Origin of the sequence: Corynebacterium sp. TAE3-ERU2 (assembly GCF_019209955.1) — a bacterium.
GTDB lineage: Bacteria > Actinomycetota > Actinomycetes > Mycobacteriales > Mycobacteriaceae > Corynebacterium > Corynebacterium megadyptis.
The window spans coordinates 1-57,671 of record NZ_JAHUTL010000006.1; the positions used below are offsets into that span (position 1 = coordinate 1).

Sequence of the window (57,671 nt, forward strand, 5' to 3'; positions counted from 1 at the left end):
GGTACTGCACCCGGGAGGGTGTGGGAGAGTAAGTCACCGCCGACCTAAAACTACAAACACCGCACAAGGGCGGGGGAGAAGACACACCACACCAGGTGATGCTTCACCCCCGCCCTTCGGCATGCCCGCATCAATTAGACTGAGAGGCTATGCGAAAACTCTCAACACTAGCTGCTGTCTACCTCGGCATTGGCCTGATCGCTGGGGTCTATTATCGCGAGTTCACCCGTTTTCATGACTACAGCGGCGACACCCAACTCTCCACGGTGCATACCCATGCGCTGGTACTCGGCGTGATTCTGCCGCTGGTCCTCATCGCGTTAAGCGCGGCACTCGATATTGATACCCACAAGCGCTTCCCAGCGTTTTTCCTCAGCTACACGGTGGCGCTGACCTGGATGATTACCCACATGCTGGTGAAGGGCAGCTGGCAGGTGCTCCACCCCGGCGAGGAGTATTCGGCGGCGCTCGCCGGTATCTCTGGGATTGGGCACATCCTCATGTCGGTCGCCCTCGTGCTGCTGCTGATTATCGTGCGGCAGCGAGTGCGCGTATTCCAGCGCACCCGGCGCTAGAACACAACCGCGCCCGCCCACCACGCGAGCGCGCCCACGCAGAGATTACTCCCGAGTGTGATGGCCGCGAGTCTCCAGTTCTTGTCCTGGAGGCTGGCGGCTATTTCTTTGGCCAGAGTGGACCAGGTAGATAGCGCCCCGGCGATCCCGGTACCGAGTACGAGCAGCAACCAATCGGCGAGGGGAGCATCGAACACTACCCCGAGGAGGAAGGTCGCGGCCGCATTCGCCACGAGCGTGCCCCAGGGGCTACGCAGATGGGTAGACAGCCAGGCGCGGCCCATGCCGCCGAGAAAGGCGCCGGTGGCTAGCGTGATGGCGTCGATAAGCATGAGCCCCTCAATCCCATATAGGCGCTCGCCACGCACACCACGACGGTGAGCAGGGCGTAGCGGATGTCCAGGGTGGCGATCGCCATATAGGCGCTAAAGGAGGTAAAGCCGCCGCAGAAGCCCGTGGTCCAGAACACGGAGGCGCCGCGGCGGGTGAGCACGCCCAGGGCATAGGAGCCGAGGGCGTTGATGAGCAGGAGCGTCCACAGGGAGTCGAATCCGCCGAGGAGAACCCAGCGGCTCACTGCTCCCAGCGCGGCTCCCGCGCCGGCGAATACATAAAAGGTCATAACACTTCTAGAAGCGTAGTCGAAGTGTTATGACCTGAGGGCGTGCGGTGGGTGTTTAAGACCAATCGAGTTTGGAGTCGATGCGGAATTGGCGCACCTGTTCGTCGGTGGCCTTGAGCTTCGGGTCGAAGCGGAGATAGGCGGTGGTTTCGCGGACGATGAGGCCGGAGAGAATGAGGATACCGATGAGGTTCGGCAGGGCCATGAGGCCGTTGGCGATATCGGAGATCGTCCACACCACCTCGAGCTGGCTGACGGCACCAATAAAGACGACCACGGTGAAGATCATGCGGTAGGGCAGAGAGCCGCGCCAGCCCACCAAGGATTCCACGCAGCGCTCGCCATAGTAGGACCACGCGATGATCGTGGAGAAGGCGAAGAAGGCGACGGAGACGTTGACGATGGTGCCCGCCCACTGGCCCGGCAGGGCGGTCTCGAAGGCGCGGGCCGTCATGTTGCCGGCCTCGTCCTTGCCGAGCGTCCACACGCCGGTGGTGATGATCGCGAGACCGGTGAAGGTGACCACGATGATCGTGTCGATGAAGGTCTGGGTCATCGACACCAGCGCCTGGCGCACGGGGTGGTTGGTCTTGGCCGCACCCGCAGCGATAGCGGCGGAGCCCATACCGGACTCATTGGAGAAGATGCCGCGGGCCACACCCATTTGCAGCACCACCAGGATGCCGGAGCCCACGAAACCGCCGGTGGCGGCGGTGCCGGTGAAGGCGTCGCCAAAGACCTGCAGCAGGGCGTTGGGGATCTCATTGACGTTAATCACCAGCACGGTGACCGCGCCCACGATGTAGATGATGATCATCAGCGGCACGAAGGCGGAGGTGACGCGGCCAATGGCCTGAATACCACCCAGCAGCACCGTGCCGACGAGCACGAACATGCCGATGCCGGTGACCATGGGATCAATATCGAAGCTGTCTTGCAGGCCAGTGGCCACGGCATTCGCCTGGGTGAGGTTGCCGATACCGAAGGAGGCGATGATGGCGAAGAAGGCGAAGAGGAAGGCCAGGATCTTGCCCACCGGGCCCTTGATGCCGCGCTTGAGATACTGCTGCGGGCCGCCGGATTGGCCGCCCTTCTCATCGGTGACGCGGAAGCGCACGCCGAGGAAGGCCTCGGAGTACTTCGACACCATGCCCACCAGGCCGGTCATCCACATCCAGAACAGGGCGCCCGGGCCACCGATCGAGAGCGCCGTGGCCACGCCCACGATATTGCCCACGCCCACCGTGGCGGCGAGCGCCGTGGTGAGGGCCTGGTAGTTACTGATATCTCCCTTGCCCTCTTCGCCCTTGTCATAGAGCCCGTGGCGCAGTGCGACGCCCAGCTTGCGGAACTGCAAGCCGGCGAGGCGGATCGTCATAAACAAGCCCGTGCCCAGCAACAGGGGAATCAGCAGGAAGGGGCCCCACACGAAGCCGCCGATTGTGCTGAGGATGTCCAGCAATGAGTCCATTGTGCTTCCTTCGGTAGAACGTGAGCAGCGTAGCGGCGCCGTCGTGCGTGAGCACATAAACTAAGGGCGCCTTAAGTGTGCTCAGCATACTCCTAATGTGTGTTCTAGGTAACTCGAATGCGTGTTTTTCTGCGTAGTGCACAGTTTTGGGGGTGCTGGGCGGGTCGCGGGGCCAGGGGTAGTGGGGCAGGAGGGCGGCGTCGATAAGCGTGGGCACCAATGTGGGGCAGGCCGCTGCGCGAAGGAGGAAAAGGGAGGATGATGGAAGTGATAGTTCACTTCTAACGACAACCAAGGAGACTGATTTCCCTATGGTTCATGAGCGCGCGGGCACGGTCGCCCTCGACTCCGATCTCATTGATATCGCTGAGCTGGTCGCCGCCTACTACACGCGAATCCCTGACGCCTCCGACCCCGATCAGCAGGTGGTGTTCGGAACCTCCGGTCACCGCGGCTCGTCGCTGAATACGGCCTTCAACGAGTACCACATTCTGGCCACCACCCAAGCCATCGTGGACTACCGCGTCAAGGAGAAGATCAACGGCCCGGTATTCATCGGCCGCGATACCCACGCGCTGTCCGAGCCGGCCATGCTGTCCGCACTCGAGGTGCTGCTGGCCAATGACGTGGATGTGCTTGTCGACGCCGCGGGGCGCTACACCCCCACCCCGGCAGTCAGCCACGCCATTTTGCGCCACAACCGGAGCCTGAGCGGCGGCGTGACGGGCACGGACCCGAAGCGCGCCGACGGCATCGTGATCACCCCCTCGCACAACCCGCCGCGCGATGGTGGCTTCAAGTACAACCCGCCCAATGGTGGCCCCGCCGATACCGGCGCCACCGACTGGATCGCCCAGCGCGCCAATGAGCTGCTCGCCCAGGACCTGCAGGGGGTCAAGCGCACCCCTGTGAGCGGGGTGCTGGATGAGCGCGCCGGCACCTATGACTACCTGAACACCTATATCGACGATCTGCCGAATGTGGTGGATCTCGCGGCCATCAAGAACTCCGGCCTGCGGATCGGCGCCGACCCGATGGGCGGGGCCTCCGTGGACTACTGGGGCGTGATTGCTGAGAAGCACGGGCTGGATCTCACCGTGGTGAATCCGCGCGTGGACGCCACCTGGCGCTTCATGACTCTCGACGCCGATGGGGCGATCCGCATGGACTGCTCCTCGCCCTATTCCATGGCCTCTTTGGTGCACAACCGCGACAAGTTCGACATCGCCACCGGCAATGACGCCGATGCCGACCGCCACGGCATCGTCACCCCCGATGCTGGGCTGATGAACCCCAACCACTATCTCGCGGTGGCCATCGACTATCTCTTCGCGCACCGCCCCCACTGGGCGAAGGACACCGCTGTGGGCAAGACCCTGGTGTCTTCCTCCATGATCGACCGCGTGGTCGCGGAGCTCGGCCGCACCCTCGTGGAGGTGCCGGTGGGCTTCAAGTGGTTTGTGCCGGGCCTCATCAATGGCTCCGTCGGCTTCGGCGGCGAGGAATCCGCCGGCGCCTCCTTCCTGCGCCACGACGGCACCGTGTGGTCCACCGACAAGGACGGCATCATCCTGGATCTGCTCGCCTCCGAGATCACCGCCGTCACCGGCAAGACCCCCTCGCAGCGCTATGCCGAGCTGGCCGAGACCTATGGCGCGCCCTCCTATGCGCGCACCGATGCCCCGGCCAACCGCGAGCAGAAGGCCGTGCTGAAGAAGCTCTCCCCAGAGGATGTCACCGCCACCGAGCTCGCCGGCGAGCCAATCACCAATAAGCTCACCGACGCGCCCGGCAATGGCGCCGCCATCGGCGGGCTGAAGGTGACCACCGAGTCCGCCTGGTTCGCTGCCCGCCCCTCGGGCACGGAGGACAAGTACAAGATCTACGCCGAGTCCTTCCAAGGCGAGGAGCACCTGAAGAAGGTCCAGGCCGAGGCACAAGCCCTCGTCTCGGAGGTTCTGGGCTAAGCGGCCGCTTATCGACGCCGCCACGCAGCACATCACCCACCAGCTCGCGCTCTGGGCGCCGGCTGGTGGGTGAGTGCGTCTGGTCCACCCCTGCCAGCTGTCAAAATGCTGTGAATCCCCTTGAAAGTGACCGACATGGTTTTATTCACGCGGGGTGCTTTAGTAACTTCAAGGCTGTGACCACCACTCAACACCAGCCCGCGCCACGTCGAGGAATACAGGGACTGATCAGCACGCCACTTGTGGGCGCGCTCGCCCGCCTCGCCCTGGCCGCTATCTGGATTGTCAGTGGGGCAACCAAAATCTCCGACCCCGTAGCCTCCTCCCAGGCAGTACATGCCTATGAGCTGGTGAGTTGGGAGATGGGTAACTTTATCGGCGTGGCCCTGCCCGCCGTCGAGTTGATCCTCGGGATCATGCTGCTTAGCGGCCTCTTCCTCCGCCCCGCCGCCGCGCTGTCCGCGCTGCTATTTGCGGTGTTCATCATAGGCATCGCCTCTGCGTGGGCCCGTGGCCTCAGCATTGACTGCGGCTGTTTCGGCGGCGGTGGGGTAGATGCCAGTGTCACGGGCACAACCTATGCGCTGGAGATCCTGCGCGATCTGGCCTTTATTGCCCTGGCGGCGATCGTCTGGATCAACCCCTTCCGCCGCTGGGCGCTTTACCCTTAAGTTTTCCCCTCTCGGGGGCAATCACCCGAGAACACCACCCAATGTGAAAGATGAGACCTCTTCGTGAGCAACAAAATTAAGAACCCTAACGACAAGGGATCCGGATTCCTCTGGGCACTCGTGGCGCTATTGGTCGTTATCGCTGTGGTTGTTGGCTACATCGTGGTCCAAGGCCGCAACGAGAAGAAGGCGGAGATCGCGGCGAATACCGTGAACACCTCCATCAACCTGGAGGTCACAGACAACGCCATCCGTCTCACGAGCGACAAGACCAGCACGGACGCCGCCGAGGTAGACCTCTACGAGGACTACTCCTGCCCGCACTGCGCTGACCTTGCCAAGGCCACCGATGAGGATATGCTCAAGGCCATCGAGGACGGCACCCTCGTGGTGAATATCCGCTCCCTGAACTTCCTCGACCGCGGTAACGATGGCCCCTCGTCGAAGGCCGCAACCTCGGCCTACACCCTCGCCAAGTCCGGCACGGCCAATGAGTACTGGAACTTCCGCTCGCATCTGATGAATAACCAGAAGGCGATGTATTCTTGGGAGCCGGATCAGTTCGCTGCCGCCGCTGGGGAAGTAGGGGCCGATAAAGGCCTGCGCGATGCCATCGCGGACCAGTCCGATCGCGAAGAATACAGCGAAACAAGCGCCGCCAACAGGGCCAAGCTGGAGGAGGCAACCGGCCGGGCTGTGAGCAGCCCGCACGTGATCCACAACGGCGAGGATCTGCTGCCCAATGACAACTGGGTGAAGGACCTCGTGGGCTAGTAGCTCGAGGCTTCAGCAACACCCTTAGTAGGCAAGGCGGCACAGTGATGTGCCGCCTTGGTGCGTTGTAGGGGCCGAGCAGGGGCGTGGGGCTTGTGGAGTATTCCGGATGCTTCTGGAGGCTTCCGGAAAACAGGTCCTGAACAGCTGATTTGCTTAAGATGAACGGGGCTGTGTAAGTTATAGAGCGTCCGAGGGGCTATGGCGCAGCTGGTAGCGCACCACACTGGCAGTGTGGGGGTCACGGGTTCGAGTCCCGTTAGCTCCACTTATGGGGGAAGCATGAACTCTTTTGGGAGTTTTTGCTTCCCTCGTTTTTCTGCGTTATTGGGTTTTTCTAGGGTGATTTCGTTTCCGTAGTCGTAGAACCACGAATGGTGATCTTGGTATCACCACAAGAACTTTGCTGAAGACCTGATGAGAGCGGTTTTCTGTCGGGTAACGAACGATAGCCGACGGCCCTAGGCGCCAAGATTGTCCAATAATTCAAGTGATTGGGTAAATTGTTCGGATCGATACGAAGTACTGCAGGCCTCCGCGTCGAAGCAAGGCGGCATAGCCGAGTATTCTGAACGTCGACTTGAACTCCCCGCGTCGGGGTTGAAGAATTCCCAGTGCTACGTGTAACGCGGCGGTCCTACCCGTCCCGTTCAGTCCGACCAACGCACACAGCTGTACTGACTCCACGCCTAAGCTTAGCCCGCTGAGAATCCTGCGTTGGCTGATCGTGACGTAGACCTGTTCAAAATCGAGGATGGCCTACATGCGGCCATCCCACAACAAAGTTGTTGAGCCTTCGATTGAAGCCTGGCACGGGACTTTTGGGCTGGCCGGCAATCGCTCAGTCAATCAGGACGGCCGTGGCTCTATTCTTCACGGCACAGGCGCCTTATGAGCTACCTCAAGTCCACGTTCTGAGGCAACTGACATCCCATAGAGGACGTCTCCTCTGGAGTCGCAGATGACGCCAGCACTGCACCATGCAGTGAAGGCATCAGGTCGCCCAGCCACGTTCGGCGGTCGTATACCAAGGTAGGAGTCGTCACCACCGTGGTGCTCCCGAGTAGCGATGAGTCTATCGGCCCCTGACGTTGTGTGTCGTCTGGTAATATCCAACTTTGTTTAGGAATAATGACGGCTATCTAACTGTTGGTGACTTTGCCACCGGTAGGAGGCCTCCGGCAAGTGAAGTCACCCGTGCACGGGGCATGGCTCAGCTATAGTTACCACTCGCGCTAGGCATGTGATCTTCCGAGGGGTCGGACAAGTATTAACGAAGAGCGAGGGTGTCATAATGGCCGGTAGCATGCATGGGTCTGTGATTCGACTGGGTGCAGATACTCCGATTCAACTTGATGACTCGCAGGCATTGACGGAAACAGAACAACGGCGTGTCGAGGCGTGGTTGGCGGCTTTGCTTCAGTCGGAGCATCTCTCACTCCTGATCGGCAACGGTTTGAGCGCCGCGGCTGGGAGCATGGCGGGGAAACTCCCACCACTCATGGGGCGCCATATGTCGGAAGGAAAAGAATCGCATTTTTCTCGGATACGGGAGTATGCTGCGGAATCAGCTCAGAATTTCGGTCGAGATGCAAATCTTGAAGATGAGATTCGAGCGGCCATGATGCTCGCAGATGGTTATGCGGTACTCGGTGAGCGTCCTCTGGAAGATTCAGTTAGACGTTCTATCAAGACGGCAATGGCCAGCCTCCTCGATGAGGTTCTGGAGTTCGAAAAAAACATTTGGGAGCATCACCAGAATGCGGATGATCAAGCCCTCAATGTCGCGCGCGCTCTGACTCGTTTTCTTGGACCTTTCGTTGCTCGACCTGGGCAACGTGATCGTTTAAATCTCTTTACGACGAATTACGATCGACTGTTGGAGTACGCGGCGGATGTACTCGGGCTGCATCTTATGGATCGCTTCGAGGGTAGGCTTCACCCCAGATTTAGCGCATCCAGAGTCAACTTGGACTTGCACTATTCTCCTCCTGGAATCAGAGGCGAACCTCGGCTTGTCGATGGTGTTGCAAGATACGCCAAATTACATGGGTCTATTGACTGGAGTTTCGCAAGAGGGGAGATTTGGCGCGAATCAATACCTTTTGGCGGACCTCGTATTGATTCAGAACCGGCAGTCAATGCTGTGATCTACCCTAACCCGGCAAAGGATGTTGAGACACTGGCCTACCCTTATGCCGAGCTATTCCGTGATTTCGCAGCGGCGATTTGTCGTCCGAACACGACCTTGGTTACCTTTGGATACGGATTCGGCGATGGTCATATCAATCGGGTAATCGCAGACATGCTCCGCGTTCCTTCAACCCATCTTGTCGTCGTCTCACGCGACGCCCTGACTGCTCTCGACTCTTTCAAAGCTCGAACCCTGTTTCCCGAGTCTCAGACGACTGAATTCATAGGTCAAGACGTTGGGGGCCTTGAAGAGTTTTCTTCGCTACTCCCTAAGGTCACTTCCGATTGGATCCTTGAATCCCAGTTCGAGTACCTCAATAAGCGTTCTAGGCTGGGGGATGAGCTCGACTCGAAGGACGGGGGTGATGGGGTTTCATGAGTACACCGTTCGGGTTCCGTAAGAACCAAATCATCGGTTCCGTAGAGAGCGTCTCACCCCGAGAGATTCGAGTCTCCCTTTCTGACGAAGCCCCCAGCGCGACCTCCTTGGATACTGGCCTTGTGCAACGGTTTCCACGAGTAAATTCGTGGGTTATTATCCCCAGCGAGGTTGGTCATTTGGTTGGCGTTGTCGCATGGATAGGCATAGATAGTTCGATGCCGTTCGCTGCTGAACGCTATGATCAAACGCTGCTAAACATCCCCTTTCCGCGCCGACGAATGTCAGTCACTCCACTGGGGACCTTACGGTGGGGATCGACGCGTAAAGCGTTACCGGAACTTTCGCGAGGAGTTATCTCCTATCCATCGGTGGGCGAACCAGTGTTTGTTCCCGATGCTCAGCAGATCCAAGCGATCGGCACAGCCGGAGCAGCAGGCGGAAATGTTGTATTAGGGACTTCACCTCTGCTCGGCGACATGGATGTCACGTTCGATCCGGACCGTCTCTTCGGTAGACACTTGGCAGTCTTGGGATCGACGGGATCGGGAAAATCATGCACAGTTGCTGGACTCGTCCGTTGGTCACTATCGGCAGCACGCGAAGCATCCCCTAAGAACAAATCACGCGCGAGATTTGTGATACTCGATCCAAATGGTGAGTATAAGGACTGCTTCAAGGATCTGACTGGTGTCCGGGTACTTCGCGTCGAGCCGAGTAATGATGACAGCAAAGAAGCACTCACTGTTCCTGCGTGGTCGTGGTCAAGCGCCGAATGGGCGGCGATCACCCGAGCCTCCTTGCAGTCACAACGCCCTCTACTGCAGCGTGCTCTTAGAAATCTCCGGAACAGCATTGATCCAGAAACCAAGGGGATTGATCGCTTAGCGGTGGAGCTTAAAATTCATCGCGACATATGGAGCATTCTTCAAAATGACATGCCGCGATACTTCAAGTTTCCTCACAATAAGGGCTTCACCGTGGTCCTAGAAGATATGGAGGGTGTCTTTTCTCCTTGGGCAGAGCGAGAAGAGATACAAGCGCTTTTGGCGCAGGTGCAAGACATGCGCGGCCGTCATTGCACTACTAAAAAATTTGGGGATCAAAGCTACGTCTCTACTGAAGTCAAGGACCTCCTTGATTGCTTGAATCGAGCACTTGCAGGCCTAGAGGAGTCAACAGAGGTTGCTCGGTATACGGAGGACATGCCTGTGCCTTTTGATCCTCAAGAGCTCCCTTCACAACTTGAGGCTCTACTTAGGACGCCCGACTTTCAACGCGAAGGGGGGTATGCAGCTTCGTTTCTGAACAGGGTCAAAGGGCTATTGGGAGACCTCCGCCATCAGCCGATCATTGCCCCCGACACGGAGGAGACCCTTGCAACGTGGCTGAGAAAGTTCCTCGGTGACGAAAAGTGCGAGAATGGCGAAGTTGCGGTGATCGATCTGTCGCTCTTGGCCCCAGAAGTCATTCAGACTGCTGTCGCAGTGATTGGACGCTTGGTAATGGAGGCTCTCCAACACGTCAGGGCAGTCACCGGCGAAATTCTTCCAACGGTGCTTGTTCTCGAAGAAGCGCACACTTTCGTTTCGGCTGGGGGCAGCAGCGCAGACATTCCAACCAGCCTCGATCTATGCCGGGAGACATTCGAACGCATCGCGAGAGAAGGTAGAAAGTTCGGACTCGGGCTCGTGCTCTCCTCGCAGCGCCCTTCCGCTCTGTCTCAGACGGTTCTCTCCCAATGCAATAGCTTCCTTCTGCATCGCATCGTGAACGACCGTGATCAGGATCTGCTTGGGCGACTGGTACCGGACTCACTCGGTGACCTCTTGCACGAGTTACCTTCTTTGCCCCCACGCCAAGCAATCCTTCTTGGATGGGCGGCAGAGGTTCCCACTCTGGTAGAGGTACAGCATCTCGAGCATAGCCAACGGCCACGCTCGGACGATCCTCATTATTGGGATACATGGACCGGCGCCAACGTCGTCGATTTCGATTGGGAAAGAATTGTCAGTCATTGGACATCCTGAGCGACATGTCCGACCGATGTGAGTCTTCCGCAGTAAGTACGCCGAAGTGAGCTAGAAAGATTACGGATAAGGGTTGGCCAAGGCATCGTCTGATGCAACAGACGGTGCGGGCCTTATCCACGGAGAACGTAGAAGATCGAGGGAGTGTGGATAGGGTGGTGGGATTTCCTCAGTGTGATGATGGAAAAACTTTTCCCATATGTCATAGAGCAAGGGCCGAGGATCTCCGAATGGGAGATGTCTCAAGTTTAACGCAGTGTCAATTCCGATGATTACTGTTTGGTTCTGGCGCAGTATATGAATGCTGCACAACACTTCGGCATGACGGACTACATACCATTGACGGTGAGAAAAAACTTGGAGCTATTCGCTGGCGATTATGGATATGGAACTCTCGCTTCCCCGTGGCGGTAGATGTCGATGACTTATATTTCTAGATCCGTCTAGCTATAGCCCCCACTTGTTTGTAGTGGTGGTGGCTTCCTGGCTGGGTGATGCTGGGGTTCGATTCCCAGCGTGGCCACTAGTCCCGCACGAGGTGATCGGGGAGGAGCAGCGGCGGGAGCCCGATCAGGGGCGTCGCCGCTGCACAGAGACCGAGCAGCACGGGGTGCTGCTAGTCCTGTTAGTCCTGCAGATTATCCACGGCGTACTGGGCCTGCTCGGGGGTGAACTTCTCGCCGTACTCGCTGATGAGCTGCTCATACACCTGGTCGCGGGACATGGCCATGTCGGTGTAGTACACCTCAGCCTTCTTCAGCGCAGCCTGGTTGTAGTCTGCGTCGAGATTATCCACGGCCCACTGAGCTGCCTCGGGCGGGAAGTTCTCTCCATATTCGGAGGTGAGCTGGTCGTAGATGCCGGCCTTCGACATGTGCTGCATGGAGTAGTAGAGCTCAGCCTTCTTCAGGGCGTTCTTGTACTCTCGCGGCACATCCTGCTCTGCGGAGTTGTCCTCAGCTGCGGGCTGCTCCGCTGGCGGCGCGGCGGGTGCTGCCTCCGCGGGGGCTTGCTCCTCCGCTGCGGCCTCGGTGGCGGTTTCTTCCTGCGTGCTTTCTTCCGCAGCGGAGCTGGACGTCGAAGAATCTGCAGTGGTGTCGCTGTCATCATCGGAGAACATGGCGGAGCAGGCGCCAAGGAGGATGAACACTGCGGCAACGATCCCGCCCCAGAACAGGCATCCCTTCTTCTTTTTCTCCGGCTGCTGCGGCGGGAAGGGCGGCTGCCCCTGCTGCCCCGGCTGCGGCTGGCCCTGGTAGGGCTGCCCCGCATAAGGCTGTCCCGGCTGCCCCGGCTGCCCATACTGCGGCTGGCCATTCTGCGGGAACTCGCCATACTGCGGCTGTCCGCCCTGCGGAGCATTGCCGCCCTGGGGAGTATTGCCGTTCTGGGGCTCCTGCCCGTTATGAGGGAACTGGTTGGTCACGGTCTGTGCACTACCTTTCGTAGATCAGTGGCCTAGAGGCCGGAGGGTGACACCGTGTGTCGATGAGGTAGACGGTGCATATCGACACCGGTGGCGAGAATGGGGGTACTGATCGCAGGAGTAAGGAATAAGGGGAAGCGATCAGCGGGGAATTGTTGAGCACCGCGTAGATGCTGCGGTATTTCGGGATATTCGACTATAGGGTTCTCTTTCTTCTCTTCACTGCTGTTAAGAGTGATATAAACATGCGGCTTGGACACCATTTGTTGAACGCGTCGAACATCCCAGTTCAGCGCTAGTATTTCATCGAACACCACGGGTATATGGGCGCACATTTATTGCCCCTCCATCGCCGCTATGTGCACCGCGGGTAGTTCTGCGCACCACGCCGGCCCGACCCACGCCCGCACCACCAGCCCACGCCCCTCCAACGCCGAGAACACAGCGAGCACAGAGCCGAGTCCCCAGCGTGCCGGGTGCGAGACTCTCTTTTTGGGCTTCTATGGTGAATGATGGAGGATAAGTGCGTGCGCCCAGATTCTCAGGGTGGGGCTATCGGCTAGCCACGGATGGCCCAGCGTTAATTATCTGGTCCTAGAGTCGGACATATGCGGCCGCAGTGGATGCTAGAAATCCACGACTAGCTGTGGAGTCCGAGGAGAAGAAAGCGAGCCCCTCATGCGAGCAGATGCCCAAGCGAACCGTGAAGCCATTGTGATGGCGGCCCAAACCCTCTTCCAAGAGGAGGGTATTGACGTCTCCTTTCGGCGAATCGCCACCGAAGCCGATGTCGGCGTGGCCACAGTGCACCGCAATTTCCCGGATCGGCGGGTCCTCGTTAATGCCGTCACCGAGCGCGTCACCGCACAGGCGCACGATATTGTGCGCGCCCACGAACATAGCTGGGACGAGGATCCGTGGCAGAACTGGAATGATGTCATCCTCGAGTTGGTGCGGCTGGGGATTACCCCGCTGGCCGAGCAGATCTCGCGCTTTGCATATGACGAAAACCTTCTGGCCGAGATCGTGGAGCAGCGGCGCACGGCGATCAGCGAGGTCTTTGCCGGACTCTTAGATAAGGCGCGGCGGCACCGCTTCATTCCCGCGGATGTCACTCCCATCCGCTTCGCCGTCGGCATCGGCATGATCTCGCGCGAGCTGCCCGCCGTGGGGCGGCAGCTGGTGGATGATCAACAGGAATGGTTTGCGCGTGTCTATCTCGAGGGGTTGCGCTCGCTGGCCCAATAAAGACACAACACAGCCCGCCACCCCAGGTGGGGAGACGGGCTGGGAAGGAGGCCGCTATGCACTGGATACCGCTCGCCGCGGCCCTCGGGGTGCTCATCACCGGGAGTATCGCGGTGTTCGGCACCGGCGGGGGAGCGCTTGTCGCGGCGGTGGCCGCGGGTAGCTCCGCGCTCTGCGGGGCGTGGGCGGTGGCTCACCTGCGTGTGGCGCGAGGGGTACTCAGCGGCTACATGCTGGTGGCTCTCGTAGCACTAGCTGGCCTTGGATTAGGCCTTGGTGTCGAGGGGAACGCGGCCCGCGTGGCCCACGTGGTGTGGGCGCTGGCTGCGGGAACCTTGTGTGTGCTCGCAGCCAGCGTGGCGGTATATCACCCGCGGGCGCTGCGTCGTTAAGCCTTAGAGTCCTGCTGCTCGGCGCTATCGTCCTCGTCCTCGATCTCGGTGCGCTCCTCATCGGCCACGGTAGCGAGTAGCTTCTCGTTATCGGCCTTGGAGCGGTCGAGCTCGTGGTTGAGCTCGAGGGAGTGATCGTCATAGGTCTTCGGGTTGATATACGCGCGGGTGAGCTGGCGAATGCGGTGGCGGCGCTGCTTCTCACCGGTGATGAGGTGCGACCAGCGGATGCGCCAGATCACGAAGATCACGCCGATCACCATGCCGATATAGCCCAGGATCGGGAAGATGATCTGGATGAGCGGGCCGAAGCCGATGAGGCTGATCGCCCAGCTGATACCCAGAATCACCAGCAGGTTCACCCACTGCGGGGTGGGGGTGGCCACCTGGATGCGGCGGGAGAAGGCGTACACATCGCCGAGGGCGGTGTTGAAGATCATCACCAGAATCAGCAGCGACAAGCCATAGCCGGCCACGGGGTGGATGTTGGTGACGATCGCCGCCATCGGAATGTCCTTGCCGGCGGCAGTGTCCACGTTGAAGAACAGCACGATGGTTTCCAGCACCAAGATGATGGTGAGGATCAGACCGCCCAGCATGCCGCCGACGGCCACGGCCTTGAGCTTGGTGTAGGAGCCGCCGATCACCAGCGACATACCGACCGCGCAAATCAGGGACATGCCGGCGTAGTTCATGGCCGACCACCACCACGGCTTCACAGGGGTGGGCTCATTGAGTGCGATCTCATTGGCGGCCTCAACGGAGAAGCCCTCGGGGATATTGACGATGGTGTAGATGAACAGTACGACGATGGCCACGATCATCAACGGGGTGACGGCGCCAATCACGCTGGAGACGCGCACCGGGTTGAGGAAGCAGACAAAGTAGACGATCACAGCCATAATCAACGAGCCCAGCCAGGAGGGCACGCCGAAGGACTGTTCGAAGGTGGAGCCTGCGCCGGCGAGCATCATCATGCCCATGGTGGCCATGGTGATGGATACGGCCACATCCAAAATCCACGACACGCGCGGGTGGGCCACATTCTTAAATACGGCGCCGTGTTCATCGGCGAGGAAGAAACTGCCGATTTGGAGGATGACGGCGCTCACTACGATGAGGACGATGCCGGTGAGCACGAGCGCCCAGATTCCGGTTCCGGTGCCAAAGGAGACAAAGTATTGCATCATCTCCTTACCGGTGGCGAAGCCCGCCCCCACGAGTAGTCCGACAAAGGCCATGGCGATTGCCATGCTCTCTTTCATGGTGTGTTGCCCCTTAGGGATATATGTAAGGTCAGGTAACGTCCCGCCCCATCTTTCCATGAATGTGGCTGTTCTTCTAACGCACTTCCGTGCATACAGCGCTTATCGACGCCATCTCCGCCACAGTTTCGATCCGCCTCAGCTACCCCAAAATGGTGGTTGGGCCGTGTTCTTCGGTGAATATCCTCACAGTTGCCAGAGCCGATGGGTGGGAGGCATACGCGGCGGCGGGCTTAGGCATTGCCGCAGCTGGGGGCGTATATGTGAGCTGGCCTGTGGGGTGGTGATGTGGGGGACGGCGATGCGGGAGGCCTAGGTGTGAGCTGGCTCGCCCACCAGTGCTGGCTGGGAGTGGGACAATGGGGCCTATGGCTGACAATGATGTTGTGAAAATTCTTAACGAAGACGAGTGCCTGGAGAAGCTCGGTACCCAGCAATTGGGCCGTGTGGTGGTGCGCCGCAAGGATGAGATGGACATCTTCCCCGTGAACTATGTGGTGGATGATGGCTGTATCTATATTCGCACCGCGCAGGGCAATAAGCTCTTCTCGCTCTTCGTCAATCCCGATGTGCTCTTTGAGGTGGACTACTTCACCGAGGAGCGCGCCTGGTCCGTGGTGATTCAAGGCACCGCCGAGGTGCTCGACCGCCAGGAGGATATCGACTACGCCGAGGGACTGAACCTGAAGCCGTGGCTGCCGACGCTGAAGTACAACTTCGTGCGTATTACCCCGCAGCAGCTCAACGGCCGCGCATTCCGGCTCGGTGAGGAGCCGGAGCGCTACTAGCCCCAAGGCTGCTGCGTGACTAGCTGCGCCACCAGCTATCGGTGTGGGTGGCGGGCAGCGCCCGCTTGTGGCGGCCGCGCTGCCACAGCTGCTCGATCCGCTCGCGGGCGGCATCATTAATGGTTTTGCCCTCGAGGTAGTCGTCGATCTCGCTATAGCGCACCCCCAGTGCGTCCTCGTCCGCGAGCAGCGGGCGATCATCTTCGAGGTCAGCGGTGGGCACCTTAGTCCAGGTGCTCTCGGGGGCGCCTAGCTCGGCGAGTAGGGCGGCGCCTTGGCGCTTATTCAGCCCCCAGAGGGGGAGGAGATCGGCGCCGCCATCGCCGAACTTGGTGAAGAATCCGGTGACATTTTCCGCCGCGTGATCTGTGCCCACGACCAGCAGGTTGCGCTCGCCGGCGATGGCGTACTGCATCACCATGCGTTCCCGAGCCTTAACATTGCCGCGGTGAAAATCGCTCATGCTGGTCTGCTCGAGGGCTTGGGCCACGCCGTCTTCCACCATGTCGGTGGCGGGCTTAATATTGACGCGCAGCTCGTGGTCGGGGTGGATGAAGCGCATGGCCACATCCACATCTGCCTCGTCTGCTTGGCGGTCATAAGGCAGGCGCACGGCATAAAACTCGGTCTCATGGCCGGCGGCGCGGCGCTTCTCCACGGCGAGCTGGGCGAGCTTGCCCGCTAGCGTGGAGTCCTGCCCGCCGGAGATGCCGAGCACGAAGCCGGCAAGCCCGGTGGCCTCTAGGTAGTCGCAGAGAAAATCCACGCGGCGGGTGATCTCTGCGGCGGGGTCTATGGTGGGGTGGACGTCGAGGTGGTCGATGATCTCAGCTTGGAGTGTCTGCATGCGGCCGATAGTAGTCTCGCCGCCGAGTCGGCGGCATTTTGTACAATGTTGCGCCGGTGGTCTATGATAATCGTTCGTGTCATTGAACCCCGTGAATGCTCTGCACTCACGTCGCGGTTCGGCAGGGCGCCCACGGTGGGTGACCCTTAGAACTTATAAGCGCTAATAGAAAGGAGCGCCCGATGAAGGTCCGCAAGTCGCTTCGGTCGCTGAAGAACAAGCCGGGCGCCCAGGTTGTGCGTCGTCGTGGCAAGGTGTATGTCCTGAACAAGAAGGACCCCCGCTTCAAGGCTCGCCAGGGCTAATCCTGTAGGTCCTTGGCTTGTCAGCCTACCTAGATACACCGCCTGTCCTTACCCTGTGAGGATGGGCGGTGTTTTTTGTTGGTGAGCAGGAATACATCCCCGAATATAACGATTCGATAACGACGCTCCTGCGGTTTTAGCATTCTCCCAAGACGGGTAAAGACAGAACTACGTTTGTTAGCAAACGCTTCTCGCCAGATGTAGTGCTTACATGGATGTCATCTTGGGAATTCCCAGCGTGTAACTACTACATATTGTGCCCTTGCGGTAAATGGGTACTACGTATAGTGTCTACTTCAGCAGCTCACCGCAAGGTCCTCACTTGCAGGTGACACCGTGTACCACCGCAGCACCCCTTTGACTGCGATTCATTCCCCAAGCAATAAGGATTACTCCGACGATGGCTATCACTCTCTACACCAAGCCCGCCTGCATGCAGTGCAACGCCACAAAGAAGGCTCTCGACCGTGCCGGTCTGGAGTACTCGCTCGTGGACATCAGCATGGACAGCGAGGCACTCGACTATGTGATGGCTCTCGGCTACGTTCAGGCACCCGTCGTGGTGGCTGATGGAGAGCACTGGTCGGGCTTCCGCCCTGAGCGCATTCGCACGCTCAGCGCCCAGGTAGCCTAGCCGCTTATCGCTTGCGGATAGTAAAGGGGCCACTCGTCGTAGTTACACAGTACAAACGAGTGGTCCTGTTTCTATTGGCCCCTAGATACCAGGATTCGGCAGGCGCATCATGCTTGTAGTGTATTTTTCCTCCGTGACGGGGAATACGAAAAAATTCGTCGAAAAGCTCGGGTTTCCTGCACGCAGGATTCCACTTCGTAAAAATGACGAGCCGCTCATCGTGCATGAGCCTTATGTGTTGATTTGCCCCACCTATGGCGGTGGGGTCTCCATTATGGGCCGCGAACCGAAACCTGTGCCCGTGCAGGTGATTCGCTTTCTCAACAATGACAACAACCGCTCGCTTATTCGGGCTGTGATCGCCGGCGGAAACTCAAACTTCGGGAAAGATTTTGGCGTGGCAGGTGATCTTATTGCCGCCAAATGCCAGGTGCCCTATGTGTATCGCTTCGAACTCATGGGCACCGATGAGGATGTACGTCTCGTACAAGAAGGACTCAGGGAGAGCGCCGAGCAGCTTGGCCTGCGGCCACTATCCCAGCATGCGGAGAATGCCAGCGGCTTCTAGAGTCGGTGTTCTAGGATGACTAGGGCCGAAGCCGACACCGCGTAGAGACACACGCAACAACAGCAACCACAGGTTGGCGCCGCTTAAGGCGCACAACCGAAATTTCAAGATGTAAAGGAAACGATCGACTGTGGCCGAGATGGGAAAGAACGTCGCCGAACCGGTGCGCAAGGCAGATCAGCTGGATTATCACGCGCTCAACGCGATGCTGAATCTGTACGACGATGAAGGCAAGATCCAGTTCGATAAGGATCGTGAGGCGGCTAACCAGTTCTTCCTGCAGCACGTCAACCAGAACACCGTCTTTTTTCACAACCTCCGGGAAAAGCTGGATTATCTGCTGGACAATGACTACTACGAGAAGCATGTGCTGGAAAAGTGGGACTTCCCCTTTGTGAAGTCCCTATTCAAGCGGGCCTATGCGAAGCGCTTCCGCTTCGAGACCTTCCTCGGCGCCTATAAGTACTACACCAGCTACACCCTCACCACCTTCGATGGACGGCGCTATCTCGAGCGCTTCGAGGACCGCGTGTGCATGGTGGCGCTGACGCTGGCCGATGGCGATGAGCGCCTCGCCGAGATGCTGGTGGATGAGATCATGGGTGGCCGCTTCCAGCCCGCCACCCCGACCTTCCTCAACTCCGGTAAGGCCCAGCGCGGCGAGCCGGTGTCCTGCTTCCTGCTGCGCATCGAAGACAATATGGAATCGATCGGCCGCGCCATCAACTCCGCACTGCAGCTCTCCAAGCGCGGTGGCGGCGTGGCGTTGCTGCTGTCGAACCTGCGTGAGCAGGGCGCACCGATTAAGAAGATCGAAAACCAGTCCTCCGGCGTGGTGCCGGTGATGAAGCTGCTGGAGGATTCCTTCTCCTATGCCAACCAGCTGGGTGCCCGGCAGGGTGCCGGTGCCGTGTACCTGCACGCCCACCACCCGGACATCATGCGCTTTTTGGACACCAAGCGAGAGAACGCGGATGAGAAGATCCGCATTAAAACCCTCTCGCTCGGTGTGGTGATCCCCGATATCACCTTCGAGCTGGCGAAGAAGAACGATGACATGTACCTCTTCTCGCCCTATGACGTGGAGCGGGTCTATGGCAAGCCCTTTGCCGATGTGCCCATCAGCGAGCACTACGCAGAGATGGTGGAGGATCCCCGGATCCGCAAGACCAAGATCAACGCGCGCCATTTCTTCCAGACGCTCGCCGAGATCCAGTTTGAGTCCGGCTACCCCTACATCATGTTCGAGGACACGGTGAATGAGGCCAACCCCATCGAGGGCCGCATCACTCACTCGAACCTGTGCTCTGAGATTCTGCAGATTTCCACCGCCTCGGAGTTCAACGATGATCTGTCCTATTCCCACGTCGGCGAGGATATTTCCTGCAACTTGGGCTCGTTGAATATCGCCAAGACCATGGACTCCCCGGACTTCTCGGCCACCATCGAGGCCGCTATCCGCGGGCTGACGGCGGTGTCCGAGCAGACCGCGATCGACTCGGTGCCGTCGATCCGCAAGGGCAATGACAACGCCCACGCTATCGGCCTCGGCCAGATGAACCTGCACGGCTTTTTGGGCCGCGAGCACATCCACTATGGCTCCGAGGAGGCCTTGGACTTCACCAACGCCTACTTCGCCGCGGTGATGTATGAGTGCATCAAGGCCTCCAACCAGATCGCGAAGGAGCGTGGCGAGCACTTCACCAAGTTCGAAACCTCCGACTATGCCACCGGCGAGTTCTTCGACCGCTATGATCCGGCCGAGTTCGCGCCCCGCACCGAGCGGGTGAAGGAGATCTTCGCCAACTCCACCATTCACACCCCCACCGCAGAGGAGTGGGCGGAGCTGAAGGAATCGGTGGCCACCTACGGCATGTTTAACCGCTATCTGCAGGCGGTGCCGCCGACGGGCTCGATCTCCTATATCAACAACTCCACCTCCTCGATCCACCCGATCGCCTCCAAGGTGGAGATCCGCAAGGAAGGCAAGATTGGTCGCGTCTACTACCCGGCGCCGTATATGACCAATGAGAACCTGGACTACTACCAGGACGCCTACGAGGTCGGTTTCGAGAAGATTATCGATACCTACGCGGTGGCCACCAAGTATGTGGACCAGGGCCTCTCGCTCACGCTGTTCTTCAAGGACACCGCCACCACCCGCGATATCAACCGCGCCCAGATCTACGCGTGGCGCAAGGGCATTAAGACGGTCTACTACATCCGGCTGCGCCAAACCGCGCTCACCGGCACCGAAGTGCAGGGTTGTGTGAGCTGTATGCTCTAGCCCCTGCGCGCCTCGCGCCGTCTCATCCGACAGCCTCATCCCGCACGGGGTGGGGCTGTTCGGCTTTATCGGGGCGCTCGCGTAGGAAACCTAGGCGGTATCCGCCCGATCCACATAGGCGAGCATCCGCGTGCCATCCACATGCGGGAATACCAGCCACATCCAGCCCCAGACGGCGAGGGCAAGCAGAGCCGTGGCCCAGAGGGCGGCCGGGGCGAGCACGGGGGCGAGCATGAGCGCCAGCCACACCGGAAAGAGCGGCATGAGCATGCTGGCGCGGGGGCGGTATTCAAAGCCGCGCGCCTCGAGATACTCGCGGATGCGCTGCCGATAGGGGTGGGTATAAATCAGCATGATGCCGAGCGCGATGCACGCCACCATGATCGCCACCTGTATCCCGCGCGGCAGGGAGGTGGTCAGCACAGCCACGCCCAGAGCAAAGAGCACAGAGGTGCCCAGGCGCACCGGCGCAGGCGTGGGTATCGGGTTGGGAAGAGAACGCACTTCGCTTATCGACGGCATACCCCTAGGTTATCGAGCGCCCCGGACAGCAGGGGAGCAGGGGGTGATAGCAGCATGGTTGACGTGGACTCAAGCGCGGTGTTTACTAGCACTAGTAAGAACGAGTGTTCGATACGCGAGGGTGTCGGCGAGGGTTGTGGCGACGCGCATGAGGGGGTGGATACCGTGGATTCCTGCAGTGAGCAGTGCGCCGATCTGAGTGCGCTCAGCCGCGAACAGAAGGTGGCCGCCCTGCGCGCCCAGCTGGTGAGTATTGAGGGCGGAGGGGTCGCGCGCCCCGCCGAGATAACAACCGTCACAGAACGAGAAATCGCAGGTAGTGTGCGCCTGCCGCAGGTGCTGGCGGCGGCTATAGCTGGCGGCGGCCTGCCGCGCCGGGGGATTACCCTCGCCAGTGATTGTCCAGCGCTGGTGGTGTCCTTGGTGGCCTATGTCAGCGCCCAAGGGCAGCGGGTGGCGCTCGTGGGATGGGAGGATCTGCTGCTCGCCGAGGTACTCGAAGAAGGAGGGCTATTAGAAAATATCATCGTTGTCCGTGGCGCGGGTGAGGACACCGTGCAGATCGCCGCCGTGCTTGCCGAGGGCATGGACGTGGTGGTGGCCTATCTTCCCGCACTACGCCACGTGGGGGCGGCCGCGGAGCGGGCGCTGCGGGCGAAGCTGCGCCGCGGAGACTGTGCCGTGATGCTGGTCGGCGGCCCACAGCTGGTGGCGAATGCGGAGCTGCGGCTGGGCGCTACCCCGCAGCGTTTTCATGGCATGGACATGACAGGCCGCGGGCGCATTACCGGAGTGGATATTGCTGTGCAGGTACAGCAGCGGGGCCTGCCGGCCCGCACGGTGCATTATGAGCTGCGCGGTGCGGCGCCTGCCGCGGAATCCACCGCAGCCGCCGGCGAGCCAGAGATAGTGCAGTTGCAGGTGATCTAGAGTGCGGGTGCTGGCACTGTGGTACCCCGACTGGCCGGCGCAGGTGGTCTCTCGCGTCACAGGCAGCGGGCCGGATGTGCCCGTGATCGTGCACCACGAGCAGCGGGTATGGGTGGTCAACCAGGCGGGGCGTCGCCGTGGGGTGGCGCGGGGTATGCGGCTGCGTGCCGCCCAGATGATCTGCCCCGAGGCAGTCACCGCGGCGCGAGACGACACCGCGGATGGGGAGGCCTTCGCGGTGATCGTGGAATCGCTCTCCCAGGTGGCGGCCACCGTGGAGGTGCTGCGCCCCGGGCTGGTGCTGGTGGCGGCAGATAGTCTGGCCCGCTACTACGGCACGGAGGATCGCGCGATGGATCTGGCGATGACGGCCGCCGCAGAACAGGGCGTCGATCTGCGCATGGGGGTGGCCGATGAGCTGGCGACGGCGATTATCGCCGCCCGCAGTAGCCGCCTCGGTGCGGTGGTGCCCGCAGGCGGCAGTCGCGGATTCCTTAAGCAGGTGGGGCTGCGTGCCATCGGCGCCGAACCCAGCCTGGGAGTGGGGGAGGAGCTGGTGGGCCAGCTGGCGGAGATGGGGGTGCGTCGCTGCGGCGAGATGCTGCAGCTGCCGCGCGCGGCGGTGGCCACGCGATTCTCCCGCGCCGGGATGCGGCTCTATGCGATCTGTGCGGCCGATAGCTCGCGGCGCTTAGCGCCCGCAGCGGAGAACACGCGGGGAGAAGCCGTGGTGTATGCCCCCGAGGAGCCTCTGCTGCGGGTGGACCAGGCGGCCTTTATTGCCCGCTCCCTCGCGGCGCGGCTGCATGAGCGCCTCGCCGCCGCGGGCCGGGTATGTGTGCAGCTGGCCATTCGCGCCACCGTGGATGATGGCGCCAGCCAGTGCACGCTGGAAAGGGTATGGCGCACCTTCGCCCCCTTGGATGAGGCGGCCACCGCCGACAGGGTGCGCTGGCAGCTGGGCGGGTGGATCACCCACCGGCAGCAGCACACCCAGGGCGAGGAGGACGATCTCACCGGCGGCATCGTGGAGCTCGAGCTCATCCCCCTAGAGACGGAACACCCAGGGGCGGATACCGGGCTATGGGAGGCGCTTGGCGATACGGCGCAACGGGCCGAGCGGGCCGAGAAAGTCATCACCCGCGTGCAGTCACGCTATGGCAGCGATACGGTGCTGCGCCCCTTCGATCATGGCGGGCGCGGGGTGGTAGAGCGCATCGGCTATGTGAGCAATGGGGAGCGGGTTCCCGCAGCCGATACGGGCAGCTGGCCGGGGCGGCTGGCCGCGCCACTACCCGCCCGGCGCAGCCCCGGATGGAATCATCCGGCCAGCAAGATCGGGCTGTATGATGCCGCCGGGGAGCCAGTGGCCCTCGCAGAGGATCTGCTGCTGAGCGCTACGCCGCAGACGGTGGTGTGGGGCTCGCGCCGGCTGCGCGTGAGCGGCTGGGCCGGGCCCTGGCCGGTGGACGAGCAGTGGTGGTCGGCCGCGCCCGCATCCGGTGTCGGCATCCACCCCGCACACGCCCGGCTCCAGCTCACGGCCACGGATCCCCGCCGCGTCTATGGCTGGGTGCTGGTGTGGGTGCGCGGCTCGTGGCGGATTGAGGCCAGCTATGTCTAGGCCGAGTGAGCGATATCGATCACTACCCGCGTCGGGTTCTCCAGCACCGTGACAGAGAAGGGGCGTTGGCCGCCGCTGAGGCCAATCACGAATTGGGTGCGGGCCTCGAAAGTGCCGGCGTCCAGCACCTCTTGCACGATGCCCTTGCCGGAGGTGTTGCTCCATTCCAGCGGCGGGAAGTCCTTGCCGAACTCCATCGGATAGGCGGTGCCGGTGAGATCCACCTGGAGATAGGTATCGCCGGCGACCTCGAGGGGGCGGCCGCTGGCCTGCTGCAGCGGCTGTGCCTCATAGACGGCGCGCCAGCCCGGGGTGCTGCCCTTTTCCACGTCGAGATCAATAACAACGCGGTCGAAGTTCTTGTGGCGGCCTACGCGCACCGCGGTGGGGAGCACCTTGCCGGTGCCCGCACCCCATTCCTCGCTGGAGGTATTTTCGGCGGTGCTGAGCTCGCCGAGCGGGGTAATGCCCGGATCCTCGTTCACCGGCTCCCGATCCTCCGAGTCATATTCGGCCGGCAGGGTAGTGGAGGAGGTGACGGTCTCCGTGGAACGGGTGGTGGAGGTCTCTGCGGTGGTGCTCACCGAGACGCTGGTCTCTACGGGATCCTCCGCCTCGCCGGGGGAGCAGCCAGCCACCGTGAGCGAGGTAGCCAGCGCCACACACGTCAGGGCGCGGGCATAGGGGCGGGACAGTACACGGGTAGAAGCGATGTCATTCATATTTTAATCCTACTAATTTGCTGCAGGTGTGTGGCCGCCTTGTGCTGGGGCGCAGTGGAAGGGGACTGGAGGGCGGCGTCGATAAGCGTGCAGGCGCCGCGTGGTGCGCGATACGGGGATATGCCCCACTAAGCTGGTGTCCATGACTGAGACTGCCGCCCCCGAGATTCCCACCGATGGCCGTTTGTCCTGCGAGCCGGAGCAGATGGCCTGCTCAGAGCTGAAGGAGGAGCCCATCGAGGGCACGGCCAAAGCGGGGCAGAAGTTTGTGCTTTTCGAACACCACCAAGGCTGGAGCCGCGATGTGCTCGATGGCGGCTCCTTTGGCGGGGAGCTCAGTGGCAAACTCAGCTACTTCTTCGGGGTGCATAACGCCTCCTTTCAGCTCATTCGCCCCGCAGGCAGGCCGAAGCCGCGCGAGCGCTACCGCGTGTTCATCATCTTCACCGGCAATGGGCTGCAGCAGCCCGTGGTGGAGCGGCTGGAGGTCAGCTGCCCGCAGGATCTTTTAAAGCTCAACCTCGATAGGCCGCTGGCTAATGGTGGGCAGAAAGTGACGCACCCGCTGGTGCTGGTGTGCACCCACGGCAAGCGCGATAAGTGCTGCGCGATTAAGGGCCGGCCCCTCGCCGCGGAATTAGCGGCGCGCGCCGAGGAGGAATGGGTATGGGAAACCTCGCACATGAAGGGGCACCGCTTCGCCGCCACCCTCATGCTTATGCCCTGGGGCTATTCCTATGCCTATATGGACACCGAGCGGGCCCTCGCCATGCTGGAGGCGGTGCAGCGCGGGGAGCTCTACCTGCCGCAGCTGCGCGGTCGGGGCTGTTTCGACGCCGCCGGGCAGGTGGCCGAGATCCTCGTGGCGCGCAGCTATGGCAGCCCCGAGATCGGCTCGCTCTATGTGGAGGAGGTGGACCTGGGCGGGGAGAAGAGCCCGGAGAAAACGGTGCGGGAAGTCAGCCTGCCCGATGGCTCCAGCTATCACGTGTTCCTCGAGCGCCGACCGGCAGGGGAGATGATCCCATCCTGTGGGAAACCGGCGAAAAAGGCCCACAAGTGGGTGGGGCGCGTGCGGCGCGTCGTGGCGGAAAGCTAGGAAAAAGTCACGGGTGATGGGATGCCAGCATAGGCTGGTGTCTATGCCCGCACTCTTTCAGAAAAAGTCAGCCAGCATCGGAGTACCGCCCCAGCCGGAGGGGGCCGAGTACCCGGATCATTTTCCCGAAGAGCTCGCCGAGGGCAGCCCGCGGCAGCTGCGGGAGGACCTCGAAGCTCTGCTCGGGACGCGCAATGTGCATGCCCGCGCCCTCGATTTGGTGCGCTATGCCACCGATGCCAGCCCCTATCGGCGCTTCCCGCAGATCGTGGCCAGCCCCAGCACGGAGCAGGAGATCGCGGATATCTTTGCCTATGCGCAGCAGAATCACCGCACCGTGACCTTCCGCTCCGGCGGGTCCTCGCTCAATGGCCAGGCCCAATCCGATGACATCCTGCTGGATGTGCGGGAGAACTTCCGCGGGCTCGTGGTGCACCCCGAATCCGTGACGGTGCGCCCCGGCGAGGCCCTCGGCGGAGTGCAGAATGTGCTTGCCCGCTACGGGCGGGTGCTGGGCCCGGACCCGGCGTCGGCAAGCGTGGCGACGATCGGCGGCGTGCTGGCGAATAATGCCGGCGGTATGCGCTGCAGCCTGGAAAAGGACTCCTATCACAGCGTGCAGGGGCTGAAGATCGTGTTGCCGAGCGGCACCATCATCGATACCCGCCTGCCCGATGCGGAGGAGACACTGTGGCAGCGGGAGCCGGAGCTTGCCCAGGGGCTCATCGAGCTGCGGGATGAGATCCGCGCCGACGAGGACTTGGTGGCGCGGCTGCGCACGAAGTTCTCCATCCGCAACACCATTGGTCTGCGCCTGGATGCCTTCCTCGATGCCGATACCGCCAGCGGCATCCTCACCAAGCTGATGATCGGCTCCGAGGGGATTCTCGGCTTCATCGCGGAAGCCGATATCGCCACCCTGCCCAAGCCGCGCTATACAGCCGTGACCTGGGTGACCCTGCCCAGCCTGGAGCTCGCCGCGGACTATGTGCACCGCCTCATGGAGGCCGGCGCCCTGGCCTGTGAGCTGCTCGTCTCCCCGGTATTGAAGGGCTCGGTCGGCTCCTTTAAGGGGGCCCACGATGAGTGGGCATCGCTTGACGACGACGCTTCGGCGCTGCTCCTCGAGGTGGGAGGAACCACGGAGGACGAACGCGACGCGGCCGTGGCTGCGGCACGGGCCGTGCTGGCCGATGCGGAGCTGCTCTCCCCGCTGCACTTCATGGAGGACGCCATCGACCAGGCCAATGCCTGGGAGATCCGCTCCGGGCTGATGCCGCTGCTCGGGCACCAGCGCCCCCAAAACTCCTCGCTGATCACCGAGGACGTGTGCTTCCCGCCGGCACGCATCGGCGAGGCCGCCAAAGACCTCATGGAGCTGCTGCGCGAATACAACTATCCGCCCTCGGTGATGGGGCATGCCGCCTTCGGTAACCTGCACTTTTTCATGACGCCCTCCTTCGGCTCCTCAGACGAAGTGCGCCGCTATGACCAGTTCATCGAAGAGATGACGGAGCTGGTGCTCAATAAATACGATGGCTCCCTCAAAGCCGAGCACGGCACCGGGCTGAACATGGCCCCGCTGGTGGAACGCGAATGGGGGCCCCAAGCCTTCGACCTGATGTGGCGGGTGAAGCGACTAATCGACCCCACCGGCATTCTCGCCCCCGATGTGCAGCTCACCAGCAACGCCGAGGTGCACCTCCAGGACTTCAAGTCCACCCCCGCCATCGAGGCGATCGCCAATGCCTGCATCGAATGCGGCTTCTGCGAGGAAGTCTGCCCCTCCCGGCACGTCACCACCACCCCGCGCCAGCGGATCGTGCTGCGCCGCGAGATGGCCCGGCAGCCCGCCGGCTCCCAGATGCTCGGGGCGCTCATCGACGAATACGGCTATGACGCCATCGACATGTGCGCCGCGGACTCCAGCTGCGCCATCGCCTGCCCGCTGCGCATCGACACCGGCAAGATGATGAAACTCTTCCGCGAGCTGGAAAACGGCCAGATCGCCAACCGCGTGGCACTCATCCTGGCCAAGAACTGGGCGGCCGTGGAGACCGCCGCCCGCAGCGGCCTGAGCGCCCAAGACGCACTTAAGAAAGTGGTGGGGGAGAAACTCGGCGCCCGCTCCGTGTCCATCGCCACCGGAATGCTGCGCTCCTTCATGGACAATGACCTCGTGCCCTCCGCCGAACACGGCCTACCCGGCGGGGCCGCCACACTGCCCGCGGGAGATGATCCGGCCGCAGCGGATGCCGTGTACTTCCCCGCCTGCGTGAACCGCATGTTCGGCCGCTCCGGGGAAGGCCACTCCCTCCCCGAAACCCTGCTCGCGCTCTCTCAGCGCGCTGGGCAGAAGGTGGCGATCCCCCAGGATGTTGCCGGCACCTGCTGCACCACGCCGTTTAGCTCCAAGGGCTTTCACGACGCCAAAACCTATATGGCGCGCCACACCGCCGAGAAACTTTGGCAGTGGTCCCGCCACGGCACCATCCCCGTGATCGTGGACGCCTCCAGCTGCACCCACGGCATTCTCTCCGGCATCCCCGAGTGCCTCGACGGCGAGCTCGCCGAAAACTTCGCCCAGATCGAGATCCTCGACTCCACCCAATGGGCCGCCCGGCTGATCGAGCACCTTGAACCCACCCATCGCCTCGGGCGGGTGGCCGTGCACCCGAACTGCTCGCTGGCCCACATGGAACTCAGCGACACCCTCGTGCGCGTCGCTAGTTTCGCCGCCGACGAGGCCTTCGTGCCCCGCGGCGCCGGCTGCTGCGGCACCGCCGGCGACCGCGGCATGCTCCACCCCGAGCTCCTCGACGCCGCCACCCGCGACGAGCGCGCCGGGCTGGCCGAGGCCGAAGCCAACGGGCGCGTGGACGCCTATGTGTCCTCCAACCGCACCTGCGAGCTGGGCATGGAACAAATCACCGGGCGAAGCTATGAGCACGTGCTGTACCTGCTGGAGGAGGCGACGCGGTAGGTCGCGAGGCGGTGATCCTGCAGCTACAGGCTTGTCGTTGTGGGATCATCGCAGCGCAGGACGTGGAAAGCGGTACCGCCGTTAAGCGTGGTGCACCGCCATAGGCTTTCACCGAGACCGCCACTATGCCCATTTTCGCTGGGGTTCAGTTCGATATACCCCTGATAGACTTCCTGGATGCAAGACTACCTGCCCGCCCTATGCTGGGGTTCAGTTCGATATACCCCTGATAGACTTCCTGAGGACGCGATCACCGTGATCAAGCGGCTGGGGTTCAGTTCGATATACCCCTGATAGACTTCGCGCGGCCCTCGGTGTATCGGTAGCTCGGCTGGGGTTCAGTTCGATATACCCCTGATAGACTTCGGAGGGGGCGCTCGGAGAGTTCTACGACGCTGGGGTTCAGTTCGATATACCCCTGATAGACTTCCAAAAAGTGGGGTGATCGTGGCGACGAGGCTGGGGTTCAGTTCGATATACCCCTGATAGACTTCTCCTCTTTCCACTGTGGTTTCCCGTCGGGCTGGGGTTCAGTTCGATATACCCCTGATAGACTTCCGTAACTCTGGTCTCACTCGTGAGCCGTGCTGGGGTTCAGTTCGATATACCCCTGATAGACTTCGGGACCGCGTACTGGAAGAGTACGAGTTGCTGGGGTTCAGTTCGATATACCCCTGATAGACTTCGATCCTGTACCCGGCCGGCACCTGGGCGGCTGGGGTTCAGTTCGATATACCCCTGATAGACTTCCGGCGCGGCGAGTGGATCGACCCCAGCCGCTGGGGTTCAGTTCGATATACCCCTGATAGACTTCTGGTGCTCGCCGCTTACCACTACCTGCGGCTGGGGTTCAGTTCGATATACCCCTGATAGACTTCATGACACACCAGACTATGTGACCGAGGTAGCTGGGGTTCAGTTCGATATACCCCTGATAGACTTCGCGCTGTGGGGTGATGGGTACCAGGGTGGCTGGGGTTCAGTTCGATATACCCCTGATAGACTTCAGCTGATCTCGACACCATCCGGGGACAAGCTGGGGTTCAGTTCGATATACCCCTGATAGACTTCAACCAGACTGAAAGGACGTAGCTGTGTAGCTGGGGTTCAGTTCGATATACCCCTGATAGACTTCAGTTAGGCCCAGAAACAGGGTCTGAACTGGGTCTTTTTCAGCATACGTTTTTAAAAAATTGTGAGTTGAGAGGGGATTTCCTCGACCGCTTGTTCCTTGTGGTTCGAAAAACGGATCGCCTTTGCCCACTGCTGGTCCGTCACGGACAAAATGCGCACTTCTCCGCCTGCGGGAAGTTCGCCTTTCACCTGTTTCACGATTGTGCTGAGACGCGCCGCCAGTGGGAAATACTGAACGTAAACACTGTACTGGGCGCGGCAGAAACCAAGGTCGAACAACCGGTTGCGGAAGCGATTAGCTTCCCTACGCTGGTTTTTGGTCTTGACCGGAAGGTCAAACATCACGACGCACCACACCGGTTCACTGTCCTTCGCCGGCACTGAGCTGCCCTTCCCAACGCGGGACTTGTAGCCGATCCACTGTTCCTTCGACGTACAGACCAAAATGCTGCGCAAAGTCTTGAAAGACCGTCGACACGCTCTGGCCATCGCTGTTGAACGGGTAGCTGTGAACAAAGGATGAAAGTTGGTGCTTGTGATCTGCGGTGAGCGGTGAAGCCGGCTCCAGAATAGAGAACACAAACTGATCAATGAACGGACGGAACGGCTCCATAAGATCGTCAACCAGAGCGAAGGCGTTAGCACGGCCATGATGGAACACACCGAGTGTCCCAGCAAGCCCAGCACCAGCGACTGCCCGTATTCCAGTTCCTCTAAGAAGCGTGTAACCGTAGTCAAGCGCGGAGTTGAACCCGTCCGAAGCAGCGCCTGGTTGCCGCCTGAAATCTGGGCCTTCCGAGAGTGCTTTCCAATAGATTCGCGCGGCTACTGCTTCTTTATTATCCACGTCGCCTGACCGAACACTACGGCTGAGCTTCTTTAAAAGGTGGTAGCTCTCCTTATTCAGCGCCTCCGCAGTTGCCGCTTGTCCGTAAATCTTTGCACTCACGATTCGCGCCCACGCCTGTTTACGGCGGGGGAGGGAAAGTGAAGCCTGTGCCTGCTGACGTGCGCCGATACGAGTGTGTTCATTCCATGGGCTCGCCCCAGCAACTGGTACACCACGCCAATCGGTAATGAGGAGCGCAATGTCGTATTCGCTGAGCTTTGCGAGCACTGCGCCGGAAATATTCACCTTCGTTCCGACCATGACGACCGCGATATGACTCAACGGGACGGTGACTGCCTCTGATGCGTTGTCCGGCTGGATGGCCAGTTGACCTCGGTGATAACGAATGGTCCCCTCGAGGTTCGAGCAGTCTACAACCCTCCAGCCGGAATGCATGCTAGCGCACCTTCCAGGAGACGGGAAGATGTGCCGCGCTAGACAGGCGCACGCGTCCTAGCGAGTCACGGCGAATGACTGTTGGCTGCCCCTTGCCGAAAACTGTATTGACACTTGGTGTCCACCCACGACCTTCAATGATCACTCGCGCCTCTTTAGGGGCATCCGAGCCAATACCTTCAGCACTCATGAGTAATGGACGCAAACGTAACCTACCTTCGCCGTAAAAGCCGTCGAGCCGCCATCTTGATACCGTGCCGAAGGCTTCCTGCAGCCCGGCGATTTGTCCAGTAGTGAAGCTGGATGTGTCAATCACTAACTCATCATCGACAACGAGCCACCCTAGGTACTCTGCGTTGCCCTCTGCTAGCGCCTTGCGGAGCTTTGGTTCTGCTTGGCGAGCAGAGATTGTTTGGGGCTTGATTTCGACAGCGAATAAGTCTTCGTGTCTATGACGAAGAAGATCGACGTTATAGACGCGCAGCATCGCGTAGGACGGTTTCTTTCCTGATGTGATTTTGTAGATGCGCGCATGATGGAACCGGCTCAGTTCCGCATAACCACCGCGGACCTTGATACAGCCCGCCCCGACAGGAAACACCTCGATCTCATCATCGGCATTAAACCACGAACCGTGGACTCGAATGCGCCTATTCGGATTCGCAGGCAGGCCTTCTTTAGGATCAAAGTCGGGTTCACGCGTGAGCGCGCACCACAGTGCCTCTGAAGAGGCTCGATCGATATCTGTGGCAGAGATTTCTCCGCCGACACGAATTTTCTTGAGTGCTCCGATCGTATCTTCGTGTGCACGTCCATTCCCCAATCGCAGTCGTAGATTGGAGGTGACAACGATTCGGTCCTCGTCGAGCGCCGCTTGGAGCATATGCGCAAGTTTACGAACCTTGGGCACCCAAGAATTCCAGGCAGCACGGTGAGCGTCATCGGCACCCGTATATTCTTTCCACTGATCTGGTGCGTTTTCGATAAAAGCTGCTTGGCGTTTATTCGCACGCTCAGCCAAGGTTTGTGCAACGTAGGGCGTGGTAAAAGCAATAATTGCTGCATCTACGGCATGATGCCGGCGATCCAAACGGGATTTTCCAGGGCCATCGATGAAGCGCAGACGCTTGTGAATACCAGAAGCCTTCCGCGCCTCAGCCGTCAGAGCACCTCGATAAACTCGGACGCTAGTACCAGCCTCATGGAAGTGCTGTGCGACACGGCCCCTCACCTCATTAGCCATCCACGCCACAGACTCGATGGAGCGGGAATCTAAGGGCTCATCAGCGTGGGTTCGTTTCAACCGTTCGCAGACAGCACTTCGAAACGCGTTAAAATCCGATTTTTTCTGTCCAGGTTCAGGAAGCCAGAACTTGGTGCGTTCGAGGGCTTCAGCGAGTGAAACACCGGGTATGGGGCATTTATCTGCCCATACTGCGAAAGGAATATTCTTCTTCGCGAGATTGCAGCGATGGCACACGGCCACCAGATTCTCTCTCACGTTGGTTGAGCCTTGCCCTGCACGTGGCACGATATGGTCCATCTCGCTATTGGAATAGGTGATGGGTGCGCCACAGTAGGCGCATTGCTCGTTCTGGCGCTGGAGTGACTGGTAGCGCCACAGATCGGAGCGGCGCACGGCGCCATCGATATTGAGCTTTTCCTGCATCTCCGCGAACAGTTGAAGGTTCCGTTTGTGGCGACGGTCATTTTCACGGGTGATCTCCCTAGCAACGTTTTCACTGGAGAAACCATCACGCACATGCTCGATAACGATGGACTGCGGCACACCCCATTCGGCCTCAGCTGCTTCAATCCACCGTGCAATGCCCTTGAGAACACGATCCACCGCTGGGTTTCCTACCGGTTCGCCGATGCGTGGCTTGGGCGGAACCCAGTCTTCGGAGACACCAAATTCTGCACGGCGTGCCTCATACAAGTCCATATTCTCTGACTGCATTTGCGCAGTCAGCCGCGTTAAAGTGTCCTCACTATAGGCTGCGCGCCCGATGGGCAGGTGAAGCGAATCGAGTTTCTCATGCTGGTCATCATCTAATTCGGCAAAGAATGCCTGAACCGCAGCCCCTTCTTTGGAGTCAAAGTTGATCACCTCGGAGTTGGACAGCGCCTTGACCATCTCGGCTCGGTGAGCGGCATCGGCTGTAGCCCACCAGTGAACAAGAGGTTTAACGCGGCAGCGCGAAATAACTCGATTGGTGTCGTGCACCGGCGGCCGAGCGCCAGCGCGTTCACCATCGTCGGTAAGAGTTGCTGTGCCCCTCAACCGCCCGCGATCGACGGACAGGATAGCGGCGACATCGAGCCATGAAGGGTCCTTTTTGGCCGGAAGATTGATCAGATGATCGAATACCAAGGCTCGTTCTTCGGCAGTGAGACGTCTCGTCTGTCCTGTGCTTTCTTTGATACGCAGATTGCCTATCAGCGCGGAGACACGATAGCGCTGGAAACTATCAGAGGCCTTAGCAGCACGTGTTTGTGTGGGGTTGAGAGGATCCTTGCCTCTACGGCCTTGCTGCGCGCCCTTGGGAGACTCAGCAGCGAAGACCAGATCAATGATCTTTTTCCGAAGAGTGTCGTCGATTTTCTGGACACGACATATCTCATTGATTTCCCGCGCATGGTCACTCTGTTGTAGCCGAGCCGATATGACCGCCTGCTTTGCCTGATCTGGGTTCTTCTTGTCCTTCCTTTTGCCGCCGCCGCGGAGGCGATGGTGGCCGAATTGCGCGAAGGAGATCAGCTGCCCCACGGTGGCGTCGCCGGGGATAGGACGGCCAGTCTTTTGGCTGAGATTCTCGCGAATCTCATTGAAGGCATCGCTCGCGTCACCGGGGGAGTACAAGCTAGCGGTTGAATGATAGGGATTTCTCCATCCACGGTGGTTGGCGATGTGGCGCAGCGCTACCGACAGGTATTCCCCCCGTTGGGCTTCGTCAGCGATGAAGCCATTAACGAGTGCGACCCGAGCCTTCCACGGGAAATACGGATCTGAGTACTCCTCGAATGGACGCGTCGTCCAATTCTGCGCTTTGAGGAACTTTTCGAGTTTTATCGTGCGATGCTTGCGTCGCCGGTAGAGGCGCCGAGTTCGACGAGCCACACCAGATTCTGCAAGACGTGTGTTGGCAGTCTTATTTGAGTCCGGATCAACGCCAGAATCGTGGATAAAAGAAACGGTGTTCAATAGCTGGAGTGGATTTCCAGCCTCGTCTACTTCGATGGCGGCGCAGCCGAGTGAATACGATCCGACGTCGATGCCTACGACATACTTCGTGGACATGAGGTGTCCTCCTAGATTAAAAAAGCCGGACCCGAAGGTCCGGCTGGAGCATTCTGCAACCGGAAACTAGCCGGCGCTTACTGAGGTTCAGTTCGCTACTGATATTAGCAGCGAAATTTTTTATCAACCAGAAAACGGCTACGTATCCCCCCAATGTGGAGGATAGGGGGCGGTGTGTAGCCGGTACGTAGCGAAGAGGACTACGTCTACGCCCGTGGAAGCGGAAGCCTCGCTAGTGTCGTGTGATTACTGCGGCGGATAATGCGAACAGCGCCCCCGATGAAGCGGGGACGCTGCGTCGATAAGCGTGCTGCGATGAGCCGAACTAGCGGCGCATGATCTTCTTCGACAGCCAGTTGCCGAAGAACTGCGCGAGCTGGACGATGATGATGATCACCGCGGTGGCCACGAGGGTGACGGTCCAATCGAAGGAACGATAGCCGTAGACGATGGCGAAATCGCCCAGTCCGCCGCCGCCGATGTAGCCGGCCATGGCGGACATATCCACCACCGCGATAAAGATGAAGGTATAGCCCAGCACCAGCGGGCCGAGGGCCTCGGGAACGATGATCGTGGTGATGATCTTCCACGGCGAGGCGCCCATGGCGCGGGCCGCCTCGATCACACCGGGATCGATGGCCACCAGGTTCTGCTCCACGATGCGGGCGACGGCGAAGGTCGCGGCGATCGACATCACGAAGGTGGCGGCGCCGGTACCGATGGTCGAGCCGATGGCCACCTTGGTCAGCGGGCCGATGAAGGCGATGAGGATGATGAAGGGGATCGGGCGGATGAAGTTCACCAACACGTTGAGCACGGCGTAGACAAACGAGTTGCGCAGGATGCCGCTCGGGCGCGTGGTGTAGAGCAAAATGCCCAGCACCAGCCCGAAGAAGCCGCCGGCCACCATCGTGATGCCCACCATGTAGAGGGTCTCGAAGATGGAGTCGATGAAGGTATCGCCGAGCCGATCCCAGTCAGCTGCGAGATAAGTGGTGTCCATTTAAGAAATCTCCTGAATCTCGGTGGTCTGCGTGAGGGAGCGGTAGAACTCGTCGATGGCGGCATTATCGCCATTCAGACGGACGGTGACCTTGCCGAAGGAATTACCCTGCAGGGTGGTCACGCCGCCGTGCACAATATCGACGCTCACATCGGCCTCGCGGGCGTGGCCGGCCGCAGTGAAGAAGCCGGAGGTCTCGGTGAGTTTGACGGTAAATAGTCGCCCCGGTTTGCCGCGAAGATCATCCGACTCCACATTGTCCGGCTCATTGCGCAGGGTGGTGGCCACAAAGCGGCGAGCCACAGCAGTCTGCGGATCCGAGAACACCTCAAATACCGAGCCCTGCTCCACCACGCGGCCGTTTTCCATCACCACCACCTTGTCGGCGATCGAACGCACCACATCCATTTCGTGGGTGATCACCACGATGGTGATGCCGAACTCCTTGTTCACCTTGCGCAGTAGGGCCAGCACATCCTGGGTGGTCTCGGGGTCGAGAGCCGAGGTGGCCTCATCGGCCAGCAGCAAGGAGGGGTTGGTGGCCAGGGCGCGGGCGATGCCCACGCGCTGCTTCTGTCCGCCGGACAGCTGCTCGGGATAGGAGCCGCCCTTATCGGAGAGGCCCACGAAGTCCAGCATTTCCTGGACGCGCTTGGTGCGCTCGGCCTTGGAGATGCCGGCCAACTCAAGGGGGTAGGCGATATTGCCGGCTGCGGTGCGCGCGGAAAACAGGTTGAACTGCTGGAAGATCATGCCGATATGGCGGCGCAGCTGGCGCACCTTCTTCTCCGGCATGCCCACGATATTGGTGCCGTCCAGCAGAATCTCGCCGGAGCTCGGCACATCGAGGCCATTGATCTGGCGCACCAAGGTGGACTTGCCCGCACCGGAGTAGCCGATCACGCCGAGGATCTCCCCGGGGGCGACGGTGAGATTGACGTTATCCAGGGCGGTCACCGTGCCGCGCTTCGTGGAGAAGGTCTTAGACACGTTGCGGAATTCAATAGCGGTGCCAGTAGTACCGGACGGGATGGAGCCGGCGGCGGCCGCGTGTGGTTGTTGTGCCACGAGCGAAAAGTTCCTTAAAACGTAGGTGAATGGAAACAAAGGCCCCCTAGGAAAAGGGGGCCGTGGTGCGGGGATTAGCCCTTGCGGATCTCGTCCTCGAGACGGTGCAGGATCTCCTGCAGCTCATCGGCGGGGCGATCCACGGCGACGGAGGTGCCGGCGGTGTCCTCTTGATCGGCATCCACCACAGCCTGGGTGTGCCAGATCTCGGCGAGCTTCTTCAGCTGCTCATTGTCCTTATCCTCGGCGCGCACAACCACCACATTGATATAGGGCTCGGCGAGCTCAGAGTTGGGGTCATCGGCGAAGATGGAGGACTTCGGGTCGATGCCGGCGCGATCCAGGAAGGAGTTGTTGATGATGGCCGGCTTGCCCTCGCCCCAACCGGTGGGGGTCTGCGCGGCATCCACCGGCTGCACCTCAACCTTGGACTTATCCTTATCGATGTCGGCCGGGGTGGGGTTATCCACGTCATTCTTCAGGGTGATCAGATCCGCCTGCACCAGCACGTTGATAGCGCGGCCCTGGTTGGAGGGATCGTTCGGGATCACGATCTCCTGGCCCTCGATGCCGTCGAGGGAATCGTGGTCCTTCCAGTACAGTGCCAGCGGCACGATATAGGTGGAGCCGATCGGCAGGAGGTCATCGCCGGAGCCCACATTGTGCTCGGCGAGGAACTTCAGGTGCTGGAAGCTATTGGCGTCGATCTCGCCCTCGGCCAGCGCCTTATTCGGGGTATTGAAATCGCTGAAGTTCACAACCTCGAGGTCGATGTCGTTCTCGTTGGCTGCGTCCTCCCAGGCGGCGAACTGCTTCAGGGTGTAATCAGTAGAGCCGAGCTTGATGGTGGAGGAATCATCGCTGCCGCAGGCTACAAGCGCGGTGGCGGACAGGGCCACGGTGGCCAGGGCGGCGGTGGTGCGGGTAAATCGCTTCATGGGAACATCCTTAGAAAAAAGTAGTAGAAAGAGCTGTCTATTTGACGCTGCTCTACGCTAGCACCTTCGTTTGAATCTGTACAGCTTGGTCTACGGAGGGGGCAATAAGGGGCTAGAACAGGTGTGCGAAACGTGCTAGCGTGGGGCGCATGGAATGGAATGGCTGCTTCTTGGGGGTCAATGCCCGCCCTTTAAGCTGGTCAAAGCTAGAAAGGCTGCTCTCTGGCCGCTATGATGGGCGCCTGCAACCGGCACCCGCTCAGTCTAGCCCTAACGCAGCGCATGTTCGACAATCGCAGGGGCGTATCGCGGACCTGCATTGCCGCTCGAGTTATAGCTTTTTACACGGCGCATCTGAGCCAGAAGAACTCGTCGCTCGCGCCGTGGAATTGGGCTACCGCGCCCTCGGGTTGTGCGATCGCGATGGCCTCTATGGCGTGGTGAAATTCGCCGAGGCCGCAGCGCAGTATCAGCTGGACACGATCATCGGTGCCGAGCTCAGTGTCGGCGAACAGCTGGGGATTCCGGCCACCTTGTGTGTGCTCGCCAAGGACGTCGAAGGCTATCGCCGCCTCAGCCGCGTTATATCCGCCGCGGCGATGGCCGCCGGGGAAAAAGACCACACGGTCTATCCCTCGCTGGCGGCGCTCGGCACCGCTGCCGGCGGTCACTGGTATGTGCTTGTCGACGCCACCTGGGCCCCACAGCTTCCCGCCCTCATCGCGGCATTCGGGCGGGAGAATATCCGCCTTGAGTACCGGATTTCTCGCCGCCCCACGGACGCCGATGCGCACGCCGAGCTGGACCGGCTTCGCGCCCAGTACCAGCTGCGGGGGACCGTTTCCGCCGTGGCCACTGCCGCCACGATGGGGGCGCGGCGACTCGCCGCCGCGAAGGACGCCCTCGCCGCCCGCCGCAGCGTGGGCGATCACGCCGCGGAACTCGACCCCATGGGTGGGCGCTGGCTGCTGGGGGAGAAGGCACTGGCCACCATGGTGCCGCACGCCAGCGAACTCATGGCAGAGAATCTGCGGCTGGCGGAGGAATGCGCCTTAGAGCTCACCCTCGTGGCCCCGAATCTGCCCAGCCACGGCGACAACGAGATGGCGCAGCTGCGCCAGCTGGTCGCGGAGCGGGCTCCCCAGCGCTATGCGTCCCGGCCCACCGAGATCGCCCACCGCGCCCATGCGCAGATCGACTATGAGCTCGATGTGATCGAACAGCTCGGCTTCGCCGGGTATTTCCTCATCGTGTGCGGGATCGTGGATTTTTGCCGACGGGAGAATATTCTCTGCCAAGGTCGCGGCTCAGCCGCCAACTCTGCGGTGGTCTTTGCCCTCGGCATCACGAATGTGGAGCCGATCAGTGCGCGGCTGCTCTTTGAGCGCTTCCTCTCTCCCGAAAGAGAAGGGCCGCCGGATATCGATATTGATATTGAATCGGGCCGCCGCGAGGAGGTGATCCAATACGTCTACAACACCTATGGCCGCGACTACGCCGCCATGGTGGCCAATGTGATCACCTATCGCCATAAGGGGGCGATACGCGATGCCGGCCGTGCCCTCGGCTTTGCGCAGGGCAGCTGTGATGCCTGGTCGCGCGGCGTCGCCGACCCGCCCGAGCAGGTGCGCCAGCTCGCGGCCAGTCTGGAAGGCCAGCCTCGGCATCTCGGCATTCACTCCGGCGGCATGGTGCTGTGTGATCGCCCCATTGCGGATGTGGTGCCCGTGGAATGGGCGCGCATGGACGATCGCTCCGTGGTGCAGTGGGATAAGGATGACTGCGCCTCCGCGGGGCTGGTGAAATTCGACCTCTTGGGCCTGGGCATGCTCGAGGCCCTGCACCACATGATCGATCTCGTGGCAGAGCAGCACGGCATCACTGTGCACTTATGGGAGCTCGACCTCGCCGAGCCAGAGGTCTATGCCATGCTCGCCCGCGCCGATGCCGTGGGGGTCTTTCAGGTGGAATCCCGCGCCCAGCTCAACACCCTGCCGCGGCTAAAACCCCGCGAGTTCTTCGACCTCGTGGTGGAGGTCGCTCTGGTACGCCCGGGCCCGATTCAGGGCGGCTCAGTGCACCCCTATATCCGCCGCCGCAACGGCCTCGAGCCCGTGGAGTTCGATCACCCCTGCCTAGAAAACGCGCTGGCTAAAACCCTCGGCGTGCCGCTCTTTCAGGAACAGCTCATGCAGATAGCGGTGGACGCCGCTGGTTTTAGCGGCGTCGAGGCCGATGCTTTACGACGCGCCATGGGCTCCAAACGTTCACCGGAGAGAATGGAGACGCTGCGGGCGAAGTTCTATGCGGGCTGTAAAAGCACCCACAATATAGATGAGGACACCGCCCATCGGCTGTGGCTGAAAATTATGGCCTTCGCCGCCTATGGTTTTCCCGAATCCCACTCCCAATCCTTCGCCTCCTTGGTGTACTTTTCGGCTTGGTTTAAATACCACTACCCAGCCGAGTTCTGCGTCGGCCTGCTGCGCGCCCAACCCATGGGCTTTTATTCGCCCCAATCCCTGATTCAAGACGCCCGTCGGCACGGGGTGCAGGTAGAGCCGGTCTCGGTGCTGGACTCGGATGTGCAACCACGGGTGGACAACGGGGCAATCCGGCTGGGGCTGTGCTCGGTGAAAGGGCTGCGGCGGCAGGCGGCCGAGAAGCTCGAGGAGATCCGACACGGCCTAACGCCGGCATCGACGGTGGCCGATATCGCCCGCGCCGCCGAGCTGAACGTCCGGGATGTGGAAAGCCTCGGCCGCGCCGGGGCCTTCGCGGCACTCGGGATCAGTCGCCGCCAAACCCAATGGGTGGCGGGCGTGGCGGCCAGTGAGCAGCAGGGCATGCTGCCAGGGCTCTCGGCGATCACCGCGCCGCCGCTGCCGGGAATGAACACCTTTGAGCTCATGGTGGCCGATGTGGCCAGCACCGGGATCACCCCAGCCAGCCAGCCGCTGGAACTCATCCGCGCCGAGCTGGACCGGCGCGGGGTGATACCCGCAGCGCAGCTGCTGGCACAGGAAGATGGCCGCCGCATCCTCGTGGCCGGCATTATCACCCACCGCCAGCGCCCCCAGACCGCCAGCGGTGCAGTATTTTTTGGCATGGAAGACGAGACCGGCTTGATCAATGTGGTGGTCTCGCCGGGGCTGTGGGCGCGCTACCGCCGGCTCGCGCGCACCGCCACCGCGTTGCTCGTGCGCGGTATCGTGCGCACCGCCACCGGGGCGGCCACCGTGGAGGCCGATAAGTTCGAGCCCCTGGCCCTCGGAGAGATGCTGGACCTCCGCTCCCGCGACTTTCGCTAAGCAGCGGGGCACGGTGCGCACTGTGCTAAAAGTGGGCCTATGGCTTCTCACACCGAACTCAACCAGCGCGACGCCGACGCCATGGGCGTGACGTTTCAGCCCGTCTCCCCGGCTTTGGTGAAGGCGCGGCTTATCGGCCGCATGCCCGTTCTGGTCCTTGCGACACTCGGCATGGCCATCGGTGCGTACTTCGCCTCTGGTGGGTGGCAGATCGCGCTCATCGTTGGTGCGATCGCCATGGCTGGGATCAGCGCGTTTATCGCCTCGCTCACCATCGTGCAAGTGGCGCGCATCGGTTGGGCGGAAACCGAGGATGAGCTGCTGGTGCGCCGCGGCCGCCTGTTCTACAGCCTCACTGTGGTGCCCTATGGCCGCATCCAATTCGTCGATATCAATAACGGCCCCATCGAGCGTGCTCTGGGGCTGAAGAATATCGAGCTGCACACCGCGTCCTCCACCAGCGACTCCAGCATTCCGGGCCTGCCCGAGGATGTGGCCTCCGAGTTGCGCGTGCGCCTGAGTGAGAAGGCGAAGGAGAGGATGAGCGGCCTGTGAAAGAAGAACTGCACCCCGACGCCGCCGCACCAGACAACGGCGCGGCTGCGGTCACCGCAGACAACGCCGAATTCCAGCGCGTTCACCCGCTGACCCCGCTGATTCGTTTCTGGCGGGCGCTGCTGGCGCTGATCGTCGCCATCGGCATCAACCAGCGGGAACTCCTCGGCGATATTGTTGGTTTGCTGCACGATCGTGACTCTTTTTCCCTCCTGCCCATCGTGGTGAGTATCGGCGGCACCGTGCTTGTGCTCGGGCTGACGTGGGCGCTGTCTCGGATCTGGTGGAAGCGCAATGGCTATCGCCTCGGCAGCGATGAAGTGGTGGTGGAAAAAGGCGTGTTCAGCCGCCAATCCCGGTCCGCGCGCTGCGATAGGATTCAGGCCGTCGATGTGGCCGAGCCTCTCGTCGCCCGTATCTGCGGTCTTGCTGCCGTGCACATTGAAACTGCAGGCGGCGATGATTCGGTGCTGAAGATCGAGTACCTGGATAAAAACACCGCCGAGCGGGTCAAAGACACTGTGCTGCGCCATAGCCGCGGAGAACAGGACGCAGCAGTGCCCGCTGCTACCGAGAGTGCCGCGGCTGAACAGTCAGCCGCCGAGAGCCCCGTGCCCGCAGCTCCCGCGGCCGCCGCGCCAGAGCTGCTGGCCGCCGTTCCTGTGCGCCAGGCCTTGCTCGCGCTGGCCCTCCAGTGGTCCACCATCGTTACGGCGCTGGCGCTCATCCTGGTCGCGCTCACTCCCGCCGGATTCGCCTTCGTGCTGCCGATGCTCCTCGCTGGCTTACCCTCCGTGGTGAGCTTCGCTAATCGGGCGTGGGGCTTTCGTGCTGAGTACAATGCCACCACCCATGAGCTACTGCTGCGCTATGGGCTCACCGAGCGTCGCTCGCAAACCGTGCCGCTGCACCGTGTGCACGGGGTATCCATCACCCAGCCGCTGCTGTGGCGGCGCATCGGCTGGTGGAAGGTCACGGTGTCGGTGGCCGGCTATGGCGATAGCAGCGAAACCTCCACCACCACGACGGTGCTGCCGGTGGGAGACTATGCCACGGCCACCGCGTTACTCCTGCTGCTCAGCAAGGTCGACGCCGAGCACCTGCAGGGGGCGGCGCAGCCAGGGCAGCTGCACTCGCCGATGGTGCGTTCTCCCCGCCAGGCGCGATGGTTGGGGCCGCTGCACTATCGCTACCGCGGGCTCAGCCTGGTGGATGACTACGCCGTTATCCACACCGGACGCTTCAGTCGCACCATGAGCGTGGTGGAGCTGGAGCATATTCAGGAGCTCACGCTCAGCGCCGGGCCGCTGCAGCAGTACCTCGGGCTAGTGAGCGTCCGCCTCGACTTGGTGGAAGGCCCAGTAAAGATGGAGCTCAAGCATATCGCCAGCGCCGATGGCTACGCCCTGCTTAATCGGCTCCGCCAGCGCCAGCTCCCGGCGCTGCACAGCCCGGATAGCCCAGCTGCCGCCACGCCTCATAAGCCGCCACAGCCGCCGCATTGGACAGATTCATCGATCGCCGCCCCGCCAGCATCGGAATCCGCACCTGAGCGGTGACGCGAGGATGGGAGAGCGCCGCCGCGCTGAGCCCCGTGGGCTCGGTGCCGAAGAGCAGCACATCGCCGGGCTGGTAGTGCACCTCCGAGTGGCTAAGAGTGCCGCTGGTGGTGAAGGCGAAGACCCGAGCATCGGGCAGTGAGTCGAGGCACGCTGCAAGCGAGGAGTGCACCTGCACCTGGGCGAGGTCGTGATAGTCAAGACCGGCCCGGCGCAGGTGCTTTTCGCTGAGATCGAAGCCGAGTGGCTCGCACAGGTGCAGGGTGGCGCCCGTGCCGGCGCACATGCGGATGGCGTTGCCGGTATTCGGGGGAATCACCGGGTTATCAAAGACCACATGGGCATAGGGCAGGGCGGTGCTGGGGCTGGTAACGGGCGCGGTGTTCACGTGGGCCCATCCTACGCGGCGGGCGTCTGTCATAATGGATCCATGACCGCGATGAAACTGGATGGAAAACTCTACCGCGACGAAATTTTCGTCGAACTTGCGAAGAAAGTCGAAAGACTCAAGGAACAGGGCATCACTCCAGGGCTCGCGACGGTGCTGGTGGGCGAGGACCCCGCCAGCCAGTCCTATGTGCGCATGAAGCACAAGGACTGCGAGAAGATCGGCGTGAACTCGATCCGGAAGGACCTGCCGGAGGATGTCACCCAGGGAGAGCTGCTCGAGGTGATTGAGGAGCTGAATAATGATGACGCCTGCACCGGCTACATTGTGCAGCTGCCACTGCCGAAGCACATCGACGAAAACGCAGTGCTCGAGGCCATCGACCCCGCCAAGGATGCCGATGGCCTGCACCCGGTGAATCTGGGCAAGCTGGTGCTCAACGAGCCCGCCCCGCTGCCCTGCACCCCCAATGGCTGCATTCATCTGCTGCGCCGCTTCGATGTTGAGCTCAACGGCGCCAAGGTTGTGGTGATCGGCCGTGGCGTGACAGTGGGCCGCCCCCTCGGGCTCATGCTCACCCGCCGCTCCGAGAACTCCACCGTGACGCTGTGCCACACCGGCACCGCCGATCTGAAGGCGGAAACCCAGCAGGCCGATGTGATCATCGCCGGCGCGGGCGTGCCGCATATGCTCACCGCCGACATGGTGAAGCCGGGCGCCGCCGTGCTGGATGTGGGAGTCTCCCGCAAGGACGGCCAGCTGATGGGCGATGTGCACCCCGATGTGTGGGAGGTCGCCGGTGCTGTATCGCCGAACCCAGGCGGTGTGGGCCCGCTGACCCGCGCCTTCCTCGTGCGCAATGTGGTGGAGCGGGCGGAGAAGCTCGCCGGTCTCACCCAGCGCGAGCTCTAATACCGGATCCGTGGAGCGCGTCGACCCTATCGCGGATCTCAGCGGCAACCCGCACGATCGGGCCCTGCCGCCCTCGCCGCTACCCCTTCGCCTGCAACGGGCGCTAATGGGTGTGTTCGTGCTGGGGCTGCTTGTGGCCGCGGTGTTTCTCTTCAGCGATCACTGGCGCCGCGCCACCTTCGTCTTCGGCGCCAGCCTCGTGCTGCTATCCGGGATCCGCTATGTCTGCGATTCCCATGTATTAGGAGTGCTGGCGGTGCGCTCGCGGCGTTTCGACGTCGCCTTCACCGCCGTCGTGGGCGGATTGATGATGTACATCTCCGCCTCTATCGACGCCCTCGGTAGCTAGCTGGCGGCGAGGAAACGGCGCACAATATTGTCCATTTGGCGCTCTTCTACGAGGAAGGCGTCATGGCCCACCGGGGAAGAGATATGGGCCATCCCGAGGGGATGGGCGACATTCCGCGCAATCAATTCCTGCTGGTAGTAGGGGTAGAGAATATCGGTGTCTACTCCTGCCACCATGGTGGGGGCGGTGATCTGCGCCAAGGCAGGCACCAGTCCGCCGCGGTCGCGGCCGATATCGAAGCGATTGAGCGCTTCGGTGAGCACCACATAGGAGCCGGCGTCGAAGCGATCGACGAGCTTGCGGCCCTGGTGGTCGAGATAGCTTTCCACCGCGAAGCGCTGGGTGGAGTCGCGATAAGCGCCTAGGGGATTCTCCCCGCGCTGGGCGGTGGTGCCGAAGCGCTCGTCGATCTCTAGCTCGCCACGGTAGGTGAGATGTGCCAGCTTGCGGGCGGTGGTGAGCCCCTGTTCGGGGCGGCGCCCCGTGCCGTAGTAATCCCCACCCTGCCAATGGGGGTCATAGGTGATGGAGGCAATCTGGATCTGCTGCACGCCGATCTGCCAGGCACTGGCCCGCGGCGAGACCGCCACCACCAGGCAGGCCTGCACCATCTCGGGGTAGAGCAGCGCCCATTCGAGGGTGCGGGCGCCACCCATGGAGCCACCGGCGACGGCCCGCAGGTGGGTGATGCCGAGACGATCGAGCAGGAGTTTTTCCGCGTGCACGAGATCCCGAATGGATAGCGCCGGAAAGCGCGATCCCCACGGCACGCCGTCTGGGGCCGGGGAGGCGGGTCCGGTAGAGCCCTGACAGCCGCCGAGTGCATTGGTGCAGATGATGCAGTACTCGGTGGTGTCGAAGGCGCGGCCCGGCCCGATGAGCCCGCCCCACCAGTCGGCCGCATTGGCATCGCCGGTGAGGGCGTGTTCGACGAGGATGATATTGGAACCATCCGCGCGGGGCTCACCGAAGCGCATATACGCCAGGGAGATAGGCAGGCTCACACCGGCCTCGGTGCGGAACTCGCCGAGCGGCACCGTGTGCAGCTGGCCGGGTGTGCCTAGGTTCATCGTCTGCGTCCTTTCCCTCTCCGGCGCGGGTGATCGCTGCGGTGGGTTAGCTGAGGGCGGCGAAGCCGCGCTCGAGATCAGCGATGATGTCCTCGATCGCCTCGATACCCACCGAGAGGCGGATGGTGGACTGGCTGATACCGGCCCGGCGGAGACCAGCCTCATCCGATTGCGAGTGCGTCGTAGAGGCCGGGTGCACCACGAGGGAGCGCACATCGCCGATATTCGCCAGATTGGAGTGCAGCTGCAGGGCGTCGATGAAGGCCCATGCCTCATCGCGGCCGCCCTCGATATCGAAGGAGAGCACCGAGCCGGTGGTGGCCAGGCCCAGCTTCTGCGCGGTGGCGTGGAAGGGCGAGGACTCCAGGCCGGCGTAGTTCACCTTGGTCACTGCAGGCTGGGACTCCAAGAACTGGGCCACGGCCAAGGCATTGGAGTTGTGGCGCTCCACGCGCAGACCAACGGTGTCTAGGCCCTGGGCGGTCACCCACGCATTGAAGGGGGAGGGGGCGGCACCGGTGTCGCGGAGCAGACCCACCCGAGCCTTGAGGCCATAGGCGGCGGGGCCGAGGTCCACATAGCGCAGGCCGTGATAGGCGGGGTCCGGGGTGACGAAATCGGGGTATTTGGGTTCACCGTTGTGTTCCACGGACCAATCGAAAGAGCCACCGTCGACAAGCACACCGCCCAAGCCGGAACCATTGCCGGTGTAGAACTTGGTCAGCGAGGCCACCACCACATCGGCGCCCAGTTCGAGCGGGCGGACCAGGGCTGCGGTGGCCACGGTGTTGTCCACGATCAGCGGCACCTTGTGCTCATGCGCCACCGCGGAGATGGCCGGAATATCCAGCACATCCACCTGCGGGTTGGCGAAGGTCTCGCCGAAGAAGGCCACGGTGTTGTCCTGTGCGGCGGCCGCCCAGGAGGCGGGATCGTCCGGATCCTCGACGAAGGTGACGTCGATACCCAAGCGCGGCAGGGTGATCTGGAAGAGCGTCTCGGTGCCGCCATAGATGCGCGGGGAGGAGACGATATGGGAGCCGGCGCGGGCCAGGTTGAGGATCGCGGCGGTCTCAGCAGCCATTCCGGAGGCGAAGAGCACGGCGTGTACGCCGCCCTCGAGGGAGGCGAGGCGCTCTTCGACGGCGGCCACGGTGGGGTTGGTCAGGCGGGAATACACCGGACCAAGGTCGGAGAGATCGAAACGCGCGGCGGCATGGGCGGCGTCGTCGAATACATAGGACGAGGTGAAGTACAGCGGCAGATTGCGGGCGCCGGTATCGGAGTCCACCGGCTGGCCGGCGTGGATCGAGCGAGTAGCAAAGCCCCACTCGGCCGCGTTCTCATTGTTGTACTTAGGCATTGATGGTTCCTCTCATCATGGATATATCGGGGACCACAACGCGGGACGGTTCGAGCCATCCGCCGGAGAACACAGTATGAGACAGCTTCGCCGCGAAGGAGGAACCATAGACCGCGGCGAGCGCTTGAAAAGAAATGACTTCCCAAGAGTCCTTAAGGGAAAGCGGAGAGCGTCGAATCCTCAGCGCCCCGCGTTGCGTTGTCAGCAACCCTAACGAACCGCTCGGTCTAGAGCAAGAGCTACGCGGCCGGCATGGGCGCGGTTAGGCGCGCTGAGCTGCGGCGATAAGATAGACAGCTTGGTATGTGAGTTAGCTCATTTTGGGGGTGATCGGCGATATACGAGACCCCGCCCCAGCCATCGATCGGCCGGAGCGGGGCGTCGGGTGCGGGTGTGGGTTTTAGGAGGTGGCGGGGCTCAGCGGCAGGTAGACGCGCTCGCCGCGCTCGGTGAACTCATCCGACTTTTCCTGCATGCCGGCCTCGATGGCCTCAGCCGAGGTGAGGCCGTGCTCCTGGGCATAGTCGCGCACGTCCTGGCTGATCTTCATCGAGCAGAACTTGGGGCCGCACATAGAGCAGAAGTGGGCGGTCTTGGCCGGTTCGGCCGGCAGGGTCTCATCGTGGAAGTCCAGCGCCGTATCGGGATCCAGGGCCAGGGCGAATTGATCGTGCCAGCGGAACTCGAAACGGGCGGTGGACAAGGCATCATCGCGCTCCTGGGCGCGGGGATGTCCCTTGCCCAGATCTGCGGCGTGGGCGGCGATCTTATAGGTGATCACGCCCGTTTTCACGTCATCGCGGTTGGGCAGGCCCAAATGCTCCTTCGGGGTGACGTAGCACAGCATCGCGGTGCCCGCCTGGCCGATGATGGCGGCGCCAATCGCGGAGGTGATGTGATCGTAGCCGGGGGCAATATCGGTGGTCAGCGGGCCGAGGGTATAGAAGGGGGCTTCATCGCACCAGTCCTCCTCCCAGGTGACATTTTCTGCCACCTTGTGCATGGGGATGTGGCCGGGGCCCTCGATCATCACCTGCACGCCATGATCGTGGGCGATGCGGGTGAGCTCGCCGAGAGTGCGCAGCTCGGCCAACTGGGCCTCGTCATTGGCATCGGCGATCGAGCCCGGGCGCAGGCCATCGCCGAGGGAGAAGGTGACATCATAGGCGGCGAGAATCTCGCAGAGCTCCGCGAAGTTGGTGTACAGGAAGGACTCGCGGTGCTCCTTCAAGCACCACGCCGCCATGATCGAACCGCCGCGGCTGACGATGCCGGTGACGCGCTCGGCGGCCAGCGGAATATAGCGCAGCAGCACCCCGGCGTGCACCGTCATATAATCCACGCCCTGCTCGCACTGCTCGATGATGGTGTCGCGGTAGATCTCCCAGGTGAGCTTGGTGGGATCGCCCTTGACCTTCTCTAGGGCCTGGTAGATCGGCACGGTGCCCACCGGCACGGGGGAGTTACGCAGAATCCACTCGCGGGTCTCGTGAATATTGTCGCCGGTGGAGAGATCCATGATGGTGTCTGCGCCCCAGCGGGTGGCCCACACCATCTTCTCCACCTCCTCCGCGATGGAGCTGGTGACCGCTGAATTACCGATATTCGCATTCACCTTCACCGCGAACTTCTTGCCGATGATCATCGGCTCGATCTCGGGGTGCTTGTGATTGGCGCAGATCACCGCCCGGCCCGCGGCCACCTCCTCGCGCACTTCCTCGGGGGTGAAGCCCTCGCGGTGGGCGATGAAGGTCATCTCCGGGGTGATGATCCCGGCCCGAGCCCAGGCCAGCTGGGTGCGCACCAGGGTGGTGGGCTGCGCCTCCGAGGCGGGGGCGGGGGCCGGGGTTTCCCACTGCTCGCGCAACGGCTCGAGGCCCTTCTTCAGATCCAGCTGGGGGTTGTCCTCGGTGTAGATACCGGAGGTGTCATAGACCTCAAAATCCGTGCCGGTGGTCAGCTCGATGGCCCGCGCCGGGATGCGCATGGTGGTGGTGGAGCCATCGGTGTTGGTGTGGGTGACCTCGCGGTAGGTCTTGTGACTGCGGTAGATGGGGCCGGTGGTCAGCTCGCCCGGTTCGGGCGCGGCACTGCGGGCCTTCTTGGCGGCAGACAGACGGGTAGTCATAAAAAATCCTTCCTACGCTGGCATGATCCAGACAGGTTCATACGGTCGACCCATGCGCTGGGTCCTCTCAGCGCGCAGCATCAGCGCACTCCCGTGGGTATGAGGTTGTATTTACTTAAGGCTATAGCACGATGGCCGCTCTGTCCTCGCTTTGGGCCATGACCCCCGCGCTACTCCTGAGTCGGCGGGGAACAGAGCGCCTCAGCGCGTGGCTAGTAGCAGTCCCAGCTATAGCCGACGCGGGAGAAGTCGCGGGCCTTAAGATCCGCCGCGGAGATGAAAAACGCCCCCACGCCGGCATCGCCCCACATCACCGGCCCCTCGCTATCGATCTGCAGCAGCAGCACATCGAGCTCATCTTCTGGGGTACGCAGGTCCGCTTGGGTGAAGAAGGGATAGCCGCCGATACGGTGCCCGCCGGCGGTGTGGCTATCGCGGAGCTGATCCACGAGCTCGTCGATATCGGCAGCATCCACCGTAATACCCAGCTCGTCTTCTGCGTCCTCCACCGCCTCCTCGAAGCGATGGTCCTCGGTGGAGATGGGTTGCTGGACGAGTGTGAAGTCCATCCCGGTGCCCTCGCTCCGAGTAAAGGGGGTGTGGGCTGCGGCGGGCAGGGTATAGGCGCTGCTGTCGACGGTGGAATCAAAGGATTCGCGGTAGATCACCCGGTGGTTATTGCGCCGGATATTGTCGAAGTCGTGCATGCCCAGCAGGTCATCGCCGCCGATGAAAAATTGCAGCAGGCCGGTGGCGGGCAGCAGATCATTAGCGGGAAGCTCGGCGAGATTGAGCTGCGCCAGAAATACCAGTGGCTCGCCATCCTGGCCCACCGGCGCCTCTTCGCCAGGGTCCAGATAGGGCTGGCCGCCCACGGTGCTGTCGCTCAGTGTCTGCGGGGTGCCGCGCAGCTGAATCTCGATAGAGGGGAGGGTGGAGTGTTCGGTGATATGCGCGAAGAGACGCTCGGATTCGCTGCTCATGGGGTCCTTTCCGCTAGGGCGCTCGCTCAATGACTGTGGTGCGCCTCATGCTAGGGTGCCGAGGCGCCCAGCGCTAGGGAACACGTGTACGAAGTCGAGGCGGCGGCGGAATACAATGGCCCTATGGCTCGAATAGCGATCATTGGGTGTGGCCCGCGGGGATTGGCGGTGCTGGAAAGGCTGACAGTTTTCGCCGAGCAGCGCGGCGTGCAGGATCTGTGTATCGAGGTGATCGAGGAGTACGCTCCCGGTTCCGGTGCGGTGTGGAATCCCGAGCAGTCGCCGCTCATGCTCATGAATACCGCCAGTGGGGAAGTCACGGCCTTCGTGGACGAGACCGTGGAGCTCAGCGGCCCGCTCTGCACCGGCCCCACCCTCTATGAATGGGCCCATAGCGCCGCCGCGGAGCCGTGGCTGGCGCTCGCCGGCGAGTGGGCACAGCAGGAAGCCGCGCAGCTTGCAGCCGCGGATCCCGCCAGCCGGCCCCTCTATGGCCTCTATCTGCAGTGGCGTTTCTCCCAGCTCAACGGCGCCGGCGTGCGGGTGCATACGCGCCGGGCCCGCCGCGTCCACCGCTTCGGGGAGGGCTGGCAGATCGACTTCGCCGATGCGGCGGAATCGATTCGCGTGGATGCCTGCGTGCTCACGCTCGGCCACATCCCCGCCCAGCTGCCGCCGGATGTGCGCCAGCTCGACGAGGCGCTAGCGCAGCTCGGGATCAGCAATACGCTGCACATCCACCCCGCTAATGCCGCCGACCACCTCGCGGAGTTGGAGACGCTAGAGCCCGGTGAGACGGTGCTGATTAAGGGCGTGGGGCTGTCCTTCTTTGACTATATGGCCGCCCTCACCGAAGGCCGCGGTGGCCGCTTCACCGCGGCGGGCTATGAGCCCTCGGGGCAGGAGCCGCATATCGTGGCCGGCTCCCCGAGTGGTCTGCCCTATCGCGGCAAGCGGAATCTGCTCCAGCAGTACACGCCGCAGGTGCTCACCCTAGAGGCGATCGCGGATCTCACCCCGCCGATCGATTTCATGCGCGATATCTGGCCGCTTATCACCGCCGAGGTGGAGGCCCACTATCCCGATGTGGATTGGCAAAAGATCATCGACCCCGCAGTGGACATGGGGCAGTGGCGGCAGTGGCTGCACACCTACCTCAGCGAGGACGCCTCCTGGTTTGACCCGATTCGCGATACCTGGCCGGTGATTGAGCAGGCCGTGGGTGCGGGGCGGCTCTCCGCGCATAGCTACTCGGCGCACTTTAAGGACTTCTTCACTGGGGTCAATAGCGCGAATCTGCAGGGGCCGCCGCAGTTTCGTCTCGCGCAGCTCGATGCGCTTATCGACGCCGGCATCGTCACCCTGCCCGGCCCCGGCTTTTATGTAGAACCCAGTGCCCCGCAGGGCTTTGTGGGCTATTCGCGGATGAACGCCACGCAGCGCTATCACAGCCGGGTGTGTATTGAGGCCCGCCAGCCCAATCCCGATGTGTCCGTGAGCGCCGATCCGCTCATGCAGCAGCTGCTGGCGGAGGAAGTGGCCATGGAGATGGTGCTGGAGGATGCCACGGGCACGGCCGCCACCGGGGCCCTGGCGATCTCGGAGGAGACGATGCGGGTGATACACCCCGCCAATGGCCAGCCCTGGGCCAGCCTCTATGCCTTCGGGATTTCGGTGGCGGGGCTGCACTGGCCGGTGGCGGAAACTGCCCAAGCCCGCAGCAATCACGGGATTTTGCGCCGCGCCGATGCAATTGCGGCCGATATTGCCGCCCGCTTTATGGCCTAGCGCGGGCGGGCAGCAGCCCAGACACGGCAAAAGCCCACCGCCGCGGAGGATGATCTCTGCGGCGGTGGGCCTTGGCGTTGTGCTTACTTCAGGGCGTCGAGGATCTCGTTGTAGCGAGCGACCGGACGCATCACAGCGTTGGCCTTCTCCTCATCGGGGGCATAGTAGCCGCCCAGATCAACGGACTCGCCCTGGACGTCGATGAGCGCCTGGTGGATCTCCTCGGAGGCCTCCTGCAGGGCCTCGGCGACCGGCTTGAAGGTCGCGGCGATCTCCGCGTCATCGCTCTGCTGTGCCAGCTCGGTGGCCCAGAAGAGAGTCAGCCAGAAGTGAGAGCCACGGTTGTCGTTCTCATTGACCTTGCGGGAGGGGGACTTGCCCTCGTTCAGCAGGGTCTCGGTGGCCTTGTCCAAAGCGGAGGCCAGCACGCCGGCCTTGTCATTGCCATTGGACTGCTGCTCGTGGCGGAAGGACTCGGCCAGAGCCAGGAACTCACCGAGGGAGTCCCAGCGCAGGTGGTTTTCCTCCACCAGCTGCTGCACGTGCTTCGGGGCGGAGCCGCCGGCACCGGTCTCGAAGAGGCCGCCGCCTGCCATGAGCGGCACCACGGAGAGCATCTTCGCGGAGGTACCCAGCTCGAGGATCGGGAAGAGGTCGGTGTTGTAGTCACGCAGCACGTTACCGGTCACGGAGATGGTGTCCTCGCCGCGACGGATGCGCTCCACCGAGTAGGTGGTGGCCTCGACCGGGGACATGATCTGGATATCCAGGCCCTCGGTGTCGTGATCGGCCAGGTACTTCTTCACCAGCTCGGTGAGGTTGCGGTCGTGGGCGCGCTCCGGGTCGAGCCAGAACACTGCCGGCATACCGGAGAGGCGGGCGCGGGTGACAGCCAGCTTCACCCAGTCCTGGATCGGGGCGTCCTTGGCCTGGCAGGCGCGCCAGATATCGCCGGCCTCGACCTCGTGCTCCATGAGCACCTCGCCAGCGGAATTAACGACCTGCACGGTGCCGTCGGCCTCGATCTTGAAGGTCTTGTCGTGGGAGCCGTACTCCTCAGCCTTCTGTGCCATCAGGCCCACGTTCGGGACGGTGCCCATGGTGGTGGGATCGAAGGCGCCATTGGCCTTGCAGTCCTCGATCACGGCCTGGTACACGCCGGCGTAGGAGGAATCCGGGATGACGGCGAGGGCGTCCTGCTCCTCGTCGTTCTTGTTCCACATGTGGCCGGCGGTGCGGATCATGGCCGGCATGGAGGCGTCGATAATCACATCGGAGGGCACGTGCAGGTTGGTGATGCCCTTGTGGGAGTTCACCATGGCCACGTCCGGGCCCTCGGCGAGAGCCTTCTCGAAGGCTGCCTTGATCTCCTCGCCACCCTCCACGGAGTCGAGGCCGTCCAGGATGGCGCCGAGGCCGTTTTCGCCGTTCAGGCCGTTGGCCAGCAGCACCTCGCCGTGCTCGGCGAAGACATCCTTGAAGAAGGCGCGCACCACGTGGCCGAAGATGATCGGGTCGGAGACCTTCATCATGGTGGCCTTGAGGTGAGCGGAGAAGAGCACGCCCTCGTCCTGGGCGCGCTGCACCTGCTCGGTGAGGAAAGCGTCCAGAGCCTTGGCGGACATGAAGGTGGCGTCCACCACCTCGCCCTCCTGGACCTCCAGGTTGTCCTTGAGTACCTGCTCACCCTCGTCGCTGACGAGCTTGATGGTGAGGGAATCGGCGGCGGGCATAATCACGGACTTCTCGTTGTGGCGGAAGTCGCCGGAGTCCATGGTGGCCACGTTCGTCTTGGAGTCGGCCGACCACTCGCCCATGCGGTGCGGGTACTTCTTCACGAAGTTCTTCACGGCAATGGGGGCGCGACGGTCGGAGTTACCCTCACGCAGCACCGGGTTCACCGCGGAGCCCTTGACGGCGTCGTAGCGGGCGCGGATGTCCTTTTCCTCATCGGTGGAGGGCTTTTCCGGGTACTCCGGCAGGGCGAAGCCCTTGTCCTGCAGCTCCTTGATGGCGCGCAGCAGCTGCGGCAGAGAGGCGGAGATATTCGGAAGCTTGATGATGTTCGCTTCCGGGGTCTTGGCTAGTTCACCGAGCTCAGCGAGAGCGTCATTGACCTTCTGGTCCTCGCCGAGATAGTCGGGGAACTGGGCGAGAATGCGTCCGGCGAGGGAAATGTCGGAGGTCTCCACATCGATGCCGGCGGTCGCTGCGAATGCCTCTACGGCGGGCTTGAGTGAGTAGGTGGCCAGCAGCGGGGCCTCGTCGGTGCGGGTGTAAATGATCTTAGCCATGCGTCTCCTATATATATGAGTTGAAGAAATAACAGTACAGCCGTCTACGATACCCGTTCTCTTTTTCTATGGGGGTAAAAAGGCGTCCGGATCCCACCGCCGTTCCCCGCCCGCCTGTCCGGATTGCATTGTGGCCATAAAGGTGTAGTGTCTCAACGTTCGTACTACGTGTTGCACCCCAGTGTGGGAAAGGAGAAGAGCTGTTGCTGCGTCGGACAAAGAGGCTGCCGCGCCAAACCGAGATCTCGGATGCTCGCCGCTATATCGTGATGGCCGCGTTCGCGCTCGGCGCCTTCGGCATCGGCACGACCGAGTTCGCCTCCATGGGTTTGCTGCCGCTGATCGCCACCGACTTCGGTATCAGCGAGGCCAAGGCCGGCACGGTCATCTCCGTCTATGCGCTGGGAGTGATGGTCGGCTCCCCGATGGTGGCGCTATTTACCGGCTTCATGCCGCGGCGCCGGCTGCTGCTTCTGCTCATGGCGGCGTTTACCATCTCCCACGCGGTCACGGTATTCAGCTCCTCCTATGCGATGCTGCTCATCACCCGCTTCGTCGCCGGCCTGCCGCATGGCGCCTACTTTTCCATCACCGCGCTGGCCACCGCTTCCATGGCGCCGGCGGGGCAGCGGGGCCGCTCCATCGCCTATGTGGGCATGGGCTTTTCGGTGGCCACGGTGGCCGGCGTGCCCGCCGCCCAGGCGCTGGGCTCGGTTTTCGGCTGGCAGATCGCCTATGCCCTAGTCGCGGCGGTGGGGCTGATTACCCTGGTGGCGCTGTGGTTCCTCATGCCGCATATGACCGAGATGCCGCCGACCAGCCCCCGCACCGAGCTCGGGGCCCTCGCGAAGGCGCAGATCTGGCTGACGCTGCTCATCGGCACCATCGGCTTCGGCGGCAACTTCGCCGTCTACACCTACATCACCTGGACCATGACGGAGCGGGCGGGGCTGAACCCGCACTGGATGTGGTTGGTGCTCATGGTCTACGGCTTCGGCCAGCTGCTCGGCAATGTCATCGGCGGCCGGCTCAGCGATTGGAACCTCGAAAAGGGCATCATGGGCGCGCTCAGCGCCTCGGCCATTCTCATGACGCTGTTCTATCTCGCCTCGCAGCATGTGTGGCTGGCCGTTCCCGTGTTCGTGCTCATCGGCACCGCCGCCAGCGCGCTAGTGCCCATCCTGCAGATCCGTCTCATGGACAATGCCGGCGAGGCGCAGATGTTGGCGGCCTCGCTCAACCACACCGCGCTCAACACCGCCAACGCCCTAGGCGCGGCGCTGGGTGGCGTGGTGATCGGCGCCGGGTTCTCCTATGCCGCCCCCGCGCTGGCCGGCGCCGGCCTGGCGGTGTTGGGTGTGTGCACCTGGGCGCTGGCCTATCGCCTGAAGCGGGCGGAAGACGCCAGGATGGCGTCGACAAGCGCCCAGCGCTAAAGGCGCGGTAGGGCAAAGGGGCGCATATCGATGCCCGGATCGCGGCCGGCGACGAGCGCGGTGACAATCTCGCCGGTGATAGGGCCGAGGGTGAGCCCGTGCATATTGTGCCCGGCGGCGACGATGACATTCGGCTGTCCGCGCACGGGGCTGATATAGGGCAGCCCGGTGGGGGTCATCGGGCGCGGGCCCGTCCATTCCCGCGAGACCGGGGCCGTGTCCAGACCAGTGATAAAGTGCGCGGCCTGTTCCCGCAGAAAATCCATGCGCTGGCGCTCGAAACGCTCCACGCGGAAACCGAAATCCATCAGCCCCACCACCCGGGCGCTGCCGCTCATCGGCACGATCAGCGTCTTGCGATGCAACCCCATGATGAGGCTGCGCGGCAGCGGATCCATCTCCACATGGAAGCTATAGCCGGTGCCCGGGGTGATAGCGGAGAAGCGCAGCCCTGGGATGCCGCGAAGCTGCCGGTTCAGCCAGGCGCCGGTGGAGACGACCGCCGTATCGAAGCCGATGGTCTCCACCCCGTCGCCGGTGCGGACGGTGGCGTGGGTGGACTCCAGCGAGAGCAGTTCGGTGTGGGGGGAGGATCGTCACCCCCATCTCGTTGAGGGCGGTGTGCAGCTCCGTGCAGAAGAGATCCGGATCGATATAGCGCTCGGTGGGGATGCGATAGCCGGCGGTGATCTCCTCGCCCAGCAGCGGCTCCTCCAGCTCGGCGCGGTTCAGAATCGGGCCAGGCTCCTCCAACCCGAGATGCCGGGCGCGCGCAACTTGGGCCTCGCGGAAGACACGCAGTGCTGCGGGATCGGAGTGCACATTGAGATAGCCCCAGCCGCCGCCAGCGAGGGAGATGCCATCGCGGTGAAAAGAGTCATAGGCGGCCATCGCCTGGCGCACCAGCTGATCCAGCGCGGCGGTATTGCGCTGTAGCCGCGACTCCGTGCAGTTGCGCAGGAATTGCAGGCCAAATACCGACAGCCGCGGCAGCGCCAACGGGGCGATGGTGAAGTAGTGGCGCTGCGAGAGCACGCCCTCGGCCAGCTGGGTGAGCAGCGCCGGCTCGGGCATGGGCAGCGCCTGCAGCGGGGTGATCTCCCCGGCATTGCCGCGGGCCGCGCCGGAGCCTATCCGGCCCCTATCGATGAGGGTGACCGCATGGCCGGCACGCGCCAGACTAAAGGCGGTACACAGCCCCACCAGCCCCGCTCCGGCGACGAGAACCTGCTGTGTTGCCATGATGAACCACCTTTCTGCCCGAGGATTTTGCGTGTGAAACTAATGCTACCGGCGGGGTCGGGGAGATGGCCACGATAGAATGGCGGGCTATGGCTATCACGATTTCTTCTGTCAACGTCAATGGCATCCGCGCCGCAGTAAAGCAGCGCTCCGAGGACAACCGCGGCATGCTCGCCTGGCTCGAGACCGCCGGGGTGGATGTGGTGCTCATGCAGGAGGTGCGCGCCGAGGACGCCCAGGCCCGCGCCGCCCTAGCCCCGGCCCTGGATTCGGGCTGGCATCTCGCCACCGCGCCGGCCGCCGCCAAGGGTCGCGCCGGGGTGGGGATTCTTTCCCGCTATGAGCTGGGCGATGTGCAGATCGGCATTCCCGGTTTCGAGGACTCGGGCCGCTTCATCGCCGCCACGCTTATCGACGCTCCCCTGGAGTCGCTGCGCGTCGGCTCTCTCTATCTGCCCTCCGGCGCGGCCGACACCGAGAAACAGGATGAGAAATACGCCTTCCTCGATTCCTTCGGCCCCCTGCTGGAGGAGCTGGCCACCACCCACCCGGACATGGTGATCGGCGGCGACTGGAATATCTGCCACCGCGCCCAGGATTTGAAGAATGACAAAGCCAATAAGAAGAAGTCCGGTTTCTTGCCGGACGAGCGGGCCTTTATGGACTCGGTCTTTGGCACCTTCCCCGATGGGGCAAGCCAGGTGGAGGCACATGGCAGCTTCGCCGGCGCGGTGAACTATTCCTCGGCAGCGCCGCTGCGGCAGCCCGCCACCGATCCCGCCTGGTTCGATGTGGCCCGCCGCCTCGAGGGCGATGTGGACGGCCCCTATACCTGGTGGACCTACCGCGGTAAGGCCTTCGACACCGACGCCGGGTGGCGCATCGACTATCAGGCGGCCACCGCCGCCATGCTGCAGCGCGCCGAGCGCTGCTGGGTGGATAAGGCCGATGCCTATAATCTGCGGTGGTCCGATCACTCGCCGCTGAATGTGCGCTACGCGGTGTAGTGGCGGGAGGTAGGCGTCGACAAGCCTAAGAGAGGCCTAAGAGGAGCCGGGTGCAGGCGGGGCGCGAGCGGGGGTTGTAGGATTATTAAACTATGGAAAACTCTAGCTCGACCACCCCACGACCAGAGAAGAAGCAACGCGTCCTATCCGGCATTCAGCCCACCGCAGACTCCTATCACCTCGGTAACTACCTCGGTGCCCTGAAGCAGTGGATTGATCTGCAGGATTCCTATGA

At 62.1% G+C, this 57,671-nt stretch carries 47 protein-coding genes, 1 tRNA gene, 1 pseudogene, 1 CRISPR repeat array and 1 riboswitch (1 of these 51 running past the window's edge); of the genes and pseudogenes, 27 read left to right on the forward strand and 22 right to left on the reverse strand.

Annotated elements, in window-relative coordinates:
* Positions 1-149: 149 nt before the first annotated feature.
* Positions 150-575, forward strand: coding sequence for a DUF2871 domain-containing protein (locus KRX12_RS08905; RefSeq protein ID WP_255550197.1), 426 nt, complete (start codon positions 150-152; stop codon positions 573-575).
* On the opposite strand, the gene KRX12_RS08910 is transcribed toward KRX12_RS08905, so the two are convergent.
* Genes KRX12_RS08910 through KRX12_RS08920 form a run of 3 tightly spaced genes read right to left on the reverse strand, consistent with a single transcriptional unit; the run spans position 572 to position 2,668 of the window.
* On the reverse strand, positions 572-907 hold the full coding sequence (locus KRX12_RS08910; protein ID WP_218366400.1) for a CrcB family protein: 336 nt from the start codon (positions 905-907) through the stop codon (positions 572-574). The genes KRX12_RS08905 and KRX12_RS08910 overlap by 4 nt on opposite strands.
* The gene (locus KRX12_RS08915) at positions 883-1,197 is read right to left on the reverse strand and encodes a CrcB family protein (protein ID WP_218365295.1); all 315 of its coding nucleotides are present in this window, start codon (positions 1,195-1,197) and stop codon (positions 883-885) included. The genes KRX12_RS08910 and KRX12_RS08915 overlap by 25 nt, the downstream gene beginning before the upstream one ends.
* Positions 1,198-1,252: 55 nt before the next feature.
* On the reverse strand, positions 1,253-2,668 hold the full coding sequence (locus KRX12_RS08920) for a sodium:alanine symporter family protein (protein ID WP_218365294.1): 1,416 nt from the start codon (positions 2,666-2,668) through the stop codon (positions 1,253-1,255).
* Between the two features lie 311 nt (positions 2,669-2,979).
* Between KRX12_RS08920 and pgm the strand changes: the two genes are divergently transcribed.
* The 6 genes from pgm (at position 2,980) to KRX12_RS08950 (ending at position 10,682) form a co-directional block, all read left to right on the forward strand.
* The gene (pgm, locus tag KRX12_RS08925) at positions 2,980-4,635 is read left to right on the forward strand and encodes a phosphoglucomutase (alpha-D-glucose-1,6-bisphosphate-dependent) (RefSeq protein WP_151529595.1); all 1,656 of its coding nucleotides are present in this window, start codon (positions 2,980-2,982) and stop codon (positions 4,633-4,635) included.
* Positions 4,636-4,811: 176 nt separating this feature from the next.
* A complete protein-coding gene (locus KRX12_RS08930; protein ID WP_370625568.1) occupies positions 4,812-5,306 on the forward strand; it encodes a MauE/DoxX family redox-associated membrane protein in 495 nt (164 codons plus the stop codon).
* A 63-nt stretch (positions 5,307-5,369) separates the two neighbouring features.
* Positions 5,370-6,080 carry a thioredoxin domain-containing protein gene (locus KRX12_RS08935; protein WP_218366401.1) on the forward strand — a complete coding sequence of 237 codons (711 nt, stop codon included), beginning with the start codon at positions 5,370-5,372 and terminating at the stop codon, positions 6,078-6,080.
* A 195-nt stretch (positions 6,081-6,275) separates the two neighbouring features.
* Positions 6,276-6,348: transfer RNA gene (locus tag KRX12_RS08940), tRNA-Ala, on the forward strand.
* Between the two features lie 1,050 nt (positions 6,349-7,398).
* On the forward strand, positions 7,399-8,652 hold the full coding sequence (locus KRX12_RS08945; protein WP_218366402.1) for an SIR2 family protein: 1,254 nt from the start codon (positions 7,399-7,401) through the stop codon (positions 8,650-8,652).
* Positions 8,653-9,023: 371 nt separating this feature from the next.
* On the forward strand, positions 9,024-10,682 hold the full coding sequence (locus tag KRX12_RS08950) for an ATP-binding protein (RefSeq protein ID WP_218366403.1): 1,659 nt from the start codon (positions 9,024-9,026) through the stop codon (positions 10,680-10,682).
* A gap of 625 nt (positions 10,683-11,307) precedes the next feature.
* Here the strand turns inward: KRX12_RS08950 and KRX12_RS11020 are convergent.
* Positions 11,308-12,108, reverse strand: a complete 801-nt coding sequence (locus KRX12_RS11020) for an Ltp family lipoprotein (protein WP_218366404.1) — start codon at positions 12,106-12,108, stop codon at positions 11,308-11,310.
* A gap of 678 nt (positions 12,109-12,786) precedes the next feature.
* Here KRX12_RS11020 and KRX12_RS08960 point away from each other — a divergent pair.
* Both KRX12_RS08960 and KRX12_RS08965 read left to right on the forward strand, forming a co-directional pair.
* Entirely contained in the window at positions 12,787-13,356 is a 570-nt protein-coding gene (locus tag KRX12_RS08960) for a TetR/AcrR family transcriptional regulator (protein WP_151550282.1), read from the forward strand.
* A 56-nt stretch (positions 13,357-13,412) separates the two neighbouring features.
* Positions 13,413-13,748: a hypothetical protein gene (locus KRX12_RS08965; protein ID WP_218366405.1), complete on the forward strand. Its 336-nt coding sequence runs from the start codon at positions 13,413-13,415 to the stop codon at positions 13,746-13,748.
* Here the strand turns inward: KRX12_RS08965 and KRX12_RS08970 are convergent.
* Positions 13,745-15,013, reverse strand: coding sequence for a hypothetical protein (locus tag KRX12_RS08970; RefSeq protein ID WP_218365289.1), 1,269 nt, complete (start codon positions 15,011-15,013; stop codon positions 13,745-13,747). The two genes, KRX12_RS08965 and KRX12_RS08970, sit on opposite strands and share 4 nt — an antisense overlap.
* Before the next feature lie 368 nt (positions 15,014-15,381).
* Between KRX12_RS08970 and KRX12_RS08975 the strand changes: the two genes are divergently transcribed.
* Complete coding sequence (locus KRX12_RS08975; RefSeq protein WP_151529590.1) at positions 15,382-15,801, forward strand: pyridoxamine 5'-phosphate oxidase family protein; 420 nt, start codon at positions 15,382-15,384, stop codon at positions 15,799-15,801.
* Between the two features lie 19 nt (positions 15,802-15,820).
* Here KRX12_RS08975 and nadE read toward each other — a convergent pair whose 3' ends face one another.
* Positions 15,821-16,648 (reverse strand): ammonia-dependent NAD(+) synthetase, encoded by an 828-nt coding sequence (gene nadE / locus KRX12_RS08980; protein ID WP_218366406.1) that lies wholly within the window; start codon positions 16,646-16,648, stop codon positions 15,821-15,823.
* Positions 16,649-16,830: 182 nt separating this feature from the next.
* Here nadE and ykgO point away from each other — a divergent pair, with 182 nt between their 5' ends.
* The 4 genes from ykgO (at position 16,831) to nrdE (ending at position 20,442) form a co-directional block, all read left to right on the forward strand.
* Entirely contained in the window at positions 16,831-16,953 is a 123-nt protein-coding gene (ykgO, locus tag KRX12_RS08985) for a type B 50S ribosomal protein L36 (protein ID WP_151529588.1), read from the forward strand.
* A gap of 400 nt (positions 16,954-17,353) precedes the next feature.
* A complete protein-coding gene (gene nrdH, locus KRX12_RS08990) occupies positions 17,354-17,587 on the forward strand; it encodes a glutaredoxin-like protein NrdH (protein ID WP_151529587.1) in 234 nt (77 codons plus the stop codon).
* A 109-nt stretch (positions 17,588-17,696) separates the two neighbouring features.
* Positions 17,697-18,155, forward strand: a complete 459-nt coding sequence (gene nrdI, locus KRX12_RS08995) for a class Ib ribonucleoside-diphosphate reductase assembly flavoprotein NrdI (protein WP_218365287.1) — start codon at positions 17,697-17,699, stop codon at positions 18,153-18,155.
* A 139-nt stretch (positions 18,156-18,294) separates the two neighbouring features.
* The gene (nrdE, locus tag KRX12_RS09000) at positions 18,295-20,442 is read left to right on the forward strand and encodes a class 1b ribonucleoside-diphosphate reductase subunit alpha (protein WP_218365312.1); all 2,148 of its coding nucleotides are present in this window, start codon (positions 18,295-18,297) and stop codon (positions 20,440-20,442) included.
* Positions 20,443-20,532: 90 nt separating this feature from the next.
* Here nrdE and KRX12_RS09005 read toward each other — a convergent pair whose 3' ends face one another.
* Positions 20,533-20,964 carry a hypothetical protein gene (locus KRX12_RS09005; RefSeq protein WP_218365286.1) on the reverse strand — a complete coding sequence of 144 codons (432 nt, stop codon included), beginning with the start codon at positions 20,962-20,964 and terminating at the stop codon, positions 20,533-20,535.
* A gap of 165 nt (positions 20,965-21,129) precedes the next feature.
* Here KRX12_RS09005 and KRX12_RS09010 point away from each other — a divergent pair, with 165 nt between their 5' ends.
* Both KRX12_RS09010 and KRX12_RS09015 read left to right on the forward strand, forming a co-directional pair.
* Positions 21,130-21,894 carry a hypothetical protein gene (locus KRX12_RS09010; RefSeq protein ID WP_218366407.1) on the forward strand — a complete coding sequence of 255 codons (765 nt, stop codon included), beginning with the start codon at positions 21,130-21,132 and terminating at the stop codon, positions 21,892-21,894.
* Between the two features lie 7 nt (positions 21,895-21,901).
* Complete coding sequence (locus KRX12_RS09015) at positions 21,902-23,518, forward strand: DNA polymerase Y family protein (protein ID WP_370625569.1); 1,617 nt, start codon at positions 21,902-21,904, stop codon at positions 23,516-23,518.
* On the opposite strand, the gene KRX12_RS09020 is transcribed toward KRX12_RS09015, so the two are convergent.
* The gene (locus KRX12_RS09020; RefSeq protein ID WP_218366409.1) at positions 23,515-24,240 is read right to left on the reverse strand and encodes a hypothetical protein; all 726 of its coding nucleotides are present in this window, start codon (positions 24,238-24,240) and stop codon (positions 23,515-23,517) included. The genes KRX12_RS09015 and KRX12_RS09020 overlap by 4 nt on opposite strands.
* A 142-nt stretch (positions 24,241-24,382) precedes the next feature.
* Between KRX12_RS09020 and KRX12_RS09025 the strand changes: the two genes are divergently transcribed.
* Together KRX12_RS09025 and KRX12_RS09030 are read left to right on the forward strand one after the other, a co-directional pair.
* Positions 24,383-25,339: a sucrase ferredoxin gene (locus KRX12_RS09025; protein ID WP_218366410.1), complete on the forward strand. Its 957-nt coding sequence runs from the start codon at positions 24,383-24,385 to the stop codon at positions 25,337-25,339.
* Between the two features lie 43 nt (positions 25,340-25,382).
* On the forward strand, positions 25,383-28,322 hold the full coding sequence (locus tag KRX12_RS09030; protein WP_218366411.1) for an FAD-binding and (Fe-S)-binding domain-containing protein: 2,940 nt from the start codon (positions 25,383-25,385) through the stop codon (positions 28,320-28,322).
* A gap of 137 nt (positions 28,323-28,459) precedes the next feature.
* Positions 28,460-29,457: a CRISPR direct-repeat array (repeat unit 36 nt; unit sequence GCTGGGGTTCAGTTCGATATACCCCTGATAGACTTC).
* Between the two features lie 50 nt (positions 29,458-29,507).
* Here the strand turns inward: KRX12_RS09030 and cas2 are convergent.
* The 6 genes from cas2 to KRX12_RS09060 form a co-directional block, all read right to left on the reverse strand.
* Positions 29,508-29,837: a CRISPR-associated endonuclease Cas2 gene (gene cas2, locus KRX12_RS09035; RefSeq protein ID WP_218366412.1), complete on the reverse strand. Its 330-nt coding sequence runs from the start codon at positions 29,835-29,837 to the stop codon at positions 29,508-29,510.
* Entirely contained in the window at positions 29,818-30,741 is a 924-nt protein-coding gene (cas1, locus tag KRX12_RS09040; protein ID WP_218366413.1) for a type II CRISPR-associated endonuclease Cas1, read from the reverse strand. Before cas1 ends, cas2 begins: the two co-directional genes overlap by 20 nt.
* Before the next feature lies 1 nt (position 30,742).
* On the reverse strand, positions 30,743-34,042 hold the full coding sequence (gene cas9 / locus KRX12_RS09045; RefSeq protein ID WP_218366414.1) for a type II CRISPR RNA-guided endonuclease Cas9: 3,300 nt from the start codon (positions 34,040-34,042) through the stop codon (positions 30,743-30,745).
* Positions 34,043-34,367: 325 nt separating this feature from the next.
* A complete protein-coding gene (locus KRX12_RS09050; RefSeq protein ID WP_218365277.1) occupies positions 34,368-35,045 on the reverse strand; it encodes a methionine ABC transporter permease in 678 nt (225 codons plus the stop codon).
* Positions 35,046-36,113, reverse strand: a complete 1,068-nt coding sequence (locus KRX12_RS09055) for a methionine ABC transporter ATP-binding protein (protein WP_192796399.1) — start codon at positions 36,111-36,113, stop codon at positions 35,046-35,048.
* A 74-nt stretch (positions 36,114-36,187) separates the two neighbouring features.
* Positions 36,188-37,051: a MetQ/NlpA family ABC transporter substrate-binding protein gene (locus KRX12_RS09060; protein ID WP_218366415.1), complete on the reverse strand. Its 864-nt coding sequence runs from the start codon at positions 37,049-37,051 to the stop codon at positions 36,188-36,190.
* A 149-nt stretch (positions 37,052-37,200) separates the two neighbouring features.
* Between KRX12_RS09060 and KRX12_RS09065 the strand changes: the two genes are divergently transcribed.
* The 3 genes and pseudogenes from KRX12_RS09065 to KRX12_RS09075 form a co-directional block, all read left to right on the forward strand.
* A complete protein-coding gene (locus KRX12_RS09065; protein WP_218366416.1) occupies positions 37,201-40,362 on the forward strand; it encodes an error-prone DNA polymerase in 3,162 nt (1,053 codons plus the stop codon).
* 39 nt (positions 40,363-40,401) lie between these two features.
* Positions 40,402-40,917, forward strand: coding sequence for a PH domain-containing protein (locus tag KRX12_RS09070; protein ID WP_218366417.1), 516 nt, complete (start codon positions 40,402-40,404; stop codon positions 40,915-40,917).
* 248 nt (positions 40,918-41,165) lie between these two features.
* A pseudogene (locus KRX12_RS09075) lies at positions 41,166-42,299 on the forward strand (PH domain-containing protein); the annotation flags it as partial.
* A gap of 28 nt (positions 42,300-42,327) precedes the next feature.
* Here the strand turns inward: KRX12_RS09075 and KRX12_RS10910 are convergent.
* A complete protein-coding gene (locus tag KRX12_RS10910) occupies positions 42,328-42,897 on the reverse strand; it encodes a tRNA (cytidine(34)-2'-O)-methyltransferase (RefSeq protein WP_370625570.1) in 570 nt (189 codons plus the stop codon).
* A 9-nt stretch (positions 42,898-42,906) separates the two neighbouring features.
* Between KRX12_RS10910 and KRX12_RS09080 the strand changes: the two genes are divergently transcribed.
* Positions 42,907-43,776: a bifunctional methylenetetrahydrofolate dehydrogenase/methenyltetrahydrofolate cyclohydrolase gene (locus tag KRX12_RS09080; protein WP_218366419.1), complete on the forward strand. Its 870-nt coding sequence runs from the start codon at positions 42,907-42,909 to the stop codon at positions 43,774-43,776.
* A 10-nt stretch (positions 43,777-43,786) separates the two neighbouring features.
* Positions 43,787-44,125 carry a DUF3017 domain-containing protein gene (locus KRX12_RS09085; protein ID WP_370625571.1) on the forward strand — a complete coding sequence of 113 codons (339 nt, stop codon included), beginning with the start codon at positions 43,787-43,789 and terminating at the stop codon, positions 44,123-44,125.
* Here KRX12_RS09085 and KRX12_RS09090 read toward each other — a convergent pair.
* The 4 genes from KRX12_RS09090 to KRX12_RS09105 all read right to left on the reverse strand — a co-directional run bounded on the left by KRX12_RS09090 (position 44,122) and on the right by KRX12_RS09105 (position 49,669).
* The gene (locus tag KRX12_RS09090; RefSeq protein ID WP_218366421.1) at positions 44,122-45,195 is read right to left on the reverse strand and encodes a homoserine O-acetyltransferase; all 1,074 of its coding nucleotides are present in this window, start codon (positions 45,193-45,195) and stop codon (positions 44,122-44,124) included. The two genes, KRX12_RS09085 and KRX12_RS09090, sit on opposite strands and share 4 nt — an antisense overlap.
* Before the next feature lie 46 nt (positions 45,196-45,241).
* Positions 45,242-46,558 (reverse strand): O-acetylhomoserine/O-acetylserine sulfhydrylase, encoded by a 1,317-nt coding sequence (locus tag KRX12_RS09095; RefSeq protein WP_218366422.1) that lies wholly within the window; start codon positions 46,556-46,558, stop codon positions 45,242-45,244.
* 400 nt (positions 46,559-46,958) lie between these two features.
* Complete coding sequence (gene thiC, locus KRX12_RS09100; protein WP_218366423.1) at positions 46,959-48,686, reverse strand: phosphomethylpyrimidine synthase ThiC; 1,728 nt, start codon at positions 48,684-48,686, stop codon at positions 46,959-46,961.
* A riboswitch (TPP riboswitch) is annotated at positions 48,679-48,791 on the reverse strand. Its footprint overlaps the gene before it by 8 nt.
* Before the next feature lie 107 nt (positions 48,792-48,898).
* A complete protein-coding gene (locus KRX12_RS09105; RefSeq protein ID WP_218366424.1) occupies positions 48,899-49,669 on the reverse strand; it encodes a YwqG family protein in 771 nt (256 codons plus the stop codon).
* Between the two features lie 123 nt (positions 49,670-49,792).
* Between KRX12_RS09105 and KRX12_RS09110 the strand changes: the two genes are divergently transcribed.
* Positions 49,793-51,457 (forward strand): FAD/NAD(P)-binding protein, encoded by a 1,665-nt coding sequence (locus KRX12_RS09110; protein WP_218366425.1) that lies wholly within the window; start codon positions 49,793-49,795, stop codon positions 51,455-51,457.
* 83 nt (positions 51,458-51,540) lie between these two features.
* Here the strand turns inward: KRX12_RS09110 and KRX12_RS09115 are convergent, their stop codons facing one another.
* Positions 51,541-53,751 carry an NADP-dependent isocitrate dehydrogenase gene (locus KRX12_RS09115; protein ID WP_218366426.1) on the reverse strand — a complete coding sequence of 737 codons (2,211 nt, stop codon included), beginning with the start codon at positions 53,749-53,751 and terminating at the stop codon, positions 51,541-51,543.
* Between the two features lie 203 nt (positions 53,752-53,954).
* Between KRX12_RS09115 and KRX12_RS09120 the strand changes: the two genes are divergently transcribed.
* Positions 53,955-55,187 carry an MFS transporter gene (locus KRX12_RS09120; protein ID WP_151529558.1) on the forward strand — a complete coding sequence of 411 codons (1,233 nt, stop codon included), beginning with the start codon at positions 53,955-53,957 and terminating at the stop codon, positions 55,185-55,187.
* On the opposite strand, the gene KRX12_RS09125 is transcribed toward KRX12_RS09120, so the two are convergent.
* Positions 55,184-55,714 carry an FAD-binding oxidoreductase gene (locus KRX12_RS09125; RefSeq protein WP_218366535.1) on the reverse strand — a complete coding sequence of 177 codons (531 nt, stop codon included), beginning with the start codon at positions 55,712-55,714 and terminating at the stop codon, positions 55,184-55,186. The genes KRX12_RS09120 and KRX12_RS09125 overlap by 4 nt on opposite strands.
* Positions 55,599-56,429 (reverse strand): FAD-dependent oxidoreductase, encoded by an 831-nt coding sequence (locus tag KRX12_RS09130; protein WP_218366427.1) that lies wholly within the window; start codon positions 56,427-56,429, stop codon positions 55,599-55,601. Before KRX12_RS09130 ends, KRX12_RS09125 begins: the two co-directional genes overlap by 116 nt.
* A gap of 95 nt (positions 56,430-56,524) precedes the next feature.
* Between KRX12_RS09130 and KRX12_RS09135 the strand changes: the two genes are divergently transcribed.
* Positions 56,525-57,436 (forward strand): exodeoxyribonuclease III, encoded by a 912-nt coding sequence (locus tag KRX12_RS09135; protein WP_218366524.1) that lies wholly within the window; start codon positions 56,525-56,527, stop codon positions 57,434-57,436.
* 92 nt (positions 57,437-57,528) lie between these two features.
* Positions 57,529-57,671 carry the start of a tryptophan--tRNA ligase gene (gene trpS / locus KRX12_RS09140; RefSeq protein WP_218366428.1) on the forward strand. It continues 901 nt past the right edge of the window, so only the first 143 of its 1,044 coding nucleotides appear in the window; its start codon is at positions 57,529-57,531; the stop codon falls past the right edge of the window.

Bases quoted from the DNA above. Each gene is read 5' to 3' on its own strand.
- KRX12_RS08905 (WP_255550197.1), top strand. From the start codon at position 150: ATGCGAAAACTCTCAACACTAGCTGCTGTCTACCTCGGCATTGGCCTG.
- KRX12_RS08910 (WP_218366400.1), bottom strand. From the start codon at position 907: ATGCTTATCGACGCCATCACGCTAGCCACCGGCGCCTTTCTCGGCGGC.
- KRX12_RS08915 (WP_218365295.1), bottom strand. From the start codon at position 1,197: ATGACCTTTTATGTATTCGCCGGCGCGGGAGCCGCGCTGGGAGCAGTG.
- KRX12_RS08920 (WP_218365294.1), bottom strand. From the start codon at position 2,668: ATGGACTCATTGCTGGACATCCTCAGCACAATCGGCGGCTTCGTGTGG.
- pgm (WP_151529595.1), top strand. From the start codon at position 2,980: ATGGTTCATGAGCGCGCGGGCACGGTCGCCCTCGACTCCGATCTCATT.
- KRX12_RS08960 (WP_151550282.1), top strand. From the start codon at position 12,787: ATGCGAGCAGATGCCCAAGCGAACCGTGAAGCCATTGTGATGGCGGCC.
- KRX12_RS08965 (WP_218366405.1), top strand. From the start codon at position 13,413: ATGCACTGGATACCGCTCGCCGCGGCCCTCGGGGTGCTCATCACCGGG.
- KRX12_RS08970 (WP_218365289.1), bottom strand. From the start codon at position 15,013: ATGAAAGAGAGCATGGCAATCGCCATGGCCTTTGTCGGACTACTCGTG.
- KRX12_RS08975 (WP_151529590.1), top strand. From the start codon at position 15,382: ATGGCTGACAATGATGTTGTGAAAATTCTTAACGAAGACGAGTGCCTG.
- nadE (WP_218366406.1), bottom strand. From the start codon at position 16,648: ATGCAGACACTCCAAGCTGAGATCATCGACCACCTCGACGTCCACCCC.
- ykgO (WP_151529588.1), top strand. From the start codon at position 16,831: ATGAAGGTCCGCAAGTCGCTTCGGTCGCTGAAGAACAAGCCGGGCGCC.
- nrdH (WP_151529587.1), top strand. From the start codon at position 17,354: ATGGCTATCACTCTCTACACCAAGCCCGCCTGCATGCAGTGCAACGCC.
- nrdI (WP_218365287.1), top strand. From the start codon at position 17,697: ATGCTTGTAGTGTATTTTTCCTCCGTGACGGGGAATACGAAAAAATTC.
- nrdE (WP_218365312.1), top strand. From the start codon at position 18,295: ATGGGAAAGAACGTCGCCGAACCGGTGCGCAAGGCAGATCAGCTGGAT.
- KRX12_RS09005 (WP_218365286.1), bottom strand. From the start codon at position 20,964: ATGCCGTCGATAAGCGAAGTGCGTTCTCTTCCCAACCCGATACCCACG.
- KRX12_RS09020 (WP_218366409.1), bottom strand. From the start codon at position 24,240: ATGAATGACATCGCTTCTACCCGTGTACTGTCCCGCCCCTATGCCCGC.
- KRX12_RS09025 (WP_218366410.1), top strand. From the start codon at position 24,383: ATGACTGAGACTGCCGCCCCCGAGATTCCCACCGATGGCCGTTTGTCC.
- KRX12_RS09030 (WP_218366411.1), top strand. From the start codon at position 25,383: ATGCCCGCACTCTTTCAGAAAAAGTCAGCCAGCATCGGAGTACCGCCC.
- cas1 (WP_218366413.1), bottom strand. From the start codon at position 30,741: ATGCATTCCGGCTGGAGGGTTGTAGACTGCTCGAACCTCGAGGGGACC.
- cas9 (WP_218366414.1), bottom strand. From the start codon at position 34,042: ATGTCCACGAAGTATGTCGTAGGCATCGACGTCGGATCGTATTCACTC.
- KRX12_RS09050 (WP_218365277.1), bottom strand. From the start codon at position 35,045: ATGGACACCACTTATCTCGCAGCTGACTGGGATCGGCTCGGCGATACC.
- KRX12_RS09060 (WP_218366415.1), bottom strand. From the start codon at position 37,051: ATGAAGCGATTTACCCGCACCACCGCCGCCCTGGCCACCGTGGCCCTG.
- KRX12_RS09065 (WP_218366416.1), top strand. From the start codon at position 37,201: ATGGAATGGAATGGCTGCTTCTTGGGGGTCAATGCCCGCCCTTTAAGC.
- KRX12_RS09070 (WP_218366417.1), top strand. From the start codon at position 40,402: ATGGCTTCTCACACCGAACTCAACCAGCGCGACGCCGACGCCATGGGC.
- KRX12_RS10910 (WP_370625570.1), bottom strand. From the start codon at position 42,897: ATGACAGACGCCCGCCGCGTAGGATGGGCCCACGTGAACACCGCGCCC.
- KRX12_RS09080 (WP_218366419.1), top strand. From the start codon at position 42,907: ATGACCGCGATGAAACTGGATGGAAAACTCTACCGCGACGAAATTTTC.
- KRX12_RS09090 (WP_218366421.1), bottom strand. From the start codon at position 45,195: ATGAACCTAGGCACACCCGGCCAGCTGCACACGGTGCCGCTCGGCGAG.
- KRX12_RS09095 (WP_218366422.1), bottom strand. From the start codon at position 46,558: ATGCCTAAGTACAACAATGAGAACGCGGCCGAGTGGGGCTTTGCTACT.
- thiC (WP_218366423.1), bottom strand. From the start codon at position 48,686: ATGACTACCCGTCTGTCTGCCGCCAAGAAGGCCCGCAGTGCCGCGCCC.
- KRX12_RS09105 (WP_218366424.1), bottom strand. From the start codon at position 49,669: ATGAGCAGCGAATCCGAGCGTCTCTTCGCGCATATCACCGAACACTCC.
- KRX12_RS09110 (WP_218366425.1), top strand. From the start codon at position 49,793: ATGGCTCGAATAGCGATCATTGGGTGTGGCCCGCGGGGATTGGCGGTG.
- KRX12_RS09115 (WP_218366426.1), bottom strand. From the start codon at position 53,751: ATGGCTAAGATCATTTACACCCGCACCGACGAGGCCCCGCTGCTGGCC.
- KRX12_RS09130 (WP_218366427.1), bottom strand. From the start codon at position 56,429: ATGGCAACACAGCAGGTTCTCGTCGCCGGAGCGGGGCTGGTGGGGCTG.